At 72.8% G+C, this 56,879-nt stretch carries 53 protein-coding genes (2 of these 53 cut by a window edge); 22 read left to right on the top strand and 31 right to left on the bottom strand.

All coding sequences use genetic code 11. From position 1 onward, the window contains the following. A protein-coding gene (locus ABEA81_RS29130; protein WP_345609254.1) for a MarR family winged helix-turn-helix transcriptional regulator crosses the window boundary here: on the bottom strand, positions 1 to 169 show its 5' end (the start). The gene continues 329 nt to the left of window position 1, outside the view; only the first 169 of its 498 coding nucleotides appear in the window; the start codon lies at positions 167 to 169; the stop codon falls past the left edge of the window. A 142-nt stretch (positions 170 to 311) separates the two neighbouring features. Between ABEA81_RS29130 and ABEA81_RS29135 the strand changes: the two genes are divergently transcribed. Next, entirely contained in the window at positions 312 to 1,265 is a 954-nt protein-coding gene (locus tag ABEA81_RS29135) for an NADP-dependent oxidoreductase (protein WP_345609255.1), read from the top strand. A 278-nt stretch (positions 1,266 to 1,543) separates the two neighbouring features. Here the strand turns inward: ABEA81_RS29135 and ABEA81_RS29140 are convergent, their stop codons facing one another. From ABEA81_RS29140 to ABEA81_RS29165, 6 genes are all read right to left on the bottom strand, one after another. Then, positions 1,544 to 2,284: an MgtC/SapB family protein gene (locus tag ABEA81_RS29140; RefSeq protein ID WP_425570719.1), complete on the bottom strand. Its 741-nt coding sequence runs from the start codon at positions 2,282 to 2,284 to the stop codon at positions 1,544 to 1,546. A gap of 59 nt (positions 2,285 to 2,343) precedes the next feature. Next, entirely contained in the window at positions 2,344 to 2,661 is a 318-nt protein-coding gene (locus ABEA81_RS29145) for a hypothetical protein (RefSeq protein WP_345609259.1), read from the bottom strand. A 5-nt stretch (positions 2,662 to 2,666) separates the two neighbouring features. Then, positions 2,667 to 3,041, bottom strand: coding sequence for a cupin domain-containing protein (locus tag ABEA81_RS29150; protein ID WP_345609261.1), 375 nt, complete (start codon positions 3,039 to 3,041; stop codon positions 2,667 to 2,669). 97 nt (positions 3,042 to 3,138) lie between these two features. Further along, complete coding sequence (locus ABEA81_RS29155; protein ID WP_345609263.1) at positions 3,139 to 3,624, bottom strand: hypothetical protein; 486 nt, start codon at positions 3,622 to 3,624, stop codon at positions 3,139 to 3,141. Then, positions 3,621 to 6,047, bottom strand: coding sequence for a molybdopterin oxidoreductase family protein (locus ABEA81_RS29160; RefSeq protein ID WP_345609264.1), 2,427 nt, complete (start codon positions 6,045 to 6,047; stop codon positions 3,621 to 3,623). Before ABEA81_RS29160 ends, ABEA81_RS29155 begins: the two co-directional genes overlap by 4 nt. Before the next feature lie 34 nt (positions 6,048 to 6,081). Beyond that, complete coding sequence (locus ABEA81_RS29165; protein WP_345609266.1) at positions 6,082 to 6,849, bottom strand: SGNH/GDSL hydrolase family protein; 768 nt, start codon at positions 6,847 to 6,849, stop codon at positions 6,082 to 6,084. A 57-nt stretch (positions 6,850 to 6,906) separates the two neighbouring features. Here ABEA81_RS29165 and ABEA81_RS29170 point away from each other — a divergent pair, with 57 nt between their 5' ends. After that, on the top strand, positions 6,907 to 7,926 hold the full coding sequence (locus ABEA81_RS29170; protein ID WP_345609268.1) for an LLM class flavin-dependent oxidoreductase: 1,020 nt from the start codon (positions 6,907 to 6,909) through the stop codon (positions 7,924 to 7,926). On the opposite strand, the gene ABEA81_RS29175 is transcribed toward ABEA81_RS29170, so the two are convergent. From ABEA81_RS29175 to ABEA81_RS29190, 4 genes are all read right to left on the bottom strand, one after another. After that, the gene (locus ABEA81_RS29175; protein ID WP_345609270.1) at positions 7,919 to 9,250 is read right to left on the bottom strand and encodes an MFS transporter; all 1,332 of its coding nucleotides are present in this window, start codon (positions 9,248 to 9,250) and stop codon (positions 7,919 to 7,921) included. The genes ABEA81_RS29170 and ABEA81_RS29175 overlap by 8 nt on opposite strands. Positions 9,251 to 9,253: 3 nt before the next feature. After that, positions 9,254 to 10,372 carry an NDMA-dependent alcohol dehydrogenase gene (locus ABEA81_RS29180; RefSeq protein WP_345609272.1) on the bottom strand — a complete coding sequence of 373 codons (1,119 nt, stop codon included), beginning with the start codon at positions 10,370 to 10,372 and terminating at the stop codon, positions 9,254 to 9,256. 126 nt (positions 10,373 to 10,498) lie between these two features. Continuing rightward, complete coding sequence (locus ABEA81_RS29185; protein ID WP_345609274.1) at positions 10,499 to 11,146, bottom strand: hypothetical protein; 648 nt, start codon at positions 11,144 to 11,146, stop codon at positions 10,499 to 10,501. Positions 11,147 to 11,265: 119 nt separating this feature from the next. Then, positions 11,266 to 12,585 (bottom strand): pyridoxal phosphate-dependent aminotransferase, encoded by a 1,320-nt coding sequence (locus ABEA81_RS29190; protein WP_345609276.1) that lies wholly within the window; start codon positions 12,583 to 12,585, stop codon positions 11,266 to 11,268. 288 nt (positions 12,586 to 12,873) lie between these two features. Here ABEA81_RS29190 and ABEA81_RS29195 point away from each other — a divergent pair, with 288 nt between their 5' ends. The 3 genes from ABEA81_RS29195 (at position 12,874) to ABEA81_RS29205 (ending at position 16,015) form a co-directional block, all read left to right on the top strand. Continuing rightward, a complete protein-coding gene (locus ABEA81_RS29195) occupies positions 12,874 to 13,827 on the top strand; it encodes a D-2-hydroxyacid dehydrogenase family protein (protein WP_345609389.1) in 954 nt (317 codons plus the stop codon). Positions 13,828 to 13,925: 98 nt separating this feature from the next. Further along, positions 13,926 to 15,251, top strand: coding sequence for an MFS transporter (locus tag ABEA81_RS29200; RefSeq protein ID WP_345609278.1), 1,326 nt, complete (start codon positions 13,926 to 13,928; stop codon positions 15,249 to 15,251). Between the two features lie 68 nt (positions 15,252 to 15,319). Beyond that, positions 15,320 to 16,015, top strand: a complete 696-nt coding sequence (locus tag ABEA81_RS29205; RefSeq protein WP_345609280.1) for a GntR family transcriptional regulator — start codon at positions 15,320 to 15,322, stop codon at positions 16,013 to 16,015. 76 nt (positions 16,016 to 16,091) lie between these two features. Here the strand turns inward: ABEA81_RS29205 and ABEA81_RS29210 are convergent, their stop codons facing one another. From ABEA81_RS29210 to ABEA81_RS29250, 9 genes are all read right to left on the bottom strand, one after another. Beyond that, entirely contained in the window at positions 16,092 to 16,274 is a 183-nt protein-coding gene (locus ABEA81_RS29210) for a YegP family protein (protein WP_345609282.1), read from the bottom strand. Between the two features lie 115 nt (positions 16,275 to 16,389). Continuing rightward, the gene (locus tag ABEA81_RS29215) at positions 16,390 to 17,463 is read right to left on the bottom strand and encodes an FAD-dependent oxidoreductase (protein ID WP_345609284.1); all 1,074 of its coding nucleotides are present in this window, start codon (positions 17,461 to 17,463) and stop codon (positions 16,390 to 16,392) included. Positions 17,464 to 17,514: 51 nt separating this feature from the next. Then, positions 17,515 to 18,888 (bottom strand): ferredoxin reductase family protein, encoded by a 1,374-nt coding sequence (locus ABEA81_RS29220; RefSeq protein WP_345609286.1) that lies wholly within the window; start codon positions 18,886 to 18,888, stop codon positions 17,515 to 17,517. Beyond that, complete coding sequence (locus tag ABEA81_RS29225) at positions 18,885 to 19,880, bottom strand: helix-turn-helix transcriptional regulator (RefSeq protein WP_345609288.1); 996 nt, start codon at positions 19,878 to 19,880, stop codon at positions 18,885 to 18,887. The genes ABEA81_RS29220 and ABEA81_RS29225 overlap by 4 nt, the downstream gene beginning before the upstream one ends. Positions 19,881 to 19,889: 9 nt before the next feature. Then, the gene (locus tag ABEA81_RS29230) at positions 19,890 to 21,278 is read right to left on the bottom strand and encodes an MFS transporter (protein WP_345609290.1); all 1,389 of its coding nucleotides are present in this window, start codon (positions 21,276 to 21,278) and stop codon (positions 19,890 to 19,892) included. Between the two features lie 1,113 nt (positions 21,279 to 22,391). Beyond that, entirely contained in the window at positions 22,392 to 24,170 is a 1,779-nt protein-coding gene (locus tag ABEA81_RS29235) for a thiamine pyrophosphate-binding protein (protein ID WP_345609292.1), read from the bottom strand. Between the two features lie 4 nt (positions 24,171 to 24,174). After that, positions 24,175 to 25,671 (bottom strand): aldehyde dehydrogenase family protein, encoded by a 1,497-nt coding sequence (locus ABEA81_RS29240; RefSeq protein ID WP_345609294.1) that lies wholly within the window; start codon positions 25,669 to 25,671, stop codon positions 24,175 to 24,177. Further along, entirely contained in the window at positions 25,668 to 27,395 is a 1,728-nt protein-coding gene (locus tag ABEA81_RS29245; protein ID WP_345609296.1) for a thiamine pyrophosphate-binding protein, read from the bottom strand. The genes ABEA81_RS29240 and ABEA81_RS29245 overlap by 4 nt, the downstream gene beginning before the upstream one ends. After that, positions 27,396 to 28,373 carry a cupin domain-containing protein gene (locus ABEA81_RS29250; protein ID WP_345609299.1) on the bottom strand — a complete coding sequence of 326 codons (978 nt, stop codon included), beginning with the start codon at positions 28,371 to 28,373 and terminating at the stop codon, positions 27,396 to 27,398. It abuts the gene before it with no gap. Between the two features lie 80 nt (positions 28,374 to 28,453). On the opposite strand from ABEA81_RS29250, the gene ABEA81_RS29255 reads away from it, so the two are divergent. Further along, on the top strand, positions 28,454 to 29,578 hold the full coding sequence (locus ABEA81_RS29255) for a cupin domain-containing protein (RefSeq protein ID WP_345609301.1): 1,125 nt from the start codon (positions 28,454 to 28,456) through the stop codon (positions 29,576 to 29,578). A gap of 1 nt (position 29,579) precedes the next feature. After that, complete coding sequence (locus ABEA81_RS29260) at positions 29,580 to 31,121, top strand: ethanolamine ammonia-lyase reactivating factor EutA (RefSeq protein WP_345609303.1); 1,542 nt, start codon at positions 29,580 to 29,582, stop codon at positions 31,119 to 31,121. 13 nt (positions 31,122 to 31,134) lie between these two features. Here the strand turns inward: ABEA81_RS29260 and ABEA81_RS29265 are convergent, their stop codons facing one another. Then, entirely contained in the window at positions 31,135 to 31,914 is a 780-nt protein-coding gene (locus ABEA81_RS29265) for a FadR/GntR family transcriptional regulator (protein ID WP_345609305.1), read from the bottom strand. 135 nt (positions 31,915 to 32,049) lie between these two features. Here ABEA81_RS29265 and ABEA81_RS29270 point away from each other — a divergent pair, with 135 nt between their 5' ends. From ABEA81_RS29270 to ABEA81_RS29295, 6 genes are read left to right on the top strand one after another with little or no spacing between them, the layout of a single operon-like run. Then, the gene (locus tag ABEA81_RS29270) at positions 32,050 to 32,373 is read left to right on the top strand and encodes a 2Fe-2S iron-sulfur cluster-binding protein (protein WP_345609307.1); all 324 of its coding nucleotides are present in this window, start codon (positions 32,050 to 32,052) and stop codon (positions 32,371 to 32,373) included. A gap of 54 nt (positions 32,374 to 32,427) precedes the next feature. After that, complete coding sequence (locus ABEA81_RS29275; protein ID WP_345609309.1) at positions 32,428 to 33,714, top strand: aromatic ring-hydroxylating dioxygenase subunit alpha; 1,287 nt, start codon at positions 32,428 to 32,430, stop codon at positions 33,712 to 33,714. A gap of 4 nt (positions 33,715 to 33,718) precedes the next feature. After that, the gene (locus ABEA81_RS29280; protein ID WP_345609313.1) at positions 33,719 to 34,216 is read left to right on the top strand and encodes a hypothetical protein; all 498 of its coding nucleotides are present in this window, start codon (positions 33,719 to 33,721) and stop codon (positions 34,214 to 34,216) included. A 10-nt stretch (positions 34,217 to 34,226) separates the two neighbouring features. Further along, complete coding sequence (locus ABEA81_RS29285) at positions 34,227 to 35,117, top strand: 3-methyl-2-oxobutanoate hydroxymethyltransferase (protein WP_345609314.1); 891 nt, start codon at positions 34,227 to 34,229, stop codon at positions 35,115 to 35,117. Then, a complete protein-coding gene (locus ABEA81_RS29290) occupies positions 35,114 to 35,968 on the top strand; it encodes an alpha/beta fold hydrolase (RefSeq protein ID WP_345609316.1) in 855 nt (284 codons plus the stop codon). Before ABEA81_RS29285 ends, ABEA81_RS29290 begins: the two co-directional genes overlap by 4 nt. Before the next feature lie 10 nt (positions 35,969 to 35,978). Further along, a complete protein-coding gene (locus tag ABEA81_RS29295; protein WP_345609318.1) occupies positions 35,979 to 36,995 on the top strand; it encodes a tripartite tricarboxylate transporter substrate-binding protein in 1,017 nt (338 codons plus the stop codon). On the opposite strand, the gene ABEA81_RS29300 is transcribed toward ABEA81_RS29295, so the two are convergent. Both ABEA81_RS29300 and ABEA81_RS29305 read right to left on the bottom strand, forming a co-directional pair. Continuing rightward, entirely contained in the window at positions 36,989 to 37,456 is a 468-nt protein-coding gene (locus ABEA81_RS29300) for an RpiB/LacA/LacB family sugar-phosphate isomerase (RefSeq protein WP_345609320.1), read from the bottom strand. The genes ABEA81_RS29295 and ABEA81_RS29300 overlap by 7 nt on opposite strands. Before the next feature lie 8 nt (positions 37,457 to 37,464). Then, the gene (locus ABEA81_RS29305; protein ID WP_345609322.1) at positions 37,465 to 38,418 is read right to left on the bottom strand and encodes a substrate-binding domain-containing protein; all 954 of its coding nucleotides are present in this window, start codon (positions 38,416 to 38,418) and stop codon (positions 37,465 to 37,467) included. A 115-nt stretch (positions 38,419 to 38,533) separates the two neighbouring features. Between ABEA81_RS29305 and ABEA81_RS29310 the strand changes: the two genes are divergently transcribed. From ABEA81_RS29310 to ABEA81_RS29325, 4 genes are all read left to right on the top strand, one after another. Beyond that, complete coding sequence (locus ABEA81_RS29310; protein ID WP_345609324.1) at positions 38,534 to 39,610, top strand: zinc-dependent alcohol dehydrogenase; 1,077 nt, start codon at positions 38,534 to 38,536, stop codon at positions 39,608 to 39,610. Positions 39,611 to 39,689: 79 nt separating this feature from the next. Continuing rightward, positions 39,690 to 40,364 carry a 4-carboxy-4-hydroxy-2-oxoadipate aldolase/oxaloacetate decarboxylase gene (locus ABEA81_RS29315; RefSeq protein WP_345609391.1) on the top strand — a complete coding sequence of 225 codons (675 nt, stop codon included), beginning with the start codon at positions 39,690 to 39,692 and terminating at the stop codon, positions 40,362 to 40,364. Continuing rightward, positions 40,361 to 41,377: an amidohydrolase family protein gene (locus tag ABEA81_RS29320; protein WP_345609326.1), complete on the top strand. Its 1,017-nt coding sequence runs from the start codon at positions 40,361 to 40,363 to the stop codon at positions 41,375 to 41,377. Before ABEA81_RS29315 ends, ABEA81_RS29320 begins: the two co-directional genes overlap by 4 nt. 6 nt (positions 41,378 to 41,383) lie before the next feature. After that, positions 41,384 to 42,373 carry an ABC transporter substrate-binding protein gene (locus ABEA81_RS29325; RefSeq protein ID WP_345609328.1) on the top strand — a complete coding sequence of 330 codons (990 nt, stop codon included), beginning with the start codon at positions 41,384 to 41,386 and terminating at the stop codon, positions 42,371 to 42,373. Between the two features lie 280 nt (positions 42,374 to 42,653). Here ABEA81_RS29325 and ABEA81_RS29330 read toward each other — a convergent pair whose 3' ends face one another. Beyond that, on the bottom strand, positions 42,654 to 43,907 hold the full coding sequence (locus ABEA81_RS29330) for an NAD(P)/FAD-dependent oxidoreductase (RefSeq protein ID WP_345609329.1): 1,254 nt from the start codon (positions 43,905 to 43,907) through the stop codon (positions 42,654 to 42,656). A 32-nt stretch (positions 43,908 to 43,939) separates the two neighbouring features. Then, positions 43,940 to 45,100: an MFS transporter gene (locus ABEA81_RS29335; protein WP_345609331.1), complete on the bottom strand. Its 1,161-nt coding sequence runs from the start codon at positions 45,098 to 45,100 to the stop codon at positions 43,940 to 43,942. 113 nt (positions 45,101 to 45,213) lie between these two features. Between ABEA81_RS29335 and ABEA81_RS29340 the strand changes: the two genes are divergently transcribed. From ABEA81_RS29340 to ABEA81_RS29360, 5 genes are read left to right on the top strand one after another with little or no spacing between them, the layout of a single operon-like run. Continuing rightward, the gene (locus ABEA81_RS29340) at positions 45,214 to 46,731 is read left to right on the top strand and encodes a tripartite tricarboxylate transporter permease (RefSeq protein WP_345609333.1); all 1,518 of its coding nucleotides are present in this window, start codon (positions 45,214 to 45,216) and stop codon (positions 46,729 to 46,731) included. After that, positions 46,728 to 47,276 (top strand): tripartite tricarboxylate transporter TctB family protein, encoded by a 549-nt coding sequence (locus ABEA81_RS29345; protein WP_345609335.1) that lies wholly within the window; start codon positions 46,728 to 46,730, stop codon positions 47,274 to 47,276. Before ABEA81_RS29340 ends, ABEA81_RS29345 begins: the two co-directional genes overlap by 4 nt. Before the next feature lie 32 nt (positions 47,277 to 47,308). Further along, on the top strand, positions 47,309 to 48,352 hold the full coding sequence (locus ABEA81_RS29350) for a Bug family tripartite tricarboxylate transporter substrate binding protein (RefSeq protein ID WP_345609337.1): 1,044 nt from the start codon (positions 47,309 to 47,311) through the stop codon (positions 48,350 to 48,352). 33 nt (positions 48,353 to 48,385) lie between these two features. Then, positions 48,386 to 48,964, top strand: coding sequence for a cupin domain-containing protein (locus ABEA81_RS29355; RefSeq protein WP_345609339.1), 579 nt, complete (start codon positions 48,386 to 48,388; stop codon positions 48,962 to 48,964). 26 nt (positions 48,965 to 48,990) lie between these two features. After that, positions 48,991 to 49,563 (top strand): cupin domain-containing protein, encoded by a 573-nt coding sequence (locus ABEA81_RS29360; RefSeq protein ID WP_345609341.1) that lies wholly within the window; start codon positions 48,991 to 48,993, stop codon positions 49,561 to 49,563. 64 nt (positions 49,564 to 49,627) lie between these two features. Here ABEA81_RS29360 and ABEA81_RS29365 read toward each other — a convergent pair whose 3' ends face one another. The 6 genes from ABEA81_RS29365 to ABEA81_RS29390 all read right to left on the bottom strand — a co-directional run. Then, the gene (locus ABEA81_RS29365; RefSeq protein ID WP_345609343.1) at positions 49,628 to 51,181 is read right to left on the bottom strand and encodes an FAD-dependent monooxygenase; all 1,554 of its coding nucleotides are present in this window, start codon (positions 51,179 to 51,181) and stop codon (positions 49,628 to 49,630) included. Further along, positions 51,178 to 52,407 carry an MFS transporter gene (locus tag ABEA81_RS29370; protein WP_345609345.1) on the bottom strand — a complete coding sequence of 410 codons (1,230 nt, stop codon included), beginning with the start codon at positions 52,405 to 52,407 and terminating at the stop codon, positions 51,178 to 51,180. Before ABEA81_RS29370 ends, ABEA81_RS29365 begins: the two co-directional genes overlap by 4 nt. Next, positions 52,407 to 53,525 (bottom strand): ABC transporter ATP-binding protein, encoded by a 1,119-nt coding sequence (locus ABEA81_RS29375; protein WP_345609347.1) that lies wholly within the window; start codon positions 53,523 to 53,525, stop codon positions 52,407 to 52,409. The genes ABEA81_RS29370 and ABEA81_RS29375 overlap by 1 nt, the downstream gene beginning before the upstream one ends. 14 nt (positions 53,526 to 53,539) lie before the next feature. Continuing rightward, positions 53,540 to 55,258, bottom strand: a complete 1,719-nt coding sequence (locus ABEA81_RS29380) for an ABC transporter permease (RefSeq protein WP_345609349.1) — start codon at positions 55,256 to 55,258, stop codon at positions 53,540 to 53,542. Beyond that, a complete protein-coding gene (locus ABEA81_RS29385) occupies positions 55,258 to 56,373 on the bottom strand; it encodes an ABC transporter substrate-binding protein (protein WP_345609351.1) in 1,116 nt (371 codons plus the stop codon). The genes ABEA81_RS29380 and ABEA81_RS29385 overlap by 1 nt, the downstream gene beginning before the upstream one ends. A 92-nt stretch (positions 56,374 to 56,465) precedes the next feature. Further along, positions 56,466 to 56,879 carry the final stretch of an NAD(P)-dependent oxidoreductase gene (locus tag ABEA81_RS29390; protein WP_345609353.1) on the bottom strand. 456 nt of this gene lie beyond the right edge of the window, so only the last 414 of its 870 coding nucleotides appear in the window; its start codon lies off the right edge, out of view; the stop codon is at positions 56,466 to 56,468.

Genomic DNA, 56,879 nt, shown 5'->3' on the forward strand with positions numbered 1-56,879 from the left:
TCGTCAGGCTGCGGGCCTCGGCGAGGCGGGCCAGGAGCTGGAACTGCACGTAGCTGAGGCCGCCCTCGGCGCGTAGGTGCTGTTCCACGTGGTGCTGGAGCAGGCTGGCGGCCTCCGCGAACGCGAAGTAGGCCCCCAGCTGCTGGGGTTCGAGACCCTGGCCGGTCATCCGTACATCATTCCTCAGGCCCACTTGCTTCGAAGTCGAAGCACTGTGTCGACCGTCACGTACGGGAAGTTGTGCTTCGAAGTCGAAGCAAGGTACCGTCGGCATTGTGCTTCAACTTCGAAGCAAAGGCGAGGGAGAGATCATGAAGGCAGTGCGTTACCACGTCCACGGCGACAGCGACGTGCTGGTCCTGGAGGAGGTGGACCGCCCGGTCGCGGGGGCCGGAGAGGTGGTGCTGCGGGTGGCCGGTACCGCTTTCAACCTCCTGGACGCCGCGATCCGCGCGGGCTTGCTGCAGGAGGTGTTCCCGGTGGCGCTCCCCCACGTGCCGAACTACGACGCGGCCGGCGTCATCACCGAGGTCGGTGAGGGCGTGTCCGGATGGACTGTCGGGGACGCGGTCGTGGCGTTCCTGCCGCCGGCTGCGCCCGGCGCTGCGGCCGAGTACGCCGCCGTGCCCACCGAAGTGCTCTCGGCGGCCCCCCGCACGGGCGAGCTCGCCGACGCAGCGGCTCTGCCCTCGGTCGGGCTCGCGGCCTGGCAGGCGCTGTTCGAGCACGCCGGCTTGAAGCCGGGTCAGAGCGTCCTCATCGACGGTGCGGGCGGCGCGGTGGGCGGGTACGCCGTCCAGCTCGCCGCGCAGGCCGGTGCCACCGTGACCGCAGCCGCAGGAGCACGCAGCCGCGACCGCGTCCGCTCCTACGGAGCAGCCCGGATCGTCGACCACACCGCCGCCCCCGTCCCGGCCTCGCTGGCCGGGCAGCGGTTCGACGTGGTGCTGCACCTGGCGCCCACGAGCCCGGACCTGGTGCCCACCGGCCCCGAGGAAGTCGCGCAGCTGGTGGACCTGGTCGCCGACGGCGGGGTGTTCGTCAGCACAACCACATCCGGCCCGGAAGACCCCGGGCGCGGGGTGCGGGCCGTGCGGATCTTCACGCGCAGCGATGCCGGCCAGCTCGCCGGGCTGGTCGCCCGCATCGACGCCGGAGACCTGCAGATCCACGTGGCGGAACGCCGGCCGCTGACCGACCTGGCCGCCGTCCACCGTGAGGCCGCCGCCGGACGCCTGGCCGGAAAGACCGTCCTCATCCCCTGAGCTCGTTCCGAGGAGAACCGTGTCCTTCACACTCGACGCCGAGGTCGCCGCTGCGTTCGCCCCCTTCGCCGCCGAGGCGGCCGGCAGCACGCCGCCGGTCGGCGACGTCGAGACCCGCCGCGCCACGCTGAACGGTGCGTTCGACTGGCCGCCGCCCGGCGGGTCTCCGCCGGCCGCGTCCGGGTACTCGCCTCGCTGTGACCGGTCGTCAGGGTGCCGTGCCCACGTCCAGGTTCAGGACGACGCACTCCGCGAAGACCACCCCGGCGCCACCCGGCTCAGTCGGACTCGTCGTCCTGGAGCTGGTCGGGCGAGACCGCGTTGACGCCCAGCACGCCGGGCAGCTCCGTGAGCTCCGCGGCGAGCTCGTCGAGACCGCCGGTGCCGCGCAGCTCCACGAGGACCGCGACGGAGTCGGGCACCCGGTCGCCTGCGCCCGCCCCCTGCCGGACGTCGTGGCGGGTGGCGAAGCGGGCCACGACCCACCCGCGCTTCGTGCAGCACGCCAGCACGTCGCGGAGGAGCCCCCGGCCGTCCTGGTAGGTCACCTCGATCAGCTGCGACTGCGGCCGGGACTGCTGGATCCGCGTGCTGAGCGGCGTGAGGCCGTAGACGACCAGGAAGTAGCCCGCCGTGGTGGCGGCGGCCAGCACCAGCAGCCCGGCGCCCGCCGCCATCCCCACGGCCGTGGTCAGCCAGACCGCGGCCGCCGTCGTCAGCCCGCGCACCGCGTCCCGCTTGACGAAGATCAGCCCGCCCCCGATGAACCCGATGCCGGACACGATCTGGGCCGCGACGCGGGAGGGGTCCAGCACGGTGTGCTCGCCCAGTACGTCGGTGAACCCGTACTTGGACACCAGCATGATCAGCGCGGAGCTGAACCCGATGAGGGTGTGGGTGCGCAGGCCTGCGCTCTTGCGCCGCAGCTCCCGCTCCAGGCCGATGAGCGCCGACAGGACGAGCGCGCTGCCCAGTTCCAGGATCTGGGTCCAACCCTGGCCGGTCGGTTCGATGAGCAGTGGTCCCACGCCGTGACGGTAACCCGATCGCCGGGCCCCCACCCGGGCGAGCGGGCCGATCAGCCGCGCGCCGAGGGCTGCCACACCTCGCGCACGTCGAGGTTGTGGAACGTCGGCGGTGCGTCGCAGAGCTTCGCGAGGCGCGCCGCGAACTCGCCCGTCTCGGGCCGGTTCGAGTTCTCCATCGCGGCCTCGTACGAGTCGAACTCGACGATGTTCAGGTAGACGCCGGGGCGGTCCCGGTCGGCGGTGATCGTCCCCCGCAGGGGGCTGGACGGGCTGCCGTCGTCGAGGCGGGCCCGGATCTCCTTCCCCAGTGCCTCGATCTCGTCGAACCGGGACGTCTGCATCTCGATGATCTGGATGAACCCGCCCATGGCACCTACTCCTTCTTCGCGGCCCATACGGACGCGCCGTGCCAGTCGATCGCCACGACCGGCTCGTCGCCCACCACCCACGCGTCGTGCCCGGGCGGCAACGACGTGATCTCGCCGGGACCGGCATCGAGCTCGGTGCCGTCCGCCATCACGACGTGGACGCGCCCGCTCACCTGGTACTGCTGGTGCGGGGCCATGCACAGGTCGGTGCCGGCCACGGGCTTCACGTCGTTGGACCACCTCCACCCCGGCTGCAGGGAGATCCGGCCGATCTGCGCACCGCCGGCGAGGTTCACCAGCTCCATCCGCCAGTTCGTGCCCTCGCGGACCTCGTCCGGGTCCTCGAACGACACGTGTTCCACGGGTTGGGTAGCCGTCATGACGGGCCTCCAGATGTGCATCCGCCGTCGGAGGGCGGCCGAACCTACGCCCGGGACGAATCGCCGGGCAGCAACCGAACGGGTGGATTACCGCAGGTCAGGAGGCGATCACCTGGGGCGACGTCACCTTGAGGTGCGCGTTGGCCCACCGCATCTGGCGCAGCGTCTGCGGATGGCAGTCGGCGGCGAGCTCCACCAGCGGCTGTTGCTTCATCGCCTGCGCGGCCTGGGCGAGCAGCTCCCAGTCCAGCGACACCCCCGTCGCCTTGCGGTGGACGCGGCGCAGGTCAGCGAGCAGCAGCAGGCCGGAGGCGGGCCTGCGGGCGAGCGCCTCGCCCGCCTTCCTCGCGAGACCGCCGACGCCGGGCAGCTCCCAGCGCGGCTGCGGGTTCAGCCGGACGCCGTGGTCCCGGCCGGCCTCGGCGAGCCGGCGGACGTGCTCCTGCGACCACCCGGCCACGTCGCGGGCCACGTGGAAGATCTCGTGGTCGGCGCGGTGCCGGTCGGCGACGGCGAGCAGGTCGCGGGCCAGGCTCGTCTCGGAGCGGTGCAGCTCGCGCAGGACGAGGCGCAGCTTGCTCATGAGGCACCTCCGACGGTGGTCGCGGGACGCGCACCCGCGTCGCCGGGCGTCCGCGGTGCCGGCACCGCGCTCCCTGCGCCGGCGACGCGCGTCAGCCGGGCCGCCGCGGTCTTGAACAGCGGCTGCTTGGACGCCGGGTCCCAGTCGGTGGGCGTGAGCTCGTTCGCGGCGCGGCCGGGCCCGCCGTCCGGGCCGGAACCGGTCGTGTCCCAGTACCCGTAGTGGAAGGGGACGAAGAGCACGCCCTCGCGGATGGCGCCGACGCGGACCCGCGCCCTGATGGCACCGCGCGGCGTGGCGACCTCCGCCATGTCGCCGTCCGCGACGCCGAGCCGCTGCGCGTCCGCCGCGGAGCACTCGACCCAGACCTCCGGTGCCGCCGCCTGCAGCTGCGGGACGCGGCCGGTCTTCGTCCGGGTGTGGAAGTGGTAGATGGTGCGGCCGGTCGTCAGCACCAGCGGGAACTCGTCCCCGGGCGGCTCGTGCGGCGGCAGGTGCTCGGCGGCCTTGAGGATCGCCTTCGCGTCCGGGTTCAGCGCTCGGTACTCGGTCTCCTCCAGCGGCGCCCCGGTGACCAGGTCGCGGCCGTAGCTCTCGCAGTACTCCGGCGCGCTCCAGAACCGGCCGTCGGTGTAGAGCCGCTCCGTGCCGTCCGGGTTCTCGGCGGTGCACGGCCACTGGATGCCCGACGGCGCGTCCCGCAGCCTCGCGTGGGACAGCCCCGAGTAGTCGCATGGCCGGCCGGCGCTGCACGCCGCCCACGCGTCGAAGGCCGACTCCGCGTCGTGCCACTGCGGGAACGGGTGGCCGTCGTTGTCGCGGAAGTCCATGCGCCGCGCGTAGTCGAGGAAGATGTCGAGGTCGGGGCGCGCCCGGCCGGGCGGGTCGACGGCCTTCTCGGAGAGGTGCACGGTGCGGTCGGCGTTGGTGAGGCACCCGGTCTTCTCGCCCCACGTTGCGGCCGGCAGGACGACGTCGGCCAGCTGCGCGGTCTCGGACGGGAAGATGTCCTGCACCACGAGGAAGAGGCGCCGCTGCGACAGGATGCGCCGGATCCGGGCGAGCTCGGGCATCGACACGGCCGGGTTGGTGCCGCTCACCCAGAGCATGCGGATGCTGCCCTGCTCCGCGTAGCGGAACATCTGCATGGCGTGCGTCGGCGGGGCCATGTGCGGGATCTGCGCCTGGTCGACGTTCCAGTGCCGGGCGATGTCGGCGACGTGCGCGTCGTTCTCCCAGTTCCGGAAGCCGGTCAGGTCACCGTCGGCGCCGCACTCGCGCGTGTTCTGCGCCGTCGGCTGGCCGTTCATCTGCAGGATCCCGCAGCCGGGCCGGCCGAGCATGCCCCGGACGAGGTTCAGGTTGTTCACCTGCACGGCCGCCGCCGTCGCCTGGTGGGACTGGTAGAAGCCCTGCAGCACGGTGGACAGCAGCCGCTCCGCCCGTCCGAGCACCCGGGCCGCGGCGCGCACGTCCTCCGGCTCGATCCGGCAGATCCGTGCGACGTGCTCCGGCGGGTAGTCCCGCACGCGCTCCTCGAGCTCGGGGAACCCGACGGTGTGCGCGTCGATGTACTCCCGGTCGATCCAGCCGTTCGCGATCACCTCGTGCAGCAGGCCGTTCATCAGGGCCACGTTCGTGCCGGGCAGTGGCGCGATGTGCACCCCGCCGCTCTCCCGCGCGGCGCGTGCCACCGGGGTCTCCCGGGGATCCACGCAGACGAGGGCGGGCGGGTTCGCGCCCGCCAGCCGGTCGAGGATCCGCATCCACAGCACGGGCTGCGTCTCTGCGGCGTTGTGCCCGAACAGCGCGATCACGTCGGCGTTGTCGACGTCGGTGAAGGAGCCGGGCTGCCCGTCGCAGGCGAAGGTCTCCTTCAGCGCCGCGGCGGCGGTGGCCGTGCACAGCCGCGTGTTCCCGTCCAGGTGGTTGGTGCCGATCGCGCCGCGGGCGATCGCCGCGAGCGTGTAGTACTCCTCGAGGAACAGCTGCCCGGTGGTGTAGAAGCCGATCGCGGACGGCCCGCGCTCGCCGAGCAGGCGCTTCGACGCGGCGACGACGCGGCCCATCGCCGTGTCCCAGTCGGTCTCGACCAGCCGCCCGCCCATCCGGACCAGGGGCCGGGTCAGCCGGTCCGGTGACGAGTTCGCCTGCCACCCGTAGAGGTCCTTGGGGCCCAGCCTGCCCCGGTTGACCCGGTCGTCCGCGCTGCCGCGCACCCCGGCGATCCGCCCGTCGGCCACGGCGATGTCCATCGCGTCACCGTTCGAGTGCAGCACCGACGCGCTGCGCGCCCAGCGCTGCACGTCCGCGGGCGCGACGCCGTCGGCGAGGTGCTGGTCGACCCGGGCGGGCCAGGGCTCGCCCCGGCCGTGGGGTGTGCGCTCGCCCCACGGCTGCGCGATCCGGTCCGGCTCCTGCATGGCCCGGGACTACCCGGGATCGGCGCGGGATCACCTACGGCTGTGCCTGGTCCACGACGGGGACCGGGATCCAGTCGAGGTGCTTCCCGATCCGGTCGTCACCGGAGGAGCGGCCGCGCAGCCGGCGGTGGATCCACGGCAGCACGTGCTCGCGGTAGTAGCGGGCCTCGGCGAGGAGCCGTCGCGCCACGGGCGAACCGGAGCTCGCCGCCGTGGCCGCTGGCCCCTCGCCCAGCGCCGCGAGCACGAGCTCGGCCACGCGCTGGTGCCCGGCGGCGTTCAGGTGCAGCCGGTCGGCCGACCAGTACTCGGGGCGGCGGATCTCGGTGTCGTGGAAGACGTCGACGAGCTCCACGCCGTGGGCGCTCGCGAGCGCCGCGACGCCCGCCGTCAGCGCCGCGGCGCGCCGGTGGATCCGGCGCCCGAACGGGAGCCGGTCCGACGGGTCGGCACCGGAGAGCAGCACGAGCCGCACGCCGGCGTCCGCGCAGCGCCGGATCGCCCGCTCGGTGAGGGTGACGAGCCGGCTCACGTCGACGCCCGGCCGCAGCATGTCGTTGCCGCCGCCGTTGAGCGTGATCAGCGTGGGCGCGGGCGTGAGCGAGAGCGCCGCCTCCAGCTGGTCGGTCACGATCGGGGCCAGCAGGCGACCCCGCACCGCGAGGTTGGCGTACCGGACCTCGCCGTCGCGGGCCGCGGCGAGACCCGCCGCCACCCGGTCCGCCCACCCGCGCACCGACCCGTCCGGGAGCTCGTCGCCGACGCCCTCGGTGAAGCTGTCCCCGATCGCCGCGTACCGCACCGCACCTCCTTGCATCCCTGCATGACAACCCCGCCGCCAGTTGACCACGATGGGCGGATGGACCTCGAGTTCGGGCTCTTCGACTGGGTCGACGCGGTGCCGGGGACGTCCGTGGCGCAGGTGTACGACGCCCGGCTGCGCATCCTCGCCGAGGCGGACACCGGCGGCTTCGCCACCTACCACTTGGCCGAACACCACGGCACCCCGCTGGGGCTGGCGCCCTCGCCCGCGGTGTTCGTCGCGGCCGCGGCGCGGGTCACCGAGCGCATCCGGCTGGCGCCCACCACGTTCGTCGTGCCGCTGTACGAGCCGCTGCGGCTGGCCGAGGAGATCGCGATGCTCGACCAGCTCAGCCACGGCAGGCTCGACGTCGGGGTGGGCAAGGGGTCCTCGCCCTACGAGCTCGCGATGTACGGGCTGGACCCGGCGGGGGCGGCGGGCCGGTTCGAGTCGGCCGTGCCGGCCGTCCTCGATGCGCTCGAGACGGGCCGGTTCGGCGACGTCGAGCTGTCCGTGCCGGTGTACCAGCGCCCGCATCCGCCCCTGTGGTACCCGACCTCCAACCCGGCCTCGATCCCGCGGCTCGGCGACCAGGGCTACAACGTGCTCTTCGGGTTCGGCTTCGTGTCCCCGCCGCTCGACGTCGTGCGCGAGCAGAGCCGCACGTTCTTCGCGCGGTTCCGCGCGTCCGAGGCGCGTGGGGCGGCGCGGTGCAGCCTGCCCGGCCGGCCACCGCGGTTCGGGGTGATGCGGCACGTCCTCGTGGCGCCGTCCGACGACGAGGCCCGCGCACTGGCGAAGGCGGCGTTCGCCGACCACTACGCGAGCTTCGCCCACCTCTGGCGTGCCCACGGCGACGACCGGTTCTCGACGGCCCCGGACCTCGACGAGCTGGTCGAGGACCACAAGCTCTTCGCCGGGTCGCCTCAGACGGTGGCGGCGCAGGTCGCCGAGGCCGTGACCGTCGGTGAGCTGAACTACCTCGCCTGCGCCTTCGCCTGGGGGTCGCTGGAGGTCGATGCGGTGCTGCGCTCGCTGCGCCTGTTCCGGGACGACGTCGTACCTGCCGTCAGCTGAGCACCTCCCGGTGGGTCTCGCGGGCCGCGAGCACCGCGGCGAGCGAGACCGCCGAGATCACCGCGTAGTAGCCGACCACCGCCCACACCGATCCGGCGGCCGCGTAGACGGCCGCCGCGATCAGCGGGAAGAGACCCCCGATCACGCCGCCCAGCTGGCGGCTCACGGCGAGCCCCGAGAACCGGCGCGCGGCCCCGCGGAAGAGCTCCGCGAAGAAGCTGGCCTCGGGGGCGAAGATCATCGTCTGGATGAGGGCGGGCGGGATCGCCATCGCCAGCACGATGAGCAGGGAGCTCCCGGTGGCGAGCAGCGGGAAGAACACGAACGCCGTGTAGAGCGCGCCGACGACGAGCGAGACCGCGATCAGGACACGGCGGCCCACGACATCGGAGAGCCGGCCGAAGAGCGGGTTCATCGCGATGCCCACGACATTGCCGATGAGCACGCCGTTCAACATCACCGAGGTCGGGATGCCGAGCTCGCTGCCGCCGTACACGAGTGCGTACACGGTGAAGAGCTGCAGCATGCTGGTCTCGGTGATCACGCAGAGGAACACGGTCAGGCACGCCTTCGGCTCCTCGCGCAGCGCCACCAGCAGCGGGGCCTTCGGCGGGGTCTCCCGGACGGCCATGCTGCTGATGGCACTGCGGAACACCGGCGACTCGTCGATCCGGGTGCGGACGTAGACCCCGACCACCACGAGCACGGCGCTGAGCAGGAACGGAACGCGCCAGCCCCAGGCGAGCGCCTCCTCGGTGGGCATGGTCGCCACGAGGGCGGCCGCGAGCGACGCCAGCACCGAGCCGAGCGCACCGCCGATCTGGATCGTGCCCCCGTAGGCGCCGCGCCTGCCCTGCGGGGCGCTCTCGGTCGCCATGATCGTGGCGCCGACCGTCTCGCCACCGAGCGCGAAGCCCTGCACGCAGCGCAGGAGGGTGAGCAGGATCGGCGCCGCCACGCCGATGGCGGCGTACGTGGGCAGCAGTCCGATGCCCGTCGTGGCGCCGCCCATCAGGACCAGCGTGACGAACATGATCGGCTTGCGTCCGATCCGGTCGCCGAAGTGCCCGAAGACGAGGCCGCCGAGCGGGCGCGCGACGTAGCCGACCGCGAACGTCGCGAGCACCGCGATCGTGCCCACGAGCGGGTCGGCCTGCGGGAAGAACAGGTGGTTGAACGCCACCGGGGCGATCAGGCCGAACAGCAGGAAGTCGAAGTACTCGATCGTGGTCCCGATCGTGCCCGAGACCAGGACCCGGCGCCGCTGCGTCCGGAGCCGGGTGTCGTCCTGGAGCGGCGACCCGGCGGGGCTGTCGATCGTCACCGCTCAGTCCTCGTGCACGACGACGCCGCGGATCAGCCTGCCCTCGTCGAGGTCCTGGTACCCCTGGTTGATCTCGTCGAGGCCGTACCGCCGCGTGATCAGCTCGTCGAGCTTCAACTGCCCGCCCCGGTACATGTCGAGCAGCCGCGGGATGTCGAGCAGCGGGTTGCACATCCCGAAGACGTGCCCCTGGATGCGCCGCTGGTAGCCGACCACCATCCCGTTGGCCGCGAGCTGCACCTGCGTGTCGGTGCTGCGGCCGACCGAGGTGATCGTGACCTGCGCGCCCTTCCCGACGATCGCGGCCGCCTGCGACACGACCTCCGAGGTCAGCACGCCGACGGTGCAGATGGCGTGGTCGGCCAGCTGCCCGCGGGTCATCTCGACGACGGCCTCGTGCGCCTCGGCCGCGTCGGCGAAGGTGTGGGTGGCGCCGAACTCCAGCGCCTTCTCGCGCTTGAACGCCACCGGGTCGACCGCCACGATGTTCCGCGCACCCGCGTGACGCGCCCCCTGCACCGCGTTGGCCCCGACCCCGCCCACCCCGAAGATCACGACCGTGTCGCCGGCCCGCACCCCCGCCGCGTAGACCGACGTGCCCCAGCCGGTGGGGACGCCGCAGCCGGTGAGTGCCGCGACCTCGAACGGGATGTCGTCGTCGATCCGCACGCAGGACGCCTGCGAGACCACCGCGCGCTGCGAGAACGTGCCGAGCATGCAGAACCCGCCCAGGTCGGCGCCCCACTCGTCGTGGAACCGGAACGTGCCGTCGGCGAGCATCCCGGTGACCATCTGGGCGCCCTGGTCGCACAGGTTCTGCCGGCCCGACGAGCAGTAGCGGCACGTCCCGCACGCCGGGATGAACGAGCACACGACGTGGTCGCCGGGCCGCACCCGCGTGACGTCCGGGCCGACGGCCTCGACGACGCCCGCGCCCTCGTGCCCGCCGACGATCGGCAACCGGCACTGCGAGTCGCCCGTGCGCAGGTGCTCGTCGGAGTGGCACATCCCGGAGACGGCGAACTTGATGCGGACCTCGCCCGCGCGGGGCTCGTCGAGCTCGAGGTCCACCAGCTCCCAGGGTTTGCCGGTCTCCCGGATGATGGCTGCCTTCGTGCGCATGGCGCTCCCGTCGTCGCTGCCGGTGGTCGCTGACCAGGCGATTCCAGGGAGCGACGCTAGAAGAGGCCGCGCGGTCGGAGCGATCGACGCATGGCGGCGCGCTCTTACGTCATGCGTCGTACGCGTTCAGCGCCGTCGCCTCCCGGCCGCCCACCGGAGGTCCTCCTGCTCGCGCCTGCGCGCGGCCATGGTGAACGCGGCACCCGACCCGAACATCAGCACACCGGCCAGGAACGCTCCGAAGGCCGCCGGGGCCGGCGGCACACCGACGACGAGCTCCTGGGCCACGGGCCCGGCCGGGCCGGCAGCGAACCCGGAGACGATCACGTACATCCAGCAGGCGAAGCCGGTCAGCGCGACCAGGATCCCCACCAACGCCAGCACCCGGCCGGCGCCCTGGCCCACCACCGGCTCGGCGCGGACGTCGCGGTCGCCGGTGCTGACGTGGAACGCCCGGACGGCGGCCCGGGCGCGTACCTGGTCGGCGAGCCGCAGTCCACCGTGCTTGTCCAGCTTCCGGCGCAGCCCCGCCAGCTCGCGGGCGAACCGGACGTCGTGGCGCGCCACCGCGCCGATCGCCCGGGAGGCCTCCGCGAGGGTGGCGCCGTCGTACGGGTTCTTCGCGAGCTCGGCCGCCGGCCGCGGGCCGAGCCTGCGCGCCACCCTGTCGGTCAGGCGGTCGAGCGTGCCGTCGACGACCCGGTCGGGCACGCGCCGGCCACCCCGAGCCACCGCTGCCGCGAGATACGCGGCGATCACCCCTCCATCGATCACGAACCCACCTCCGCACCGTCCTCCTCCCGAGAGCCGCGAGGGGTGCGGCGTGATACGTGCCGGTGCGCCGCGCCGTGTGGACGACGGCGGGGCGGGCGGTGCCCGTCATCCCAGCGCCGTCATCCCCGCCGACGGGACGGCCACAGCTCCGACCGCGGCCGGGGGAGCTCGGGAGGGCGCTCACCGCCGCTCGCGGAGAGGCTGCGCAGCAGGACGGCCGGATCGCGCCGCTCCGCGGCGGGCCGCCGGGACTGCAGGAAGGCGCGGATGCCCTCCACGAGGTGGGCGACGTCCTGCGGCGGCCTCACGACCAGGCGCAGGAACTGGCTGCTCATCCCGAGCTTGTTGCCGCACTCGCGGACCAGCAACCCGTGCCGGGACAGGAGGTGGTCGCGCAGCTCGCCGCCGTCGATCCCGTCGGCGAGCTTCACGAGCAGGAAGTTGGCCTGCGACGAGAACACGCTGAGCTCGGGCATCCTGGCCAGTTCCACACCCATGCTGAAGCGGTCGCGCGCCAGCAGCCGCAGGCTCTCGTCGTACTCGGCGCGATGCTCGTCGAGCATGAACACGATCGCCTCGGCGAGCGAGTTGAGGTTCCACCTGGGCAGCGCCCGGCGCATCATCGCGGCGAGCCCCGGGTTGGCCACCAGGTAGCCGAACCGGACCCCGTGCAGGCCGAAGTTCTTGCCGAGGCTCTTCAGCACCACGACGTTCGGCCGGATCGCCGCCTCCGCCGCCACCGAGGCGCCCTGCTCCGCATCGACGAAGTCGATGAACGACTCGTCGACCACCACGAGGTCGAGGTCGGTGAGCTCGTCGACGAACCGGAGGACCTCGCGGCGCGGCAGGTAGCTGCCGTCCGGGTTGTTCGGGTTGCACAGGACGGCGACGCGGGAGCCGCGGGAGCGGATGAACGCGACGTACCGGTCGACGTCCAGCTCGAACGCGTCGCGCTCGTGCAGCGGGAACATGTCGACCCGCTTGCCGGTCTCCAGCGGCTGGTCGGTCCACCTCCCGAACGTGGGGACCGGGACGGCGAGGCTCTCGGACACCCACAGGTGGTCCATCCAGGTGATCAGCTCGGTGGAGCCGTTGGACATGACGACCGTGCTCGGGTTGAGCTTCAGCACGCGCGCGAGTTGCGCGGCGATCGTGTCCGTGTCGCTCGGGTAGAACTTCAGGACGTTCTCGAGGTTCCCGGCCAGCCGCTGGAACATGGCCGGTGTCGGGAAGTACGGGTTGCACGGGACGCAGAAGTCGATGAGCCGCCTGCCGCCCTCGCCCATGCGCCGGGACAGCTCGAAGTACGAGGGGCTGTGCGCGGTCTGCTGGAACATCCGCGAGTCGACTCCGTGTCCGTCCGCGCCGCGACCGTCCATGCCCTGGCCGTCCACGCCCTGGCCGTCAATGCCCTGGCCGTCCACGCTCTGTCCGTCCACGCTGTGTCGCACGCGATGCCTCCGGTCGTCCACGATCTTCCAGGTCTGCCCGCACGCACGGACGCGGGAGCGGCCGGGTTCGGGCAGGCGCGGCGCGGTACGTCGAAAGGGGCCGCAGGCGCGCCGAACCGTTCGCCGGCACCGGGGACGGCGGCGCGAGCGGCGTCGCGGCGCGCCGGGCGTCCCGTATCCTCCGGCGGACGGACCCGGAGAGGTCAGGGGAGGCGAGGTGGGCGTGCCCGGCGGCGCTCTCGATCCGTGCGCGCGGTTCTCCGACCGGTGACCGACCTGCGCATCGTCGTGCTCGACGACTACCTCGACGCCGTCACCGGCAGCGCCGACTGGTCGGTGCTGCCCGCCGAGGTCGTCACGATCAACCGGCACATCGCCGGGGAGGACGAGCTCGTCGCCGCGCTGGCCGGCGCCGACGTGGTGGTCGCCACGAGGGAACGGACCCGGCTCGGGAGATCGGTGCTGGAGAAGCTGCCCCGGCTGCGGCTGCTCGTGACCACCGGGATGCGCAACGCCGTGATCGACCTCGACGCGGCCGCCGAGCGCGGCGTGCTCGTCTGCGGGACGCGCGGCAACAAGCGCTCCACCGTCGAGCTCACCTGGGGCCTCATCCTCGCGGTGACGCGGGACATCCCGGGCCAGCAGCGGTCGCTGCGGGAGGGCCGCTGGCAGAGCTCGCTCGGGGTCGGCCTCGGCGGCAGGACGCTCGGCCTGCTCGGCCTGGGTGACATCGGCGGCGCGATGGCGCGGATCGCCCGGGCCTTCGAGATGGACGTCATCGCCTGGAGTGCCCACCTCACCGACGAGCGCGCCGCCGCCCACGGTGCCCGCCGGGTCGAGAAGGACGAGCTCATGGCCCGCGCCGACGTCGTGTCGATCCACCTCGTGCTGAGCCAGCGGACCCGGGGGCTCGTCGGCGCCCGCGAGCTCGGGCTCATGCAGCCCACCGCCTACCTGGTCAACACGTCGCGGGCCGGGATCGTCGACACCGGCGCGCTGGTCGCGGCGCTGCGGGACGGAACGATCGCGGGCGCGGCCGTCGACGTGTTCGACGTCGAGCCGGTGCCCCCGGACGCGGATCTGCTCGGCGCCCCGCGCACCGTCCTGACCCCGCACATCGGCTTCGTCACCGCCGAGGAGTACCGCCTCTTCTACGGCGACGTCGTCGAGGACATCTCCGCCTGGCTGGCCGGTTCCCCGGTGCGGACGCTGAACGACCCGGAGCCGTGACCGGCCGCTGAGCCCGTGCCGGTACCCGCGCACCCTTGCCCGGCCAAAAATTGTCTGACAGTCTGACGGCCAGTTGCCGGTTCGGTGAGAGGAGTGCGATGAAGCACGAGGACGGGGAGGGCCGCCGGGTCGTGGCGTTCGCCACCGGCGTCGGGAACTTCACGGAGTGGTTCGACTTCGCGATCTACGGTTTCCTCGCGGCCACGCTGGGGCGACTGTTCTTCCCCGGGGCGAGCCCGGCCGCGTCGCTCCTCGCCTCGCTGGCCGTCTTCGGGGTCGCGTTCTTCATGCGACCGCTGGGCGGGTTCGTGCTCGGCGCGGTGGGTGACCGGCTGGGGCGGCGCGCGCTCCTCACGCTCTCGATCGGGCTCATGGGCCTGTCGACCACGCTGATCGGGGTGCTGCCGACCTACGGCACGGCCGGGCTGCTCGCCCCGGTGCTGCTCGTGCTGCTGCGCTGCCTCCAGGGCTTCTCGGCAGGGGCCGAGTGGACCGGATCCGCGGCGTTCCTCATCGAGCACACGCCCGTCGACCGGCGCGGCCGGTTCGCCAGCGTGGTCTCGGCCACCGCGGCCCTCGCGACCTGCGTCGGGGGGCTGCTCGTGCTCGCGCTGGAGGTCTCGCTCGGCCCCGACCAGATGGCGGCGTGGGGCTGGCGCATCCCGTTCCTCGTGGCGGTCCCGCTCACGGCGGTCGGCACGTGGGTGCGGCTGCGGATCGACGAGACGCCGGTGTTCCGCAGGCTGGTGGAGGCGGGCGAGCGCGCGGAGGCGCCGCTGCGCCAGTCCGGGCGCGACGTGCGCGCCATCGCGCTGACCTTCGCCTTCTCCAGCGTGCAGGGCCTGGGCTTCTACTACCTCGCCACGTACGTCATCACCTACCTCACCGCCACGGTCGAGCTCTCCCGGCCGCGGGCGCTCGTGCTGGTCGCCACCGGGCTCGTCTGCTACGCCCTGCTGTGCCCGCTGGCCGGGGCGGTGTCGGACCGGCTCGGCAGGCGCCGGGTCAACCTCGTCGGCGGCCTCGGGCTCGCCGTCGTCGCCGTCCCGGCGTTCGCCCTGATGGGCACGGGCACCGCGGCGGGTGTGATCGGGGGGATGGTGCTCTTCGCGGTGTTCCAGTCGATGGTCAGCGTCACCACGGTCTGCATGCTCGTCGAGCTGTTCCCGGCGCAGACGCGGTCGACGTCCAGCTCCATCGGCTTCAACCTCGGCCTCGCCCTCATCGGCGGGCCCGGCCCGCTCGTCGCCGCCGCGATCGCGAGCGCCACCGGCAGCAGCACCCTCCCCGCGCTCTACATGGTGGTCGTGGCCGCGGTCGCCACCCTCGCGCTGGTGCGGTGGCTGCCCGAGGTGGGTGGTACGCGGCTCGACGCGGTCGGACCTCGGGCAAGCTTGGTCGGGCAGGACACGACGGAAGGGTGAGCGCGCAGTGAAGGTGCTCGGCGAGACCACCGCCGAGAACGGCGCCGACAACGGAGCGGAGCCGGGCGATGGCTGAACCGACCTGGTCGGCCGACCAGGTCGGCCGGGTCGCAGCACCGCTGCGCGAGCAGGTGGTCACGCTGGTGCGGGACGCGATCCTGGGCTTCCGGCTCCGGCCTGGGCAGCGGCTCGTGGAGCGCGAGCTGGTGGAGCAGCTGGGCATCTCCCGCCCGACCGTTCGGGAGGTGCTGCGCCAGCTCGCCGTCGAGGGCCTGGTCACGGTCGTGCCGCAGCGGGGCGCGGTCGTCACGGCGCTCTCCCCGGACGACGCCGCCGACCTGTACGAGATGCGCGCGTCGCTCGAAGCGCTCGCCGTGCGGCGGTTCGTGCAGCGCGCCACGCCCGGGCACGTGGCGGGGCTGCGCGCGGCCGTCGACGAGATCGAACGCACGGCGCGTTCCGGGGAGCCGCAGGGCCAGCTGCAGGCCAAGGACCGGTTCTACGAGGTGCTCTTCAGCGGCTGCGGCAGCGCGCCGTTGCAGCAGACCGTCGCCGGCCTGCAGGCCCGCGTGCGGCTGTTGCGGGCCACGTCATTGTCCGAACCGGGGCGCCCCCAGCAGGCAGCGGCCGAACTGCGGGCCGTGGTCGACGCCGTCGAGGCGGGCGACGAAGACGCCGCGGCCACCGCCTGTGCCCGCCACGTCGAGAACGCCGCACGCACCGCGCTCTCGCGCCTGACCACCGGGGGCACGGCACCGCCCTGACCGGGCCGGTGGACCGATCGGGACGGGGGAGCCGGGGTCGCGCCGGACGAGCACGCCCCGCGCTCCCGGGGGTGGATCAGGATTCGACCTCGACGACGGGCGCGCCCTCGGCCGCCTTCCGCACCGACTCGCATCCCTTCAGCGCCGACGCCTTGGTCTCGTACGCCTCGCCGGTGGCGACGACCTGGCCGTTGGACGCCTTCAGCCGGAACCGGTACTTCCCGGCGCGGTCCTTGTACACCTCGAACTTGCCCGCCATCGTCGTCCCCTTCGCTGTGCATACTCACTGTGCGTAACGCTAGCGACGCGGAAGGTAGCGGAGGTTGCGGCCTGGTCCCGGCGACGCGCCGGACCCGGACGGGGGATCGTGGCCCTCACATCCGGGCGCTGGCCGCCGTGTTGGCCTCCACCGGCGGGCGGCGGCGTTCCTCGTACCGGCCGAGGGCGGCATCGATCCCGCCCCCGTCGGTCCCGGCCCCGTCCCGGATCGCCCCGGCCAGCGCAACGGCGTCCTCGAGGGCCATGGACGCCCCCTGGCCGGTGGCGGGCGAGGCGGCGTGGGCGGCGTCGCCGATGATCAGGGCGCGGTCGCGGTGCCACACGCGGACGTTCGCCAGGTCGAAGGCGTTGGTCACCAGCACCCGGTCGGCGCCCGCGACGATCGACCGGGGAAGGGGCTCCTCCCGCAGCACGTCGGTGAGGAGCGCGGACCAGTCGCCGGTGGTGCCCGTCGCAACCTGCTGCGGGGCCAGCTCGGGGCCGACCACCCGCGCGAACCACCACGTGCCGTCCCGTTCGGTCGCGATGAACCCGAAGGCGACGGAGCCGGTGGAGGTGCTGCGGACGAACTGGATCCGGTCGGTCGGCGCGCCGGGGGGAGTGCCGGGCGTGCTGCCGTAGAAGATCTGCGATCCGACGTACCGCGGCGGCGCGGCGGCGGGATCCAGCTGCGTGCGCACGGTCGACCGCAGCCCGTCGGCGCCGACCAACAGGTCGCCGCGGGCCCGGCCGCCGTCATCGAAGACCGCGACGACCCCGTCCCCGTCCCGCTCGATCCCGGTCAGCCGCTCACCGTGCCGCAGGGGGATCCCGCGCCGGCGCACCTCGTCCTGCAGGACCGCGCACAGCCGCGCCCTCGTGAGGTAGCGGAAGCCGGGGCCGCCGGGTTCCCCGAGCGGCCGGCTCGTGATCTCGGCGCCGGCCCCGTCGGACACCCGCATGGTGCGCAGCGGCGCGCTCGCCCGCCGGACCGCGTCGTCGGCCCCGATCGCCCGGAGCGCCCGAACCCCGTTCTCCGCGAGCGTCAGGAACGCTCCCGCGTCGGCCGAGGAGTGCGGGTGCGCCTCGTGGACCACCACCCGCGCGCCCACCCCGTGCAGCGCGAGCGCCGCGGCCGACCCACCGATGCCGGCCCCGACGACGTGGACCAGCACAGCGGCGCGCGTCACCGGCCGAGCCCGTCGCTCGCCCCGGTCTCCGGGATCGTCATGCGCCCGAGGCTAGCCACCCGCCAGGCTGAACCGCTCCGCGTGCACCTGGCCGCGGGGGACGCGCAGCTCGCGGAGGCTGCGCAGCACGGCGTCGGTCATGGCGGGCGGGCCGCAGACGTAGACGTCGCGCTCGGCGACGTCGGGCACCAGCGCGGCGAGGTTGGCCGGTGCGAACGGGGCGAGCGGCGGGTCGCCGGTGCCGGTCCGCCCGGCCAGCACGTGCACCTGCGCCCCGCGCTCGCCTGCGAGCCACCGCAGCTCGGGGAGCAGGACGGCGTCGGCCATGCTGTGCACCCGGTAGAGGACGACGGCCGGCCCCGTCGACTCCTCGAGCATCGCGCGGATCGGGGTGATCCCGACGCCGCCCGCGACGAGGAGGGTGGCCTGCCGGGTCCGCTGCAGGGCGGTGAACGCGCCGTAGGGGCCCTCGAGGAACGCGCGGGTGCCGACGGGGAGTTGCCGCAGCCCGGCGCTCGTCGTGCCGACGGCCTTGGCGGTGAGCCGCAGCGTCCGCCCGTCCGGTGCGGCCGAGAGGGAGAACGGGTTGGCCTGCCACCAGCCGTTGTGGCGGGGGAAGCGCCAGATGAAGAACTGGCCTGCGCGGGCGTCGAGGCGGTGCAGGTCGCGCCCGGCGACGTAGACGGAGACGACGTCGTCGGACTCCGGGACGACGCCGATCACCCGGAACCGGTGGCGGACGTTGCGCAGGACCGGCAGCGCGACGCGGCCGGTCAGGAACGCGAGCAGTACCAGCGCCCACACCGTCCACCAGTACGCGCGCGCCGCCGGGGAGGAGGCGAAGGTGGTGCCCTCCAGGCCCTGGTGGACGAGTGCGAGCAGGACGGTGAGGTAGAGGGCGATGTGGAGGGCGTGCCACGTCTCGTACCGCATCCGCCTGCGCGCGGCGCGCAGGGACACCGCCGCGATCGCGACGAGGATCGCGGCGGCGCACATCCCGAGCAGCGAGGCCACGACGCCCGCCAGGCTCAGGAACGTCGCGAGCACGGGCATCGAGTAGAGCGCCGCGTAGCCGAGCACCACCAGCGTCGCGTGCGTGAGCACGGTCCAGGCCAGGGCGAAGCCGGTCCACCGGTGCCAGCGGGTGAGCCGGTCCATGCCGATCCGCCGGTCCAGGTACGGCAGCCGCGCCACGAGCACCAGCTGCAGCATCATGAGCGATGCGGCGTGCAGCGCGACGAACTTGGCGACGGTCAGCACCGAGTTCTCGCCGGCCCCGGCGCGGGCGAACAGCACCTCCACCACCACGAGGTGGGCCAGGAAGCCCGCGGCCAGCGCCACCTGTGCCACCACCGCGGGTGACAGCCCTGCGCGCCGCACCGACACCGGGCCTCCCGTCTCCCCGGTCGCGACGACCGTGGTCACGGCTGATGTCGTTCGGGAGGCGCGGCGCGTTCCGGGTCGGCGCGTTCCGCGGCGGGGCCGCTCAGCCAGCGGCCGACCTCGCGCAGGTGGGCCAGCACCTCGGGGGAGCCGTCCAGCCGCGCGCCCGGACCGAGCGTGACGACGTCGCGCACGAGGTGTTCGAGCGAGTCGCCGCCCAGCAGCACCGTGCACGACGTCGCGTCGAGCGGCCGGATCCGCGCGGAGATGGACATCGGGAGGCGGGTGCGCACGACGTCCGCAGGCACCGGGACCGTCGCGCGCAGCGTGTAGCGGTAGGGCGTCGACGCGATCGTCTGCCGCACGTGCTCGGCGGGGTCGCCCGCGGGCAGCTCGCGCGGGGTGAACCGCAGCCGCACCGACTCGGGGCGGTCGATGCGGTCCACCCGGAACGTGCGCCAGTCGGCGGCGCCGGTGTCGAAGGCGACCAGGTACCAGAGGCCGTGCGTGGCCACGACGTGGTGCGGCTCCACCCGCCGCTCGCCCACCGTGCCGTCGCGGCGGCGATAGCCGAACCGGACGATCTCGCGGTCACGCACCGCGCCCGCCAGCACCGCGAGCACCCCCGGGTCGATCTCTGCGCCGCGGTGGTCGGGCACGGACACCACCGACTCGGCGACGGCGCGGACCCGCCGGCGCAGCCGCCCCGGCATCACCTGTGTGAGCTTCGCCAGCGCGCGCCCCGCCGTCTCCCCGTCCCCGAGCGTGCCGAGCAGGCTCGTGGCGATCGCCACCGCCTCGTCGTCGTCGAGCAGGAGGGGCGGCAGGTCCTCGCCGGAGGTGAGCCGGTAACCGCCCGCGGTGCCGGTGGTGCCCTCGACCGGGTAGCCGAGCTCGCGCAGCCTGCCGACGTCGCGGCGCACCGTCCGGTCGGTGACGCCGAGCCGCTCGGCGAGCTCGGTGCCGGCCCACTCGCGCCTGCCCTGCAGGAGGCTGAGCAGCCGCAGCAGCCGCGCCGGGGTGGAGAGGGTCACGGCCGATCTCTACGACAGGACCGGCTCGCGGGCAACCGGGACCGCCGGGCGCAGCCGCACCGCCACCGCGGCCGCGCTCAGCGCGACCAGCGCGGCGCAGGTGCCCATCGCCGGGCCGAAGCCGTCGACGAAGGCGGCGGGGGAGGCGTAGCTGCCGGTGCCGGTGAAGACCGCGACGAACACCGCGAGCCCGAGCACGCCGCCGAGCTCGCGCAGCATCGCGTTGACGCCCGACGCCGTGCCGATGTCCGCGGCCGGGACGGCGCCGAGCACGGCGTTGGCGGTGGGCGCCAGCGACATCGACCCGCCGATGCTCGTCACCAGGAACGGGACGACCAGCTCGCCGTAGGGCATCCCGGGCCGGGCCACGAGCACCGTCCAGCCGATCCCGGCCGCGATGGTCAGCAGCCCGGCGACGATCAGGGGCCGGTTCCCGATCCGGTCGGCCAGCCGCCCGGCGAGCGGGCCCAGCACGATCAGCGTCGACGTCCACGGCACGAGGCCGATCCCGGCCTGCAGCGGGGTGAGGCCGAGGCCGGTCTGCAGCAGCTGGGCGTAGAAGAAGAGCCCTCCGAAGATCGACGCGAAGAGCCCGGCCGTCGCGACGTTCCCGGCCACGAAGCCGCGGCAGCGCAGCAGCCGCATCGGGAACATCGGCTCGGCGGCCCGCCGCTCCCATGCGACGAACGCCACGAGCGCCGCGCCGCCCAGCGCGAGCGCCCCGAGCACCTCCGTGCTCGCCCATCCCACCGCGTTGCCGCGGGCGAGGGCCCAGACGACGCCGAGCACGGCGCCCATGACCAGGACCAGCCCCCGCACGTCCAGTGCGGTGTCGCCACCGCGGCTCTCGTCGCACTTCGCGAGGATCAGCGGCAGCACGACCAGGCCGATCGGGACGTTGAGCCAGAAGACGAACTCCCAGCCGACGGTGTGGGTGATCACGCCGCCGAGGCCGGGGCCTGCCAGCACCGCGATGCCGGATCCGCCCTGCAGGATCCCGATCGCGCTGCCCCGCCGCTCCGCCGGGTAGGCAGCGCTCACCAGCGTCATCGCGAGCGCGCTGACGAACGCGGCACCCGCGCCCTGGACGGCCCGCGCGAGGACGAGGACCACGACACCGGGCGCCGCGGCGCAGGCCGCCGACGCCACGGTGAACAGGGCGATCCCGGCCGCGAACATGCGGCGCCGCCCGTACCGGTCGCCGAGGGCCGCCGCCGGCATGAGCAGCACGGCCATCACGAGGTTGTAGCCGTTGACGGTCCACTCCAGCTGTTCGGCGGTGGCACCGAGGTCGGCCTGGATGGTGGTGAGCGATGCGGACACGACGAGCGCGTCGAGCGCGGTCATCAGGGATGCGACGGCGGCGAGCGCCAGCACCCATGTCCTGCGGTACGCCATGATCGTTCCTCTCGGTGGGCAGCGACACCATGGCGACAATCGAGATGCCCCGGAATCGACATGCGGCGGTGCACTCGGACGATCGGGCGGGAGGGCCGGCATGCGCGGCTGGTACCGGGGCGACTGCCACGTGCATTCGGTGCACTCGAACGGTGGTGAGCTCACACCGGAGCAGCTCGCGGCCGCCGCCCGCGCGGCCGGGCTGGACTTCATCGCGACGACGGAGCACAACACGGCCGGCGCCCACGGTGCGTGGGCTCGACACGCCCGCGTCGACCTCGCCGCCGCCCACGCCCACTTGTCGCAGGTAGAAGCGGCTCAAGCAGCTACCACTGCGCCGGCGGCCTACTTCGCCCGGCAGACCACATCCACCAGGGCTGGCCCCGGATCTCCAGCACGTGGGCGGCGGCGTGCCGCACCGTGTCCTCCCCCGCGTCCTCCACCGCCGAACCCGGCGGACGGACGGGCCGTCGGCTGGCGCCACCCGGACGGGTTCGGCTCGCCGTACCACGGAAGAGCGCGCACATGCCCGCCGTCGCAGCGCTCCTCCCGATCGAGCGCGCTCCGAAACACCCGCATCATCGATATACGGTCTGCGACCCCACTACGTTTGTGTGATCGTCAGCGTCGACCGAATGGAACTTGACCGCCACCGATGCGGTACCGCCAGGAATGTCTGCCGGAACGACGGGGTAAGAAGCCGCTTCGACCACGGCGCGGCGGCAACGCTACTCGAGAATGCAATCGCAGTACCTGCCAGTGTGACCGCGATCCTCCGCATGGACTCCTCACCCCTTCTTCATGACCGGCACCGAGCGGGCGACCGCCGGCCCATCGGTATCTGCCGCCCGGCCGGTTGAAACTGCACGTCGAAATCAGCGCTGCGCGCAGTACCGGCAGCTTTCCGCTCCTTCGACTCCCACACCCACCGGCCGGCCCCGGCGCCTGGCCGGCCGTCGCGGCGACACTGCCATGGCAACGGAACCACCACCCGCAGACGGAGGTCGCGCGTCCTCACACAGGAGGACATCGTGGAGGCGAAGCTCGTGTCCGACGTGGCGTCCACCAGCGTGGGCCCGCGCCTACGGGCCCGCGGGCGGCGCCCTGGTAGGCCTACTTCGGCTGGCAGACCACGTCCACCAGGGCCGGCCCGCCCGTCTCCAGCACGTGGGCTGCGGCGCGGCGCACCGCGTCCTCCACCGCCGACGGGTCGGTGACCGGCCCCTCGGCGTGCCAGCCGAAGCCGGTGGCGATCGTCGCGAAGTCGGGTGCCGGGTCGGAGATGGCCATCCCGATATGCGCACGCTCGACGGGGGTGCCGCGCTGCGCGGCGAGCTTCTCCTGGTGCTCCCAGTCGTTGTAGTACGCGCGGTTGTTGTACATCACCACGAGCAGCGGCAGCCGGTAGCGGCTCGCGACCCAGAGTGCGCCGACGTCGAACATCAGGTCGCCGTCGGGCTGCAGGTCGACGACGAGCCGGCCGGTGCCCTTGTGCGCGAGGGCGACGCCCAGCGAGATCCCGATCTGGGCGGCGGTGCCCAGCTGCTTGCCCGGGTGGCGATGCGGGGCGTCGAAGTCCCAGAGCCGCAGCGCCCACTCGGCGGCGGTGCCGGCGGTGAGCACCCAGTCGTGCTCCCGCACCACGTTCCAGACGGCGGTGGCGAGCTGCGCGGTGGCCACCGGCGTCTCCCCGGCGACGTCCGCGGCCTGCTGCGCCCAGCCCGCCCACGCGTTCTCGTGCACCTCGGTGAGCCGCCGGATCCACGCCGCGCGCTCGGTCGTGCGCCGCTCGTCGTCGCCGGTCAGGAGCGTGCGGCACTCCTCGAGCAGGAGCGGGAGCGCGACCGCCGTGTCGGCGACGACCGCGTGGTCGGCCGGGATCTGCTGGGCGTAGTCCTCGCTCCAGGACGAGGTGCCCAGGTCGCCGAAGCCGATCGAGAGCACCCGGCAGTCCGGCGCCAGCCGGGAGACGGTGCGCCGTGCCAGCCGGTCTGTCCGGTGCGTGGGCTTGACCATGTCCTTGACGTCGACGAACAGCACGCAGTCGGCCTCGTCGATGGCATCCGTGTCGCTCACGCACAGCGGGTGGCGGGTGGGGAAGTTCAGCCGCCAGTGCGTGTCGATCGCGCCGATCCCCACCAGCTCGGCGAGGTCGACCAGGTGCCCGAACGAGTCGGGGTCGCGGCCCGGGTAGGCCAGCACCATGACCGGCTGCTTCGCCGCGCACAGCTCGCGCGCGAGCGCGCGCAGCGCCGCCGGCTCGGGGGCCACCGGTGCGGGCGCGGCGGCGAGCGCGCCGACGTGGTCCACGGGCACCGGTTCGGCGACCGGGTCCTCCTGGAGGCCGGCGTCGAGGGCGACGTAGGTCGGCCCGGCGGGTGCGGTGGTGGCGATCCGGTACGCGCGGGCGAGCACCCCCGGCACGGACTCGATCGAGCGCGGCTCGTGGTCCCACTTCGTGTACTCGCGCACGGCCTGGCCCTGCACGTTCGCCGAGTGGATCCAGTCGATGTAAGGCCGCCGGCGCTCGTGGTCGGCCGGGCCCGATCCGCCCAGGACGAGCACCGGGGCGCGGTCGATGTAGGCGTAGTAGACGCCCATGGTGCCCTGCAGCAGGCCGACCAGGTCGTGCAGGAGCACGCCCATCGCGCGCCCGCTCGCCTTCGCGTACCCGTGCGCCAGCGCGACGGCGATCTTCTCGTGCGGGCACTCGATCATCTGCATCTCGTCGCCCGCGTAGTTGACGAGCGAGTCGTGCAGCCCGCGGAACGAGGAGCCCGGGTTGAGCGCGATGTAGGGAAGGTCGAGGCGGCGCAGGGCGTCGGCCATGACGTCGGAGCCCCAGACCGGCTTGTCGTACGGTGCCCAGGAAGGATGGGCGCTGTTGGCCATCGGGTCAGCTCCAGTCGGGGTCGTCGGCGGGGAGCGTGATCGTGATCGTCTTCTCGCGGGTGTAGGAGAGCAGCTCCTCGTGCGAGTTCTCCTTGCCCAGCCCGCTCGCCTTCCAGCCGCCGAAGGGGGAGCCGGGCGGGCGCCTGCCCGTTCCGTTGACGTAGACGTAGCCGGCCTGCAGCCGGTCGGCGAGCCGGTGTGCGACGCGCAGGTCGCGGGTGTAGACGTTCGCGGTCAGCCCGAAGTCGGTGTCGTTGGCCCGCCGGACGGCGTCGTCGAGGTCGGAGAAGCCCATCACGGCCATGACCGGCCCGAACACCTCCTCGCGGGCGATCGGCATGTCGTCGGTGACGCCGGTGAACACGGTGGGTTCGACGAAGTAGCCGCGGTCGAGCCCGAGCGGGCGGGACCCGCCCGCGGCGACGGTCGCCCCGCACGCCTTCGCCCGCTCGATGTGGTCGAGCACGCGCTCGTGGTGCGCGGCGAACGCGACCGGCCCGACGTCGTTCTCCTCGTCGCACGGGTCGCCGACGCGCAGCTCGCGCACCCGCTGCAGCAGCGCCCCGGTGAACGCCGCGCGGATGCTCTCGTGCACGTAGATCCGGGACGTCGAGCCGCAGGACTGGCCGTTGCTGCGCGCGATGTTCATGCTGGCGACCGCGGCGCGGGCGGCCGTGCGCGGGTCGACATCGGGGCAGACGATCAGCGGGTTCTTGCCGCCGAGCTCGAGGGTGACGTGCGCGAGGTTCTGCGCGGCGGCGGCCATGATCCGGCGCCCGGTCGGCACCGAACCGGTGAACGCCACCCGCTGCACCCCGGGGTGCGAGACCAGCGCCGCGCCGAGGTCGGCCCCGGTGCCGGTGAGGACCGTGAGCACGCCCGGCGGGAGCACCGCCTCGGCCACCTCCGCGAGCGCGATCGCCGAGAGCGACGTCTGCTCGCCCGGCTTGACGATCACGCTGTTGCCCGACGCGAGCGCGGCGGCCGCCTTGCCGCACGCGAACTTGAACGGGTGGTTGAACGGCACGATCCGCACGACGACGCCGTAGGGCTCGCGCTGGGTGAACGAGACGGTCTCGGCGCCGGTGGGCGTGCTGGCGCCGTGGGTCTGCCCGGCGAGGCCCGCGTAGTAGTGCAGCTCCCGGACGGTGGACTCCAGGTCGCCGCGCATGCCCGCGATCGGGTTGCCGCTGTCGAGCGTGTCCAGCGCCGCGAGCGGCTCGGCGACCTCGGCGACGGCGGCCGCGAGGTCGCGCAGCAGCGCGGCGCGCGTCGTCCACCCCAGCGCCCGCCAGGCCCCGGAGGCCTCCTGTGCGGCCCGCACGGCGAGGTCGGCGTCGGCGGCGCCCCCGGCCGGCACGGTGCCGAGCAGCTCCTCCGTGGTGGGGTCGACGCAGTCCAGCCGGGCGCCGGATGCCGCCTCGCGCCACTGCCCGCCGATCGACATGAGGGCGTGCACCGGCGGCTTGCCCCGTTCGACGTGTCCCAGCACCCGGGTCATGCCGGCTCCGTTCTCACGTGCACGACGGCGAGCCGGCCCTCCTGGGCCGCGGCCAACGCTTTGGTGAAGGCGCCCGGGAGGTCGCCCGGCTCGGTGACGGTGCCCGCCGTCCAGCACCCGTAGGAGGCGGCGAGCCCGTCGATGTCGACGGCCGGGTCGGCGATCCGCATGCCGATCCAGCTGTTGGCCTCCGGCCGCCCCCGCTCGCGGGCGACCGCGGCCTGGTGCGGCTCGTCGTTGTAGAACGATCCGTTGTCGTTGACGACCAGCAGCCCCGGGATCCGGTAGTGGACGGCGGTCCACAGCGCGCCCGCGGCCATCAGCAGGTCGCCGTCGCCGACGATCCCGACGCCGAGCAGGCCGCGGTCGCGGGCGGCCAGCGCCCCTCCGACGAACGCCCCGGGCCCGTACCCGACGCCCCCGCCGCCGGAGTGGCCGAGGTAGCTCCCCGCGCCGGGCAGCTCCCAGACCCCCTCCGGCCAGCTGCGGGTGTTGCGCAGGCAGAGCAGGTGCGGGACGTCGCGCACGACCGACCAGAGCTCCGCGACGAGGCGTGCGGGCGCGATCGGACGGGCGTCCGAGGGCACCGGGAGCGCGGCCCGCGTCGCCCGGACCTGCGCGACGACCCGCTCGCGTCGCGCGGCGGCGTCCGGGGCCCGCTCCCGCAACGCGGCCACCAGCTGCCGCGCCCCGGTCACCGGGTCGGCGAGGAGCTGGGCCGCCCGCGGGAACGGGGTGGAGAATGCGTTGCTCCACGACCGCTGGTCCAGGTGCCCGGTGGAGACGTCGACGATCGACGGCTGCGGGACGGGCGCACTTCCGCGCCCCCGGCCGCGGCGGCGCAGCCGGCCGGGCACGTCGGGCACGCCGATCGCGAGCACGACGTCCGCGCCGGCGAGCCAGCTCGGGTCGCCGGTGCCGTTCTGCGGGTGCGTGGTGGGGAAGGAGACGCTGTTGCGGTCCTCGACGTAGGCGGCCCCGAGCAGCTCCACCAGCTCGACGAGCACGGGCGTGGCCGCCGGGTCCCAGTTCATCGGCCCGGCGGTGACGACCGGGCGGCGCGCCCCCAGCAGCACGTCGACGGCCCGCGCGACGCTCGCCCCGTCGGCGGCCGGGGGCGGGGCCGGGGCGTGCCGCGCGAGGTCGGGGAGCGGCACCGGCTCGGTGAGCGCGGCCTCCTGCACCCCGGCGTCCAGCGACACGTAGGCCGGCCCGCGCGGAACGCTCGCGGCGCGCCGGTGGGCGGCCAGGACGTCCGCGACGAAGGCCGTGGGAGTGGCCGGTTCGGCGTCCCACGTGACGAAGTCGCGCACCAGCTCGGCCTGCGTGGTGGCCGAGTGGGCCCAGTCGATCGGGCGGCGCAGCGCCGGGTCGACCGGGCCGCTGCCGCCCAGGACGAGCAGCGGCACCCGGTCGCAGAACGCGTCGTAGACGGCCATCGAGGCGTGCATGAGCCCGACGAGGTCGTGCACCGCGGCCACGCCCACCTGGCCCGACCCCTTGGCGTAGCCGTGGGCGAGCGAGACCGCGATCTCCTCGTGCAGGCACAGCAGGAGCTGCGGGTCGGTGTTGCCGCCGTGGTTGACCAGCGAGTCGTGCAGCCCGCGGAACGACGAACCCGGGTTCAGCGGGACGTAGCGGGTGCCGAGCGCGCGCAGCACGTCCACCACGAGGTCGCTGCCGTATGCGGCGGGGCCCGGAGCGAATCCGGAGGGCCGCTCCACCTAGAACACCTTGACGTTGTCGTAACCCAGGTGCTTGAAGAGCCGGTTCTGGAAGCTGAGCAGCCGCAGCGGGGTGCCGTCCGCCGCGAAGTGCTGGGCAACGGTGTTCTGCGGGACGTAGAGGACGTCGCCCTGGGCGAACTCGTGGCGGGTCGGCTCGAGCGCGATGTGGGCGTAGTACCGCTCGGCGATCTCGGCCTGCACCTCCCAGTGCAGCGAGTAGCCGTCGCCTGCGAGGGCGTAGAGCACCTCGTCGGCCATCTTCCAGTACCGCGGGGTGGACCCACCGGCATCGATCGCCCACTCGAACGCGTCCACGCTGAACAGGCGCGCGTGGTCGGTCTGCGGGCTGGTCATGACGCGGACCCGGCCCAGCTCGGTGTCCTCCCACACCGTGTCCTCGACGCCGATCACCTTCCTGCGGTCGAGCACGCCAGGGGTCCAGATCGCCGACCAGTCCTCGCGCGGCCCGAACGCGTCGGGCCGCTCGACGGGCCCGCCGCGGCCCTGCTGGAGCAGGCCGAGGAACATCCAGCTGCTCTTGGCCTTCACGACGAGGGCCAGCGCCTTCTCGTCGTACGGGTTGAAGTGCCGGTGCACCGAGTCGGTGTGGACGAAGACGAAGTCGCCGGTCTTCCAGTCGTACCGCTGGTCGTCGTGGATCTCGTAGCCGGCGCCTTCGAGGATGTAGAACGCGGCCTCGTTCTGGTGGCCGTGCCCGCGGTTGCTGCCGTGCGCGTCGATCTCGACGAAGTGCACCTGCAGCGTCTGGGTCAGGAACTCCTCGTCGCCCGGCCCGATCCGCCACCAGGTGCGCGACTTCTTGGTGGTGCTGTTGTGGGCCACCGCGTCGCCGTGGTCGGTCACGAACTTCTCGTCCCGGACCCTCGGGTGGGAGAGCTGGCGGCGGCGGAACGCCTCGAGCTCGTACTTGTCGGACTCCAGGCCGCGCACGAACACGCGTCCGTCTTCACCCACGGTGGCCTCCTCGGCGCCGCTCGACGATGAAGGTATAGTGGTTAGACCAATAGACGTCAAGCTTGCTACTGTGCCCTGCCATGGCCAAGGACGCGCTCGTCACCGATGACCTCGCCGCCAAGTTCGCCACCGAGAAGGACTCCCCGTACACCCGCTGGGTCGCCGCGGAGGGGCTGGACATCATCGCCGCCCACTACGTGCCCGACCTGCGCACCGTCGAACTGAAGCCGTGGGCTCGGCGCGGCGGCCGGGGCGTCTTCATCAACCACGAGGCGACGCGCACCTCGAACGACTGCTACGTCTGCGAGATCCCGCCCGGCGGCGAGCTGGCCCCGCAGCGGCAGCTCTTCGAGGAGATGATCCTCGTCCTCGACGGGCACGGCTCCACGCGTGTGTGGAACGACGCCGGCGCCGAGGTGAGCTTCGAGTGGGGGCCCGGTTCGCTCTTCGCGATCCCGCTCAACGCCCACCACCAGCACTTCAACGGGTCCGGGCAGCAGGCAGCGCGGTTCGTCGCCTCCACGAACCTCCCGCCGGTCCTCAACCTCTACGACGACGTCGACTTCGTGTTCGGCACGGCGCACGACTTCCCGAACCGCTTCGCCGGCGAGCCCGACTACTTCGCCCCGAAGGGCGAGCAGAAGGGCTTGCTGCTCGACACGAACTTCGTCGCGGACGCTGTGAACCTCCCGCTGATCGAGGCGAAGGAGCGCGGCGCGGGCGGCGGGCACATCCGCTTCGCGATGGCGAAGGGGTCGATGAACAGCCACATATCGCAGTTCCCGACCGCCACGTACAAGAAGGGGCACCGGCACGGCCCGGGTGCCCACGTGATCATCCTGTCCGGCGAGGGGTACAGCCTCATGTGGCCGGAGGGCGAGGAGCCGCGGCGCTACGACTGGGGCCCCGGCTCGCTGATCGTCCCGCCGAACATGTGGTTCCACCAGCACTTCAACAGCGGCACCGAGCCCGCCCGCTACCTCGCGTTCAAGCACGAGGTGGTGTCGGTCCGCAACGCGCAGGGCGTGCCGAAGGCCTGGATCAGCATGCGCATCGGCGGCGACCAGATCGACTACGCGGACGAGTCACCGGTCGTCCGGGAGACGTTCCGCAAGGCGCTGGCCGAGCACGGCATGGAGCCGCGGATGGACGCCGCCTACGAGGCCGAGCGCGCGACGCTCCCGCCGAAACCGGTCGCGGTCTGAGGTGGACCCGGTCTACGCGGCCCACGTTCCGGACCACGACCACGATCACGACGACGAGCCGCTGCCGATCGAGGACAACCCGATCTGGCAGCAGGACAACGTCACCCTGGTGAGCGTCGGGATGGACATCGGTTCCTCTGGTACGCAGGTCGTGTTCTCGCGGCTGCACCTGCGGCGGATCGGGGAGGACCTGACCAGCCGGTACGTGGTGGTCCGGCGCGAGACGACCTACCGGTCCCCGGTGGCGCTCACGCCCTACGCGAGCGGTGAGCACCTCGACCCCGACTACATAGACGCCGAAGCGCTGGGCGTGATCATCGACAAGGCCTACGCCGAGGCGCGCGTCGACCCGGAGGACGTCGACACCGGGGTCGTGATCCTCACCGGCGAGGCGCTGCGGCGGCGCAACGCCGAGGCGATCGCCGGGATCCTCGCCGACCGCGGGGGCACGCTGGTGACGGCCACCGCGGGCCACCACATGGAGGCGATGCTCGCCGGGTACGGCTCGGGCGCGGCGAAGGCGTCCTACGACAGCGGTGGGCGCATCCTGCTGGTCGACGTCGGTGGTGGCACCTCGAAGCTGGCGCTGCTGGAGGCCGGGCGGGTGGTCGCGACCGCGGCCGTGCACGTCGGCGGCCGGCTCCAGGTGGTCGACGAGGCGGGCACGATCGTCCGCCTCGAACCGGCGGGCCGGGAGCACGCCGCCCGCGCCGGCCACCGGTGGCGGCTCGGCGACACCGCGCGCGAGGACGAGCTGGAGCGGGTCGCGGAGGCCATGGCGGACGTGGTCGTCGGGGCGGTGACCGGCGGACCCGGGGCCGGCCCGTTCCTCCTCACCGACCCGCTGGGCGACGTCGGCCCCGTCGACGGGGTCATGTTCTCCGGCGGGGTGGCGGAGTACGTCTACGGTCGCGAGCAGGCCCGGTTCGGCGACCTCGGGCAGCCGCTCGGCCGGGCGCTGCGGCGCCGCGTCGACTCGGGCGCGCTGCCGTGGCCACTGCTGCCGGCGGGCGAGTGCATCCGCGCCACCGCGCTGGGTGCATCCGAGTACAGCGTGCAGCTCTCCGGCAACACCTGCTGGATCTCCGACCCCGACGCCCTGCTGCCCCGGCGCAACCTGCAGGTGCTGCGCCCCGCGTACGAGCCCGGGGAGGACGTCGACAGCGCGGCGGTGGCGGCGGCGATCCGCCGCCACCTCGCCGCGCTCGACGCCGGGGTGACCGACGTCGCGCTGGCGATGACGTGGACCGGGCCGCCACGCTACCGGCGCCTCATCGCCTTCGCCCGCGGCCTGCGCAACGGCCTCGCCGACCGGATCGCCGAGGGCAGGCCGGTGTACGTCGTGCTCGACGGGGACGTCGCCATGACGCTGGGCCGCCTGTTGCGCGAGGAGCTCGGGGTCATGACGGGCGTCCTGGTCGTCGACGGCCTCACCCTGCGCGACTTCGACTACGTGGACATCGGGCGCGTGCGGTACCCGTCGAACACCGTGCCGGTGACGATCAAGTCGCTGGTGTTCGAGGCGGCCCCGCCGAGGGGGTAGCGGTGGACCCGCGTCAGCCGATGCGGGCCGGGTCCTCCGCGCCGGAGACCCGGGATGCGGTGCGGGTGAGGTGGACCCGCATCAGCTCGGTGGCGCGCTCAGCATCGCGGGCGGCGAGGGCGTCGACGAGGGCGCGGTGCTCCTCGACGCCGAGTCGGCCGTGAGCGGGCTCGCTGGAGCGGGCCTCCTGGAGCGACCGGATCATCGGGTCGTGGAGCGACTCGGCGAGCAGGGTGATCGCCCGGTTGTGGGTGGAGCGGGCGAACCGGGAGTGCCACTCGGCGGACAGGGTGAGCGGGTAGTCGTCGGACTCGAGGGCCGCGCTGCTGCGGTCGCATATCTCGTAGAGCTCGGCGATGTCCTCCTCGGTGGCGCGCTCGCAGGCGAGCGGCACGAGGCCCAGCTCGAAGACCATGCGCGCCTCGGTGACCTCGAGGGCGGACAGGCTCGACAGGGAGATGAGGTCGGCGATGCCCTCCCCGACCATGCGGCTGCTCGGCGCGGTGACGAACGCTCCGCCGCGGGCGCCGACGCGGATGTCGACGAGGCCGTTGGCCTCCAGCACGCGGAGTGCCTCACGGACGGTGACGCGGCTGACGCCGAACCGTTCGCAGAGTTCGCGCTCGCTCGGCAGCCGGTCACCCGCTGTGAGCTGTCCGGACCGGATCAGCAGGCGGATCTGATCGACGATCACCTCGGAGATGCGGCCGACGCTGACCTTGCTGAGCAGGTCACCCTTGTTCGGCGCGGACCCGCCGTCCGTGGATGGGGAGGTGGTTCCCGGCCTCGTCACTCACGCATTGTATGCCTTTACGGACAGTCGACGGCGGCGGCACGGCTGGGCACGAACGTCACGAATCGTGGCGCTGGTTCTCGCACCAGCACCGTGGTCTAATGGACAGACCAAGCGAGAGAGGACGTCCCAGCCGTGCCGAAGGTGATCTACGTCGGCGCCGACGGTCAGGAGTTCGCCGTCGATGCCGTGGTCGGCGAGTCCGTCATGGCCACCGCCGTGAAGAACGGCGTGCCCGGAATCATCGGCGAGTGCGGGGGCAACGCGTCCTGCGCGACCTGTCACGTCTGGGTGCGCGAGGAGTTCGTGGCGGCGGTCGGGGAGCCGAACGACATGGAGGAGGACCTCCTCGACCTCGCGGTCTCGGAGCGGCGCGCCGGGAGCCGGCTCTCCTGCCAGGTCGCCGTGAGCCCCGAACTCGATGGGCTGACGCTCGACGTGCCTCCTGTGCAACCCTGAGGGCGTTGCTGTAGGTATAACGGTTAGTCCACAAGCCTGAGGGGGAGGACGCCCGTGCTTCGTCAGGACATCAACGACCTGCTGACCCGCACCGGTCCGGGCACGCCGATGGGGGAGCTGTTCCGGCAGTACTGGATGCCGGCCTGCCTGGCGGAGGAGCTCCCCGAGGACGACTGCCCGCCGGTGCGGCTCAAGCTGTTGTCCGAGCGGCTCATCGCCTTCCGCGACAGCCACGGCCGCTACGGCCTGATCGACGAGTTCTGCGCCCACCGGGGCGCCTCGCTGTGGTTCGGGCGCAACGAGGAGGGCGGCCTGCGCTGCCCGTACCACGGGTGGAAGTACGACGTCACCGGCCAGTGCGTCGAGGTGCCGTCGGAGGCGGACAACTCCAGCTTCTGCCAGAACGTCAAGCTCACGGCCTACCCGCTGGTGAAGATCGGCGACGTCCTGTGGACCTACATGGGTGACCCCGCGACCCAGCCGCCCCTGCCGGAGTTCGAGTTCGCGCTCGTGCCCCCGGAGCAGACCTACACGTCCAAGCGCCTCCAGCAGTGCAACTGGCTGCAGGCCTTCGAGGGCGGCATCGACTCGAGCCACGTCACGTTCCTGCACTCCGGCGGCCTGCAGAACGACCCGCTGTTCAAGGGCGCGAAGGGCAACGAGTACAACCAGAACGACAAGAAGCCCTTCTTCGAGGTCGCCGACTCCGACGGCGGGCTCTTCGTCGGGGCCCGGCGCAACGCCGAGGACGGCAGGTACTACTGGCGGATCACGCCGTGGGTGATGCCGTGCTTCACGATGGTGCCCCCGCGCGGCGACCACCCGATCCACGGCCACTTCTGGATCCCGATCGACGACGAGAACTGCTGGGCCTACAGCTTCGACTACCACCCCGTCCGGGCGCTCACGGCCGCGGAGCGGCAGGCGATGATCGAGGGCCACGGCGTGCACAGCGAGAACATCCCCGGCACCTACCGGCCCGTCGCCAACCGGGACAACGACTACCTGATGGACCGCGAGAAGCAGCGGACCGGGGAGTACTACTCCGGGGTGAAGGGCATCGCGATCCAGGACGCGTCCCTGCAGGAGAGCATGGGGCCGATCGCCGACCGCACCAAGGAGCGGCTCGTGCCCGCCGACGCCGGGATCATCAAGGCGCGGCAGAAGCTGCGGAAGGCGGCGATCGCGCTGCGCGACCACGGCACCACCCCGCCCGGCGTGGACCCGGCGCACCACCGCGTCCGGTCCGCCGCGGTCGTGCTCCCGCACGCCGAGGCGTTCCTCGACGCCTGCCGCGAGGACGTCCGGGTGCGCCCCGGCATGCCGATCGCGTCGGTGTAGCCGGATGGCCCCCACGTACGTCGACCCGAGCCTGCCGAGCAGCTGCGCCCGCGCGGCGACGGCGGCCGAGGCTCGCTACCGGATCCAGCGGCCGGTGGCGCCTGCGCGCGCCCCGCGGATCATCGCCCTCGACGACGGGGCCGTGGAGATCGTCCGGCGCACCGCGATGCTCCAGTGGTCCAACGCGCGCTTCTACGCCTGCCGGTCGAGCGACGGCACCCCGGAGCTGCGCGGGATCGAGGGCCGCCCGGCCACCCTGGCCGACGAGCTCGCGAGTGCCGACGTCGTCGTCATGATCGCCACGGACGACGGCGGGGCGGACTGCGCACACGCGATCGGGAAGGCCTGCTGGCAGCGCAGCATCATGACGGCGGGCCTGGTCGTCTCGGACGACGACGCCGCGGACCGGGCCGTGGCCGCCCTGCGGCCGCACGCCCGCGTGCTGCTCCCCGGTGCGGACGAGAGCGACGTCGTCGAGCTGCTCACGGCCCTCCGGGCATGAGGGGCCTCGCATGAGCGGCCGGACCACCCTGCGCGGCCTCCAGCGGATGAAGGACGAGGGCCGCAAGATCGTCGGCGTCGTCGCGTGGGACTACCAGGTCGCCCGGATCGCCGACCGCGCGGGCGTGGAGATCGTCTCGGTCGGTGACACGGTCGGCGTCAACCTCTGGGGCCACGCGAACCCGTTCGAGATCACGATGGACGAGATGGTCGTCGTGGCGCGGGCGGTGCGCCGGGGTGTCTCGCGGGCGCTGGTGTCCGCCGACTTCCCGTTCGGCCCGGTGCAGGAGGGCGCCGCCGAGGCCGTGCGCGCGGCGATCCGCTTCGTCAAGGAAGCCGGGGTGGACCTGGTCAAGGTCGACGGCGCCGCCGACCACCTCGACGCGGTCGCGGCGATCACCCGCGCCGGGATCCCGGTGTTCGCCCAGTTCGGCATCACGCCCCAGACGGCCCTGCGCTACGGGGTCGAGTACTCGGCGACGCCGTCCGCGGCCGACCGGGTCCCGGAGGAACTGACCGGCGAGATGGTCGACACGGCACGGCGGCTCGAAGAGGCAGGCGCGGTGCTGCTCAACTTCACGAACTCGGGGCCGCTGGTCGGCGCCGCGGTCGCGAAGGCCGCGTCGGTGCCCGTGCTCGGCGGGTTCGGCGGCGGGCCGTGGCTCGACGGCCGGATGCGCATGGCCCACGCCGCCATCGGCTATGCCGCCTCGGCCATCGACGATCCCCCGGACACCTACGCGAACGTCGCTCGGACCACCCTCGACGCGCTCACGCGCTACGCCGACGACGTGCGGGCCGCCCGTCAGCTCCCCGGCGGTCACGTGAGCGAGCGTGCGAGCGAACCGATGTCACAGCGCGTGCGCGAGGCGCCGGCCGAGCGCAGCGGGGCCGAGCGATGAGCAAGTCCACCGCGGTGGCCGACGGGATCCCCACCCGGTACGAGGTGGCGGGGTCGGGCCCGCCGCTGCTCATGTTCTCCCCGGGTGGCTTCGACGCCACCCTCGAGAGCTGGCGGACGCTCGGGATCTACCGCCGTCTCGACCTGCTGGAGCAGCTGACAGCCCGCTACACCTGCATCACGTTCGACCGCAGGGAGTCCGGCCGATCCGGCGGCCGCGTCGAGCGGCTGTCCTGGAGCCACTACGTCGCGCAGGCGATCGGGCTGCTCGACCACCTGGGCATCGAGCGGGCCCACCTGATGGGCGGCTGCGTCGGCTGCTCGACGGCGGTGGCCATGGCGGTCGCCCATCCCGGGCGCGTGCGGTCCATGGTGCTGTTCTCCCCGGCGGGCGGGGTCAAGTACCGGATGCGGCAGCACGAACGGTTCGCGCGGCACCTCGCCCACGTGCAGGCGCACGGCATGGAGGGGGTCGTCGCGCTCGTCCGGGAGACGGACGCCGGCTTCTCCGCCGATCCGCGCGTCGGGCCGTGGAACAGCGTGATCCGCACCGACCCGGCCTTCGCCGAGGCGTACGCGAGGCAGGACGCCGGCCGGTACGCCCTCGTCGTGGGCGGCACCGCACGGCTGATGTTCGACCGGGACACGGTCCCGGGCGCGGAGCCGGAGGACCTGCTGCGGCTCGGCGTCCCGGCGCTGGTCGTCCCGGGCCAGGACGAGTCGCACGCCCCGTCCGCGGCCCGCTACCTGCAGGAATGCCTGCCCTGTGTGGAGTACTGGGACGTCCCGGTGTCCGGGCAGACGCGGGAGACCGCTCCCGCCCGGGTCCTGAGCTTCTTCGACGAACAGTGAGGAGACGCTGATGGCAACGAGGCCATTGCGCGCCGCCGTGGCCGGTGTCCTGTGCGCCCTGCTCGCGGCGTGCGGGACGGGTGGCGGGGGTGGGCAGAAGGCGGGCCCCTTCGCGGGCGAGGACGTCGACCTCGTCGTCCCGTACGAGCCCGGCGGCGGGTACGACGCCTACGCCCGCGCGCTCGCCCCCTACCTCGAGGACTGCCTCGACGCGACGGTCGTCGTGCGCAACGAGCCGGGCGCGGGAGGGTTGGTCGCGACGAACCAGACCTTCACGGCGGGCACCGACGAGAAGCGGATCCAGATCGTGAACACCGTCGGCCTGGTCTCGGCGCAGATCGCGCAGGCCGAGGGGGTGGGCTTCGACCTGGAGAAGGTCAACTGGATCGGCCGGATCGCGGCCCCGCCGAACGTCGTGGTGGTCGCCACCGGCAGCCCGGTCCAGGGCTTGCCCGACCTCGTGCACGCCGGGCGGCCGGTGCGGTTCGTGTCGACGGGGCCGGGCTCGAACGACTACATCGCACCGAACATCCTGGGTGCGGCACTCGGTTTCCCGCTGGAGATCGTCACCGGGTTCGCGGGCGCTCCCGAGGCACGCGCCGCGGTCGTCGCCGGGAACGCCGACGCGCACATCCTCCCGGTCGACAGCCAGCTGTCGGCGATCGAGTCGGGCGACGTCCGCCCGATCGTCACACTCGACGAGGAACGGGACCCCTTCGTGCCCGACACGCCCACGGTCTTCGAGGCGGCCGCGCCCGACGCCCACGCGAAGGCCATGATCGACAGCCTCGTGGCGCTCGGGCAGACCGGGCGCGCGCTGATGGCCTCGCCGCAGATGCCGGCGGACCGCGTGGAGGCGCTGCGCGCGGCGTTCGGGTGCGCCATCGGCAACCCGGACCTGGTGGCCGACCTCGAGAAGCAGGAGCGGCCCCTCGATCCGCTCGGCGGGCCGGAGACCGCGCAGCTGGTGCGCGACGTGCTCACCGCGCCCGAGGAGTTCCGGCAGCTGATCGTCGCGAGCTACTGAGAACGTTCGATGGCGGCGATCTGGTCCAGCCTGCGCTGGTGGACGCCGCCCTTGAACGGCGTCTCCAGCCAGGTGGTCACGATCTCCCCGGCGAGGCCGGGCGGGACGACCTTGGCCCCCAGCACGAGGACGTTGGAGTCGTTGTTGCCGCGCGAGATCCGGGCGTGGAACAGGTCGGGGCACAGCCCGGCCCGGATGCCGCGGATCTTGTTGCAGACCACGGTCTCGCCGAGCCCGCTCCCGCCGACGACGATCCCGCGCTCGACCCGGCCGTCGACCCCGCCGGCGACCCCGCCGGCGACGACGTGGCGGCACAGCTCGGCGCAGAGCGGCGGGTAGTCCACCTCGTCCGGACCGTGCCCACCGAGGTCGACCACGTCGTGGCCGCTCCCGCGGAGCATCGCCACGAGCCCGGCCTTCAGCGCCACCCCGTTGTGGTCGGCCGCGATCGCGAGGCGCACGAGCGGCCTCAGGCCACGAGCCGGAGCGTGCCGGCGGCGAACAGGTTCTCCAGCTTCACCGGGCGCGAGAGGATCTTCTGGTCGACGCCCGTGCGCACCAGCCGCTCCAGCATCTCGCGGTTCGGCTCGATCCCGTACGGCAGGGGATCGGACCCGGTCAGCTCGAGCACCTGCCGGTTCAGCCGGTCGATGGCGGTCGGCGACGGGATCGACCCGTTGCCCAGCCGGTCGACGTAGTGCTGCTTGGCGCGGGCGAAGGCGTCGAAGATGTCGGCGGCGACGTCGGGCCACTGCCGCAGCACCTCGTCGCGGACGACGATCAGGTGGTTGATCGGGTACAGCCCGCGCTCGCGCAGCGCGGTGAGGGCCGCCTCCGTCGGGTCCGGGATCAGGGGCACGACGTCGGGGGCGTCGATGCGGGCACCGAGCACGGCGGCGAGTTTCCCGCTGCGCAGCAGGTCCTCCAGGCTGCGTGGCGGCTTGACCGGGACGACGTTGGCCGGGGGCCGGTACTGCGGGACGTGCTCGTCGCCGGACAGCACCCAGGTGACCTTGTCGAGGTCCACGCCGTACTCGTCGCGCAGGATCGCGCGAGCCCACACCCCGGTGGTGACGGTGTAGCCCCGGTCGACGCCGACCCGGCGGCCCTCGAGGTCCTTGGGCTGCCGGATGCCGCCCCCCGAGGCCACCTGGATCACGCCGTGGTGCAGCCCGCGGGCGAGGAAGACGGGCAGCGCCGTGAACTCGACCCCGTGCTCCTTCGCCACGAGGTAGGTGGTGAGCGCCATCTCGCTGACGTCGTAGGCCAGCTCGCGGACCATCCGGCGAAAGGCCGAGACGAGGACCGGCACCTCCTCGAACTCGATGCGGAACCCGTGGGGAGTCACCTCCCCGGTCTTCAACGCCTCGTTGGCTCCCTGCGTGCGGGTGACCGTCCGCAGCACGGGCCCGGGTTCCTGCATCTCGATCCTTTCTGGTCGCTCATCGACACCCTATGGTATTACCAATAGACCTCAAAGAGGGGAGGCGGGGTCGATGCCCGATCAGGTGCTGGCAGCCGTCCGGACGGGTCCGGGTGTGACCGAGCTCCGCGAGTTCCCGATGCCCGACATCGACGAGGACAGCGCCCTTCTCGAGGTCGAGGTGGCCGGGATCTGCGGCACCGACGTGAAAATGTACGCGAAGCCACCTTCCACCGCTCCGGTGATCATGGGGCACGAGAACGTCGGTGTCATCTCGCGGGTCGGACCCCGCTTCGCCGAGCGCAAGGGCGTGCGCGAGGGTGACCGGGTCTTCGTGGAGCACTACGTGGGCTGCTTCCACTGCGAGTGGTGCCACGCGGGGGAGTACCGGCACTGCGAGCTCACCGACTGGCGCACCAATCCCGACGCCCGCCGCTACGGCTACACCTCGGCGGAGAATCCCGGCCGGCTGTGGGGCGGTTTCTCGCAGTACATGTACCTGCCGTGGAACGCGGTGATCCACAAGGTCCCGGACGGCGTGTCGGCCGAGCTCGCGGGCCTGGTCACCCCGCTGTCCAACGGCATCGAGTGGGCCCTGAACGCGGGCCGGGTGGGCTACGCGTCCACCGTGCTGGTCCAGGGGCCGGGCCAGCAGGGGTTGTCCCAGGTGGTCGCCTCGAAGCAGGCCGGTGCGTCGCTGATCATCGTGACCGGTACGACACGGGACGCGGCCCGACTCGACCTGGCCAAGGGGCTAGGTGCCGACGCCGTGATCGACGTGCAGCGCGAGGACCCGCTCGCCCGGGTGATGGAGCTCACGAACGGCCGGGGCGTCGACACGGTGCTCGACTGCACCGCGGGGGCCGGCCCGGCACCCGTCCTGCTGGGGATCGACGCGCTCAAGCGCCGCGAGGGGATCATGGTGACCCAGGGGGAGCTCGCCGCGTTCCCGGACTTCCCGCTGAAGAAGCTGACCGAGAAGTCGATCACGCTCGCCAGCGCGCGCGGGCACGGCTACCGGGCGGTCGAGCTGGCCCTCGAGCAGCTCGCGTCCGGGCGTTTCCCGCTCGAACGGCTGGCCACCCACAGCTTCGGGATCGACCAGGTCGATCACGCCATCCGGGCGCTCGCGGGCGAGACCGGGGAGGATGCGATCCACATCTCGCTGTTGCCGTGGAAGGAGAAGACGTGAGCGAGCTCGCGAGCTCACCATCGAACACAGCAATCACATTCACGTGGCCGACGAGCGCCCGCGAGGAGGACAGGTGAATCTGGTGGTCCGCAACCCACCCCGCACGGACCGGGCGCTGGTCGAGGGACTCGCGGAGTTCGGCGTGTCCACGATCCACGAGGCGCAGGGCCGGGCCCATCTGCTGGACCCCGCCCTGCGGCCCATCTGGCCGGGAGCCCGCGTGGCCGGCACGGCGGTGACGGTCAGCGTCCCGCCCGGCGACAACTGGATGATCCACGTGGCCGTCGAGCAGTGCGCCGAGGGCGACGTGCTGGTGGTGGCGCCGACGACCCCGTCGTCGGCGGGGTACTTCGGCGAGCTGCTGGCCACCGCGCTCGCCCACCGGGGCGTCCGCGGGCTGGTGATCGACGCCGGCTGCCGCGACGTGGCCGAGCTGCGCGAGATGGGCTTCCCGGTGTGGTCCCGGCACGTGTCGGCGTTCGGCACGGTCAAGGAGACCCTCGGCAGCGTCAACGTCGGCCTGGTGTGCGCGGGGCAGTGGGTCGAGCCCGGCGACGTCGTGGTCGCCGACGACGACGGGGTGGTCGTGGTGCCCCGGGCGCAGGCCGCCGACGCGCTCGCCGCGTCGCGGGAGCGGGAGGAGCGGGAGGCGAGGGCCCGGGAGCGCTACGCGAAGGGCGAGCTGAGCCTCGACGTGAACTCGATGCGTGATGCGCTCGCCGCCAAGGGCCTGACCTACGTGGACGCCGAATGATCATCGACATCCACGGCCACTACACCACCGTCCCCGCGGCCCAGGTGGAGTTCCGGGACGCGCAGCTGGCCGCCCTGGCCGACCCGGCGGCACCCGCCCCGGAGCCCGCGAAGGTCAGCGACGACGCGATCCGCGAGAGCGTCGAGGGCAACCAGCTGCGGATCCTGCGCGAACGCGGCGGCGACCTGATGCTGTTCTCGCCGCGCGCATCGTCGATGGCGCACCACGTGTCCGACCCGGCGACCGCGCGCGTGTGGGCGGCCACGAGCAACGACCTCGTCGCCCGCGTCGTCGGCCTGTACCCCGAGCACTTCGCCCCGGTCTGCCAGCTGCCCCAGACCCCCGGAGGGGCGCTCGACGACTCCGTCGCCGAGCTGCGGCGCTGCGTCGACGCGGGTTTCGTCGGGTGCAACCTCAACCCCGACCCGTCCGGCGGGTTCTGGGACTCGCCGCCGCTCACCGACGAGTACTGGTTCCCGCTCTACGAGGCGATGGTCGAGCTCGACGTGCCCGCGATGGTGCACGTCTCCGCGTCGTGCAACCCCAACTTCCACGCACTCGGCGCGCACTACCTCAACGCCGACACCACCGCGTTCATGCAGTTCCTCGAGGGTGACCTCTTCACCCGGTTCCCGGCGCTGCGGTTCGTGATCCCGCACGGCGGCGGCGCCATCCCGTACCACTGGGGCCGCTACCGCGGGCTCGCGATCCGGATGGGCCGGCCGGACCCGGCCACGCTGCTCGCCAACGTCTTCTTCGACACCTGCGTGTACCACCAGCCGGGGATCGACCTGCTCGCCGGCGTGATCCCGATCGAGAACATCCTCTTCGCCTCCGAGATGCTCGGCGCGGTCCGCGGGGCCGACCCCGACACCGGCGTCCCGTGGGACGACACGAAGTCCTACGTCGACGCGCTGGGCCTCACCGAGGAACAGCGCCACCAGGTCTTCGAGGGCAATGCCCGCCGCGTGTACCCGCGGCTCGACGCGCGGCTGCGGGCCGCGGGGAAGTAGAACCTGATGGGACGTCTGCGGCTCGCGTTCGCGTGCGGTGACTACGATCGCACGCGCGCGCTGTACGAGGGCACGGTCCGGCCGGACGGGATCGACCTCACCTACCTGCGGCTCCCGGTCGAGGAGACGTTCTTCCGGATGATGCGCCACCGCGAGTTCGAGGTCGCCGAGCTGTCGCTCTCGTCCTACGTGAAGTCCCTCGACCTCGACCCGTCGCCGTTCGTCGCGCTGCCGGTCTACCCGTCGCGGCAGTTCCGGCACGGCGGCATCTTCGTCAACGCATCGTCCGGCATCGCTCGGCCGGAGGACCTGCGCGGCAAGGTCGTCGGCACGCCGGAGTGGCAGCTCACGGCGGGCGTGTGGATCCGCGGCATCCTGGCCGACCGGCACGGCGTACCGGTCGACTCGGTCGAGTACCGGACCGGGGGTCAGGAGACGCCCGGGCGGATCGAGAAGGCCGCCGTCGACCTCGGCGGCCGCGTCCGGATCGAGCCGATCCCCGCGGACACGACCCTGTCGGCGATGCTCGCCGACGGCGGGATCGACGCGCTCTACAGCCCACGGGTGCCCTCGTCGTTCCGCCAGGGCGGTCCGGTGCGGCGCCTGTTCGCCGACCAGGTGGCCGCCGAGAAGGAGTACTTCGCGGCCACCGGGATCTTCCCGATCATGCACGTCGTCGTGGTCCGCCGGGACGTCTACGAGCGCCACCCCTGGGTCGCGCAGTCGCTCACCAAGGCGCTGCACCTGGCGAAGCGGGCGGCCATGGACAACCTCTACGACTCCTCCGCGCTGAGGTTCACGCTGCCGTGGCTCATCCCCGCCGTCGAGGAGGCGAAGGCGCTGATGGGCGAGGACTACTGGTCCTACGGGCTCGAGGCGAACGCCGCGACCCTGTCCACGTTCCTGCGCTACCACCACGAGCAAGGCCTGTCGGGGCGGCGGTACGAGCCGAAGGAGCTGTTCGCCCCGGAGGCCACCGAGGAGTTCGTCATCTAGTCTCTGTTCGCCCTGGTGGGCGGCCCCGTCCCGAGTCGGAGGTTCGGTGCGTGCATCGGCGGATCCAGGTTCTCGCTGAGTGCGCCGGCGAGCCGGCCTCGTACACCGCAGGGGTGCGGCTCGGTCACGATCCGCCCGATCACGGGGCGGACGTTCGCGATCCGGGTGGCACGACCGGGTCATCGCAGAACGCGTAGGGCGCGGCCAGGAGGGGGCCGAGATCGGTCTTCACACACTTGATCCACGGGTGCTGGAGCACCCGTCCACTCACGACGCGGCGTCAGCCCGCCAACAACGACTTGAGCGGGACGGTCGGGTCGGCCGCCGCTGCGGCGGGCAGGGTTGTGCCCATCGTCAGGGCCTTGCGGACCACCAGGTAGTCGGCGGGGGAGTTCACCGCGTCGACGGCGATGAGCGCGCCCTCGCGGTAGTAGAGGACGGCGAACCGCTCGCTGTCGGGTTCGCCGCGCACGTCGTAGTGGTCGTAGCCGATGGACAGGCCGGCGATCTGCAGCCGCAGGTCGCCCTGGTTCGACCAGAACCACGGCACGCTCCGGGCGTCCGCGGTCCGGCCCAGCAACGTGGCCGCGGCGATGCCTGCCTGCGCCACGGCGCCGGGCACCGACTCCAGCCGGACGCGGCCGACGCCGGTCATGGGGTGGGGGAGCACGGTGCAGTCGCCCGCGGCCACCACGGCCTCGTGGCTGGTGCGGGCGGCGGCGTCGACGACGATGCCCCCGCCGACGTCGCACTCGAGGCCGATCTCCTCGGCGAGCTCCGTGCGGGGGGCCACGCCGACGCCGACGAGGACGAGGTCGGCCGGGAGGTCGCGCCCGTCCGCCAGGCGCACGGACCCGACCCGTTCCGTGCCGCCGAACCCCACCACCTCGGTCGTGAGCAGCACCGTGGTGCCGCGGCGCGCGTGGGCGGCGCGGAGGAAGTCCGAGACGACCGGTGCCACCGCGCGCCCGACGAGCCGGTCCGCCGCCTCGACGACGGTGACCTCCTTCCCCTGGGTTCGGGCGGCCGCGGCGGTCTCGAGCCCGATGAAGCCGCCGCCGACGACCACGACCCGCGATGCGGCGGCCAGGCGCTCGCGCAGCCGCACCGCGTCGTCGAGGCCGCGGAGGTAGTGGATGCCGTCGAGGCCGGCCCCGGGGACGTCGAGGCGCCGTGGCCGCGCGCCGACCGTGAGGGCGAGCCGGGCGAAGCGCAGCGTCCGCCCGCCCGTCGTCCGCGCGAGCCCGGGGCGGTCGCCCTCGGGGAGCGCGACCTCCACCACCCGCTCGCCCCGGAGGAGCTCGATCCGCTGCTGCGCGTACCAGGCGGGCGTGCGGAAGGCGAGGGACCCCGCGCCCGCGGAGCCGGAGAGGAACTCCTTGGAGAGCGGCGGCCGCTGGTAGGGCGCGTGCGGTTCGGCGCCGACGAGCGTGATCGGGCTCGGGTCCCCGAGCTGGCGCAGCGACGCCGCGAGCTGCACGCCGGCCTGGCCCGCGCCCACGACGAGCGTGCCGGTGGACGTCGTCTGCGGCATGCGGCGGCCCCTTCCACAGAATGGACTTACCATTATGCCAAAGGGGGCCTGTCTGGGGAAGCGGGGCCACGGCCGCGCAGGGCGAAGGCCGGCAGCGTCATCCCCGCGCCGACCACGGCGATCGCGGGCGTGAGCGGCACGAGCGCCACCATCCCGGCGACGGCCATCGGTGCGGCGAACAGCGCGGCCGCGCGGAACGTGCCGGTGGCCGCGATGGCGTCGCCGCGCTCCTCGGGGTGCACGGACTCGGCGGCCAGCGCCGGGCCCAGCACCTGGACGGCCCCCGCGGCGGCCCCGCTCACCGCGAGCACCACGGCGGCGAGCGCGGTGTTGGTGGCCACCACGCCGGTGAGGGCGGTGGCGCCGCCGGTCGCCACGATCCCGGCGACGAGCGCGCGGGCCGTGAGCCGTGCTCGGACGCGTCCGGAGAGCCCGGTGCCGAGCAGCTGGGCACCGTTCGCGACCGAGATCAGGGCGCCGACCGAGGTGGCGGACCGGCCGGCCGCGTCGAGCGCCACCGGGACGTATGAGGAGAGCAGGGCGCGCCAGCCGCCTGCCGTCATCCCGGCCCAGCAGCCGACGTCGACCCCCGGGCGGCGCCACAGCCGCCCGGGCGGGCGGTCGGGCGGCGGAGTGAACGGCGGCAGGCGGTCGAGCAGGAGGGTGGGGACCAGGCCGGCGAGCGCGATCGCCGCGGCCACGCCGAGCGCGAGCTCCGGTGAGATCTCGGACAGCACGCCCGCGAGCGCGGGCCCGGCGAGCTGTCCCACCGACGCCACGAGGTTCACCTGGGCCAGCGCGCCCGCCGCCCGGCCGCTGCCCCGCACGACGTGGGTCTGGCTGCCCGTCCAGAAGCAGGCCCGGGACGCGCCCTGCAGCAGCTGGGCGATGACGAACGGCACCAGCGCGCTGGACAGGGTGACGAGCACGCAGCCTGCCGCGAGCGTGATCACGGCGCCTGCCATCAGCGTCCAGTCCGGCCAGCGGCGCATCGCCCAGCCCAGTGCCAGCCGGACGGTCATCTGCGAGACCGCGGAGGCTGCGGTCAGCGCTCCGATCTCGAAGGCGGAGTAGCCGGCCTGCAGGGCGAGCAGCGGCAGGGCGACGCTTGCCGCGCCGAGGGACACGGAGTACACCGCTGCTGCGGCGGCCGACGCGACGGCGTCGCGCGAGGGATGATCACGCGAGGGCATGCCCAGCGCCCCGAGTCACTGTGCTCCGATCGGCCGCAGCAAAGGTATTACGGTTGTGCCAAACTACCAGCCGTGCCGGGCACCGCCGCATCGTCGCGAAATGGGGACGCCGAATGCTGACCGACGCCCTCAACGGTCTCATGGAGGTGTTCCAGCCGGTACCCCTGATGCTGATGCTGCTCGGGGTGCTCATCGGCTTCGTCGTGGGGATCCTGCCCGGGCTCGGCGGCGCCGTGACGCTCGCCCTGATGCTGCCCTTCACCTTCGACATGCAGCCGGTCGAGGCGTTCGCGTTCCTGCTCGGCATGTGGGTCGTCACCTCGACCACCGGCGACATCACCTCGGTGCTCTTCGGCGTACCGGGGGAGGCCACATCGGCCGCCACGGTGCTCGACGGGCACCCGATGACGAAGCGGGGAGAGGGCGGCAGAGCGCTCGGCGCCGTGCTGCTGTCGTCCGCGCTCGGCGCCGTGTTCGGCGCGTTGGTGCTCGCGCTCTCCCTGCCGATCATCCGGCCCGTCGTGCTGGCCTTCGGGCCGCCCGAGTTCTTCGCCCTCACGGTCCTCGGCCTGACGTTCGTCGTCGCGTTGTCCGGCCGCAGGCTGCTCAAGGGCTTCGTCATGGCCTCCTTCGGCCTGCTCGTCGCGCTCGTCGGCCTGGACCCCCAGGAAGGCGTGCCGCGCTACACGTTCGACCTGCTCTACCTCTGGGACGGGATCGGCATCGTCCCGCTGGTCGTCGGCCTCTTCGGGGGCGCCGAGGTGCTCCAGATCATGCTCAGCAGGCGCAGCATCGCCCGCACCGACGGCGCCGACAGCAGGGACGCCTCGCTCGCGGGCGTCGGGCAGGGTGTGCGCGACGTCTTCCGCCACTGGGCCCTCGTGATCCGCTCCAGCGCGATCGGCACGGGCGTCGGCATCGTGCCCGGCCTCGGGGGCACGGTCGCCCAGTTCATGGCCTATGGCGCGGCGCAGCAGAGCTCCAAGAACCCGGAGATGTTCGGCAAGGGGTCGATCGAGGGCGTCATCGCGGCCGGTGCGGTCAACAACGCGAAGGACAGCGGGTCGCTGATCCCGACGATCGGGTTCGGCATCCCCGGCGGCGCCGGGAGCGCCGTGCTGCTGTCCGCGTTCCTGATCGTGGGCCTGAACCCCGGCCAGGAGATGCTGACCACCTCCCTGGACGTCACCTTCTCGATGATCTGGGTGACGGTGCTGGCCAACTTCGTCGCCGTGGTCGGCGCGTTCCTGCTCCTGAAGCCGCTCACCCGCCTCACGTTCGTCTCCGGCCCGCTCCTCGTGCCGTTCCTGCTGCTGCTCCTCACGCTGGGCGCCTACACGTCGAGCAACTCCTTCGCCGACGTCCTCGTGATGATCGGGGCCGCCGCCGTCGGCGTCGTCTGCATCCGGTACGACTGGCCGCGTGTGCCGTTCCTGCTCGCGGTCGTGCTCGGCGCCCTCGCGGAGCGCTACCTCTTCCTCTCGCACTCGCTGTTCGGGTGGACATGGCTGACGCGGCCGATCGTCATGGTGATCGGGCTGGTGATGGTCCTGGCGATCGTGACCCCGACGGTCCGGAGGCTGCGCGACCGGCGGCGGACCCCGCGTCCGACGAGCGAGGAGACGGTATGACCGCCCAGGCCCCCGCCGAGGCCCCCGTGGCGAGGGGCCGCCGCCCGCCCGAGGCCGTGGCCGACGTCGTCATCACGGTGCTGCTGCTCGCGCTGTTCGTGGGGGCCTTCCTCGCGGCCGGTGACTGGTCGTTCCGGGCGGCCCTCTTCCCGCGGCTCGTCACCGGTGCCGGCCTCGTGCTCGCCGCGCTGCACCTCGTGCAGGCCCTCCTGCGGCTGCGCCGCCCGGCTCCGGCTCCCGACCCGGGCGGCAGCGAGCCCGACCCCGACGACCCGGACCCCGACGACGTCGAGTACGTCTTCCGCGCGGCGGGCCCGCGGCGGTGGGCGGCCGTCCTCGGCTGGGTGGCCGGCTTCTTCGCGCTGCTCGCCGTCGCAGGCCTGTACGTCACGGCGCCGGTCTTCTCGCTGCTGTACCTCCGGTTCGCCGGCAGGCGGACATGGATCTTCAGCGCGATCTACGCCATTGTGATCGCAGTGGTGCTCTACGTGGCTTTCGAGCTGGCTCTCGGCGTTCCCACGCCGCCGGGCCTGCTCGTGGACTGATCCCGGCTCGGATCGATACAGGGGGTTCCTCGATGGGTGACCGGTCGTGCCGGCGGCGTGGCCTCGCGGCCGTGGTCGCGCTGGGTGTCGGGGCAGGCGTGCTGGCGGGGTGCTCGAGCGGTGCCCAGACCGCGGGTGACGCGCTGCCCGCCTGCTCCTCCCTCGACGGGGAGACCGTGTCGCTCGTCGTCCCCTACGAGCCGGGCGGGGGGTACGACTCCTACGTGCGGCTGCTCGCGCCGTACCTGGAGGAGCGGACCGGCACCACGATCGCCGTGCAGAACCAGCCCGGCGCGGGCGGCCTGCTGGCCCTCAACAACCTCCTCACCGAGAAGACCGACGGCACCACGATCGCGATCATGAACGGGGTCGGCGCGGGTGGCTCGTCGCTGGCCGGGGCCGACGGGGCCCAGTTCTCCCTCGCCGACTTCACCTACATCGGGCGCGTCGTGAGCGAGCCGCCCCTCATCGTCACCAGCGCCAACGGGCCGTACCAGACGTTCGACGCCGTGCGCGCCGCCCACGGCTTCCGGTGGGGTTCCACCGGACCGGGTGCCGAGGACTACGTCACCGCCTCGCTGCTGTCCAAGGTGTTCAACATCGACGCCCAGGTGGTGACCGGGTTCCCCGGGTCGGGGGAGACCGAGCTGGCGATCCTGCAGGGCGCCATCGACGGCATGTCCGGCAACCCCGGCAGCCGTCGTCAGGCGGTGGAGGAGGGCACCCAGACGCCGGTCCTGCGCATGGGCGAGCAGCCGCCCGCGTGGCTGCGCGCCGATGTCCCGTGGGTCCGCGACGTCCCGATGACCGACGAGCAGCGGGCCGTGATCGACGCGCACCTGGCGTTGATCGAGATCGGCCGTCCGCTCGTCGGGCCGCCCGGGATGGACGAGGCGGCCAGGAACTGCTGGCGGGACGCGATGGCCGCGGTCATGTCGAACCCCGACCTCCTCGCCGCGGCCCAGCAGCAGGAGCGGGAGCTCTCCTTCCTCGGCGGCGCCGAGCTGGACGCCCTCGTGGAGCGGATCGTCACCGCGCCCCCGCAGTACCGCGAGCTGCTGGCTGGCATGTATTAAGGTAAAACTGTCAGTCCAATAAGAGGAGGTCGGATGCCGCCGCCCGCCGACGACGCGCCCCAGCTCTACCACAGCAACAAGAACCGCACGTTCGTCCGCGCGGTCCAGGGCGACTACGGCCTCTCCGCGGAGCTCGAGCGGCTGCGGTCGATGCCGCGGGTCCAGAAGGCGAGCGAGATCAAGTTCGTCGACGGGCCGCAGGCCTACAGCAGGCACTACGTCGAGCCGAAGGACGGCATCACCCAGACCTTCCACCTCCACCTGGAGGAGTACGGCCCCGGCGGGAAGTCGCAGAAGCACGGCCACGTCAACGAGGCGGCGTTCTACATCCTCGACGGCCGTGGCTACGAGATCCACGACGGCGAGCGCTACGACTGGGAGGCCGGCGACGTCGCGATCGTGCACAACAACTGCGTGCACCAGCACTTCAACGCCGACCCGGAACGTCCGGCCCGCGCGCTCGTCATCAAGACCAAGCCGATGTACATGTTCATGAACATGCTCTTCCAGAAGCAGGTGGAGCCGCGCCAGACCACGCCGACGCCCGAGGGCGTTGGGTTCGAGGTCCGCGAGGAGGAAGCGGACTTCAACCACCCACCGGAGGGCTACTGATGGCGTGGGGAGAAGCAGCGGCCTGGGTGGCAGGCACCGAGAACGCGCCGCTCTACGCCAACCTCCTGCAGGACGCCGCTGACGCCCCCCGGCGCAACGCGGGCCGCCGCAAGATCCTCAAGCCCGCCGACATGCCGTGGGAGATGTCCCGGCAGGGGCTGCTCAAGCACCTGATCAACGAGGACCTCAACACCCGCATGGAGACGGTCGACGCCTACATGCAGATCATCCCGGCCGGGAGCCGCTCCGGTAAGCACCGGCACCTCGCCGAGGAGTGCCTCTACGTCGTCGAGGGCCGCGGCTACGACCTGCACCAGGACTGCGACGTCGAGATCACCGACACCTACCACTGGAAGCCCCAGGACGAGGTGAAGCGGTTCGAGTGGGAGGCGGGCGACGTCATCTACGTGCCACCGAACACGATCCACCAGCACTTCAACGCCGACCCGCACCGCCCGGCCCGCCTGATCTCGGCGATAAACCGGATCTTCAAGCACTCGGGCCTGAACGACCTGGAGCAGATCGAGGACGCGCCCGAGTACGACCCGTCCGTCGTCCTGGACGCGGAGAGGATCCGTGAGTACCTGCGCACCAGATAGGCCCGCTGACACATGAACTCGGGTGCTCGCACACGAACTGCGGTTGGTGTGCGAGCACCAGGGTTCACGTGTGACCGCTGGCCCTCCGCAGCACGGCCCGCGGGTCGGGCGGCGCTGCGTCGCCGGTCCAGGCCACGTACTGGTCGGGGCGGACCAGGATCAGGCGGGCGCCGTAGGCCTCCCGGCCGTCCGCGTACGTGTCCCGGACGACCGCCACCGGCAGCCCGGCCCACGCGCCGGGGTCGGCGTCGAGGGCCAGGAGGGTGAACCCGGCGCCGAGCGCCTCGAAGACGTTGCGCCCGGACGAGAACTGCAGCGGCGGGAGGTGGTGACCCGGCCGCGCGCGGAAGGTGTGCTCGCCGTGCGCGCTGACGGCGCCGCCGGGCGGGCCGCACACGACCGGCGAGCCCTCGTAGTGCGGTTCGAAGTCGCGCAGCCGCCTCCCGAAGCCGGCCGCGGCCTCGGCGAAGCGTTGCTCGAACGCGGCCCGGTCGGCCTTCGGGTCGAACGTCGCGAGGAACTCGCTGTCGTCGCGGATCCAGCCGCCGATGATGTCCTCGCCGACGTCGCGGAAGACCGGCTGCCGTTCGAGGGTGTAGGAGTCCAGCAGCTCCGCACCGCCCCACCCCTGCAGCACGGCGGCGAGCTTCCAGCCCAGGTTGACCGCATCCTCCAGGCCGTTGTTGAGGCCGAACCCGCCGTAGGGCGGGTGGGTGTGCGCGGCGTCCCCGGCGATGAAGGCGCGGCCGGCCCGGTAGGTGTGGGCCACCTGGACCCGCAGGTCCCAGAACCCGACGTGCTCGATCTCGCAGGCGAACGGGTACCCGGCGGCGCGGTGCAGCAGCGACGTGAAGTCGTACGAGCCCACCCGGGCGTCCCGCGGGACCGGTGCGTGGAAGAAGAACGCCTCGCCCACGTCGACGCGCCCGAAGAACATCCAGTAGCCGTTCAGGTCCGGGTGCAGCACGCGGTAGGTGGAGCGGTCGGGGAACCGGTGCAGCGCCCGGTGCAGCTCGGGGGAGCGGAAGACGACGAGCGCGACGAGCTCGTCCCAGTCGGTGCCGCTGCGCGGGATGTCGGCCTGCTCGCGCACGAGCGAGCGGCCGCCGTCGCAGCCGACGACGTAGTCGCCGCGCAGCTCCTGCCGCGCGCCGTCCCGCTCGATCGTGACGCGCACGCCGTCGGCGTCCTGGGCCACGCCCGTCGCGCGCCAGCCGATCCGCGTCCCGACGTGCGGGAGGCCGGCGAGCCGCCGGCGCAGCACCTCCTCGGTGCGGTACTGGGGGAGGCGCTCGTTCGCCTGGAAGTAGTAGGGCTGCACGAGCTCGCGCGCGGGCGGTGCCGCCCAGAACTCGCCCATGAGGTTCTCGTAGGCGGTGACCTGGCCGATCGCGTACCCGGGAGGCATCGTGCGGGCGGCGCGGATCTCGTCGGCGACACCCCAGCGCCACATGTGCTCCATCGTGCGCTGGGACAGGCCCTGCCCCTTGGGGATCATCGAGAGCTCGGTGCGCTGCTCCACGACGACGCACCGGATGCCGCGCAGTCCCAGCTCGAGGGCGAGCGCGATGCCGACCGGCCCCCCGCCCACGATCACGACCTGGTGCCGCCGGTTCACGCGGCCGCCCCCTTCGCAGCGATCCCCGCGTAGTCGCGCACGACGTTGGGCCGGGTGAGCAGCGCGATCGCGGCCAGCACCGGCACCGCAGCGCCCGCCGTGAGCGCGACGACCGGACCGGCGAGGCCCGCGGCCACCCCGATCGCGAGGTCGCCGAGCGCAGGCCCGCCACGGGAGGTGATCTGGTAGAGCGACTGCACCCGGCCGCGCAGCTCGTCGGGCGTCTCCAGCTGCACCGCGGCGTGCCGGATCGTGGTCGCCGCGGCGTCGAAGGCACCCAGGAGCAGCGCGAACAGCAGGACGGCCGCGAGCGGCGAGACCTGGGCGAACGACATCGCGACGAGACCGTAGGCGATCGTGGACGCCAGCAGTGCGCGGCCCAGCCTGCGCGAGCGGGACACCAGCCGGACGATCCCGTACGTCGCGAGCAGCGCGCCGAGCGAGGGCGCCGCGGACAGCAGCCCGTACCCGGCGGGCCCGATGTCGAGCCGGTCGGCGAAGGCCGGCAGCAGCACCCGGTAGGCGCCGAAGACGGTCATCAGCAGGTCCAGGCCGCACAGCGACCAGATGATCGGCCGCCGCCGCACGTACCGGACGCCCTCGGCCATGTCCGCGCGGATCGAGCGCGGCCCGTCCGCGCGGCGCAGGGGCGGGACCCGGACCGCGGCCAGCACGGCGACCAGCGCCGCGTAGGAGATCCCGTCGAGCAGGTACACCAGCCCCGGGCCGTTCGCGGCGATGAGCAGGCCGCCGATCGCGGGCCCGACGAGCACGGCGACCTCGCGCGAGGGGTTCAGCAGCGCGATCGCCGCGGGCAGCACGTCCCGGGGGACGAGCGCCGGCACCAGCGCCTGCCGGCAGGGCTGGTCGAACGTCGCCGCGGCCGTGGTGACCAGTACGCCGCCGATCACGTGCCAGGCCTGCGCGACCCCGGCCAGCGAGACGGCGGCCATCGCGAGCGCCACGAGCATCGCGACGGCCTGGCTCGCCTGCAGCAGGCGACGGCGGTCCCACCGGTCGGCCAGCACACCGCCGAGCGGGCTCAGCACGACCAGGGCCACCGCCTGGGCGCCGCCCACGAGGCCGGTGGCCGCGATCGAGCCGGTGAGGTCGTAGACCTGCCACAGGCTGGCCGCCACCGTGGCGCGCGTCCCGATCTGCGAGAGGACGACACCCGACCAGAAGAGCAGGAAGTCCCGGTTGTGCAGCAGTCGTGCCCAGTGCATCAGCCCACCGGGACGAGCGTGACCTTGCCCGGCTCCGTCGCCACGAAGATCTCGGTGCCGGGCTTGATGGACACCGACGGGTTGCCGCGCACGCGGAGGCTGCCCTGGCCCACCCGGACGATGTGGTCGATCGCGTCACCGAGGAACGCGCGGTTGGTGACCGTGCCCGGCCACTCGTTGACGCGGTTGCCCCAGCCGGTGGTGCTGATCTCGAGGCTCTCCGGGCGGACCGCGGCGAGCACCTCCGCACCGACCGGGACCCGGGCCGCCGACTCGAGCCGCACGCGCCCGGCCTCGGTGTCGATGTCGACGCGGTCGCCCTCGCGCGCCGCGACCCGGCCGCGCAGGAAGTTGGACGTGCCGATGAACTCGGCGACGAACCGGCAGTTCGGGGTCTCGTACACCTCGCGGGGGCGCCCGGTCTGCAGGACGTTGCCCTCCTTCATCACGGCGATGGTGGTCGAGAGCGCGAGCGCCTCGATCTGGTCGTGGGTGACGTAGACCGACGTGATGCCCAGCTCGCGCTGGAGGCGCTTGAGCTCGTAGCGCAGCGACTCGCGCAGTTTCGCGTCCAGGTTGGACAGCGGCTCGTCGAGCAGCATCAGCGGCGGCTCGATGATGATCGCCCGGGCCAGGGCGAGGCGCTGCTGCTGGCCGCCGGAGAGCTTGGTGGCCTGCCGGTCGGCGAGGTGGCCGAGCTCCATGGTCTCCAGCACCTTGGCCACCCGCTCGCGGATCTCCCGCTTGCCCGGCCGCTGCGACCGCTTGCGCACCTGCAGCGGGAAGGCGACGTTGTCGAACACGGTCATGTGCGGCCAGATCGCGTAGGACTGGAACACCATCCCGAGCCCGCGCCGGTTGGCCGGCACGTTGAGCCCCTCCCCGTCGAACAGGACGCGGTCGCCGACCACGATCCGCCCGGAGTCGGGGCGTTCCAGGCCGGCCACGGCCCGCAGCGTCGTGGTCTTGCCGCACCCGGACGGCCCGAGCAGCGTGAACATCTCGCCCTCGCCGACCTCCAGGCTGACGTCGTCGACGGCGAGCACCCGGCCCGCCGTCGCCCGGCGCCTGCTCGCCTCCCCGGCGAAGCTCTTCACGAGGTTGCTGATCGTCAACACGGTGGAGCCTCCGTTCAGGACTTGAGGCCGACGCGGGCGCCGACCTTGTAGGCGACCGCCACCAGCACGGCGAGGACGAGCACCATGATCACGCCGAGGGCGGACAGCTCGCCGAAGCGCGCGTTGGCGTACAGCTCCCAGATCGAGATCGAGAGCACCTCGTTGCCCGGCGTGTAGAGCAGGATCGACGAGGAGAGCTCGCGGAAGCTCACCACGAAGATGTAGACCCAGCCGGCGAGCAGTGCCGGCGCGATGAGCGGCAGCAGGACCCGGCGGAAGGTCGACCACCACCCGGCCCCGCTGACCTGCGCCGACTCCTCCAGCTCGGCGGAGATCGTCTGCATCCCGCTGACCGCGTAGCGCATGCCGTAGGGCAGGTACCGGGTGCAGTAGGCGATCAGCAGGATGAGCAGCGTGCCGTAGATCGGCAACGGGCTGCGCAGGTAGACGAACGCGATCCCCACGCCGAGCACCAGCCCCGGGATGACGAGCGGCGAGAACGCGATGTGGTCCAGGAGCTGGCGACCCGGGATGCCGGACCGGACCACGACCCACGCGGCCACCGCCATCAGGGCCATCACGATCGTCGCGGCCCCACCCCCCAGGACGAGCGAGTTCCTCAGCGCCGTGGGGACCGAGGGGAGGTTGAACACGGCGACGAAGTTGTCGAGGTTCATCGACGCGAACGCCTCGGCCGACGGGGGCCGGTAGTAGGGCAGCAGCGCCGTGTAGAGCAGCACCATCAGCGGCGCCAGCACCGTGACGAAGAAGTACAGCAGGATGCCACCGCCGACGACCGGCTTCCAGCGGCCGAGGTCGATCGGGCGGGGGCGGAAGCCCTTGCCGGTGATCGTGCCGCCTGCGTGGCCCCGGCTCAGCACGTTGGACAGCCAGATGCCCAGCGCCGCCACGGCGAGCAGCCCGACGGCGAGCGCCCCTGCCCCGGCGAAGTCGACGGGGAAGCTGCGCAGCACCTGGTAGATGCGGCTGGTGAAGACGTAGATGCCGTTCTGCAGGCCGAGCAGCGCGGGCACCTCGAAGCTCTCGAGGCTGCGCACCCCCATGATCAGGGCGGCCGACAGCAGTGCCGGGCGCACCAGCGGGAGGGTCACGCGGCGGAACGTCTGCACGCGGGTGGCGCCGCTCATGAGCGACGACTCCTCGAGGGAGGGGTCGGTCGAGCGGAACGCGGCCACCATGAAGAGGAACGCGATGGGGGACAGGTGCAGCCCCTCGACCCAGATCATCCCCCAGACCGTGAAGACGTCGAACGTGCCGGGCCCGAGCACGGGCTCCAACAGGCTGTTGAGCAGGCCGATCGTGGGGCTGGCCAGGAAGATCCAGGCGATCGTGTACAGGATCCCCGGGATGATCAGCGGGATGATCGACGCGGCGAAGAACAACGCCTTGAACGGCACGTCGGTGCGCACGTTGAAGTAGGCGAGCGCGGTGCCGACCGCGAGGGACAGCACCGCCGCCCCCGCCGCGAACCACAGGGAGTTGCCGACCAGCTCCCCGATCCGGGCGTCGCCGTAGGCCCGCGCGAATCCGCCGAGGCTGAAGCCCTGGGCGTCCGAGAAGGTCGTCCACAGCAGGTAGACCAGCGGGATCAGGGCGAGGTACCCGACCACCACCGTGATCGCGGCCGCCACGAGGGTGCGGGGGCGCAGGAGCACCTCACGCCATCGCGCGAGGGCTCCCGGCCGGCGCGCCCGGGTTGCGAGCGTGGCCATCACTTCTCCGGGAGCTGCTCGCCGCCCCGGACGAGCTCGTCGTAGCGGGCGGACCAGTCGTTGCCCTCCTCGATGAGCTGCTGCACGTCCACCGGCAGGACCTGGTGACCCGCGAGGGGGTCGGTGCCGTCCGGCATGACGGCCGGGGTGAGGCCGTTGTCGAGGATGATCTTCTGACCGTCGTTCAGCATCCAGTCCATGAACAGCATCGCGGTGGCGGGGTGCTTGCTGCTGCGCAGCAGCCCGGCGCCGTTGGCGCGGGCCACGACGGGTTCGACGAACGGCTGGTCGTCGACCGGCGCACCGTTCACCCGGGCCTTGTTCGTCAGGTAGGTGTAGGAGGCGGCGACCACGCCGAACTCCCCGGCCGAGAGCAGCTCGACCTGGCCCGAGTGCCCCTTCGCGACCTTCGACCCCTGCACCATGTCGGCGAAGAGCCGGTCGATGTCGGCCGCGGGCATGCCCTGCTGCTCGTAGTACGTGTGCAGGGTCATGTACCAGTCGTAGTCGCTGACCTCCAGGGACAGGATGCCGTCGTACTTCGGGTCGGCGAGGTCCTCCCAGCGGTGGGGCACCAGGTCCGCGCGGACGAGGTTGGTGTTCCACGCGGGCGCGAAGATGTTGAAGCGCGTGGGCGTCCAGCCCTCGTACCGGAACTGCTCGTTGATCTTGTTCCGTTGCTCGCCCTCGTAGTCGCCGGTGAGCCCCTGCGTGGCGATGATCGCCATCTGCGTGGCGTTGGTCTCGACGACGTCGGCGCCCGCGAAGCCCGCCGATGCCTCCTGCAGGGTGCGCTGCAGGACCGTCTCGGAGTCGGCGCGGTAGACGTCCACGTGCACGCCCGTCGCCTGCTCGAACTGCGGCACCACGATGTCGGCGATGTCGGCGTTCAGCGAGGTGTAGAGCGAGAGCGTGTTGCCCTCCTGGGCCGCCAGCTCGACGAGGCGGTCGTGGCGTGCGGCGCCGGTGAGCGGGTCGACCTCCGCGTAGACGGCTTCCGCAGCGGTGGGCTGGTCGGAACCCGGGGCGGGGCCGGAGGTCGGAGCACCGCCGCAGCCGGAGAGCAGCAGCAGGCCCGCGGCGCCGAGGCTGGCAAGCGCCGATCGTCGTGACATCGTCGTCTCCAGGATTTGCGGCCGTGCAGCACGGGAGGGCCAGGCCGGAGGACTAACGGACTGACCATTGGTGCGCAGGAAGGTAACTCTCCTCACACGCCCCTGTAAAGCCCCGGATCCTCTCCGGCGAGCAGGCGCAGCGCCGCATCGATGTCGAACGACCGCATGAAGGCGAGCGCCGTGCGCGCCATCGACAGGTCGGCGCCCGTGGCCGCGGCCATCTCCTCGGCGTTCGCGATGTCCTTCTCGAACCAGGTGAAGCGCATCTGGTCCATCTCGCGCAGCGTCCGGCTGTCGGTGGGGCTGTCCTGCATCGCCAGCCGGAGCTTCTGCACGTCGCCGCCGAGCCGCCTGCCCAGCTCCAGGGCCTGGGCGACCGCCGAGATCTGCGCCCAGTGCACGAGGTTGTTGACCGTCTTGCCCACCTGGCCCGCGCCGACATCGCCCAGCAGGTGCACCGCGGCCGTCCAGGGCGCCAGGACGGGGCGTGCGGTGTCCAGGGCGTC

Source organism: Pseudonocardia adelaidensis (assembly GCF_039543345.1).
Taxonomy (GTDB): domain Bacteria; phylum Actinomycetota; class Actinomycetes; order Mycobacteriales; family Pseudonocardiaceae; genus Pseudonocardia; species Pseudonocardia adelaidensis.

Bases quoted from the DNA above. Each gene is read 5' to 3' on its own strand.
- ABEA81_RS29255 (WP_345609301.1), top strand. From the start codon at position 28,454: ATGGCCAAGGACGCGCTCGTCACCGATGACCTCGCCGCCAAGTTCGCC.
- ABEA81_RS29335 (WP_345609331.1), bottom strand. From the start codon at position 45,100: ATGCCCTCGCGTGATCATCCCTCGCGCGACGCCGTCGCGTCGGCCGCC.
- ABEA81_RS29370 (WP_345609345.1), bottom strand. From the start codon at position 52,407: ATGCACTGGGCACGACTGCTGCACAACCGGGACTTCCTGCTCTTCTGG.
- ABEA81_RS29290 (WP_345609316.1), top strand. From the start codon at position 35,114: ATGAGCAAGTCCACCGCGGTGGCCGACGGGATCCCCACCCGGTACGAG.
- ABEA81_RS29205 (WP_345609280.1), top strand. From the start codon at position 15,320: ATGGCTGAACCGACCTGGTCGGCCGACCAGGTCGGCCGGGTCGCAGCA.
- ABEA81_RS29330 (WP_345609329.1), bottom strand. From the start codon at position 43,907: ATGCCGCAGACGACGTCCACCGGCACGCTCGTCGTGGGCGCGGGCCAG.
- ABEA81_RS29355 (WP_345609339.1), top strand. From the start codon at position 48,386: ATGCCGCCGCCCGCCGACGACGCGCCCCAGCTCTACCACAGCAACAAG.
- ABEA81_RS29350 (WP_345609337.1), top strand. From the start codon at position 47,309: ATGGGTGACCGGTCGTGCCGGCGGCGTGGCCTCGCGGCCGTGGTCGCG.
- ABEA81_RS29345 (WP_345609335.1), top strand. From the start codon at position 46,728: ATGACCGCCCAGGCCCCCGCCGAGGCCCCCGTGGCGAGGGGCCGCCGC.
- ABEA81_RS29200 (WP_345609278.1), top strand. From the start codon at position 13,926: ATGAAGCACGAGGACGGGGAGGGCCGCCGGGTCGTGGCGTTCGCCACC.
- ABEA81_RS29155 (WP_345609263.1), bottom strand. From the start codon at position 3,624: ATGAGCAAGCTGCGCCTCGTCCTGCGCGAGCTGCACCGCTCCGAGACG.
- ABEA81_RS29150 (WP_345609261.1), bottom strand. From the start codon at position 3,041: ATGACGGCTACCCAACCCGTGGAACACGTGTCGTTCGAGGACCCGGAC.
- ABEA81_RS29135 (WP_345609255.1), top strand. From the start codon at position 312: ATGAAGGCAGTGCGTTACCACGTCCACGGCGACAGCGACGTGCTGGTC.
- ABEA81_RS29145 (WP_345609259.1), bottom strand. From the start codon at position 2,661: ATGGGCGGGTTCATCCAGATCATCGAGATGCAGACGTCCCGGTTCGAC.
- ABEA81_RS29240 (WP_345609294.1), bottom strand. From the start codon at position 25,671: ATGACCCGGGTGCTGGGACACGTCGAACGGGGCAAGCCGCCGGTGCAC.
- ABEA81_RS29295 (WP_345609318.1), top strand. From the start codon at position 35,979: ATGGCAACGAGGCCATTGCGCGCCGCCGTGGCCGGTGTCCTGTGCGCC.
- ABEA81_RS29210 (WP_345609282.1), bottom strand. From the start codon at position 16,274: ATGGCGGGCAAGTTCGAGGTGTACAAGGACCGCGCCGGGAAGTACCGG.
- ABEA81_RS29180 (WP_345609272.1), bottom strand. From the start codon at position 10,372: ATGCGCACGAAGGCAGCCATCATCCGGGAGACCGGCAAACCCTGGGAG.
- ABEA81_RS29325 (WP_345609328.1), top strand. From the start codon at position 41,384: ATGGGACGTCTGCGGCTCGCGTTCGCGTGCGGTGACTACGATCGCACG.
- ABEA81_RS29285 (WP_345609314.1), top strand. From the start codon at position 34,227: ATGAGCGGCCGGACCACCCTGCGCGGCCTCCAGCGGATGAAGGACGAG.
- ABEA81_RS29235 (WP_345609292.1), bottom strand. From the start codon at position 24,170: ATGGCCAACAGCGCCCATCCTTCCTGGGCACCGTACGACAAGCCGGTC.
- ABEA81_RS29170 (WP_345609268.1), top strand. From the start codon at position 6,907: ATGGACCTCGAGTTCGGGCTCTTCGACTGGGTCGACGCGGTGCCGGGG.
- ABEA81_RS29340 (WP_345609333.1), top strand. From the start codon at position 45,214: ATGCTGACCGACGCCCTCAACGGTCTCATGGAGGTGTTCCAGCCGGTA.
- ABEA81_RS29230 (WP_345609290.1), bottom strand. From the start codon at position 21,278: ATGGCGTACCGCAGGACATGGGTGCTGGCGCTCGCCGCCGTCGCATCC.
- ABEA81_RS29320 (WP_345609326.1), top strand. From the start codon at position 40,361: ATGATCATCGACATCCACGGCCACTACACCACCGTCCCCGCGGCCCAG.
- ABEA81_RS29160 (WP_345609264.1), bottom strand. From the start codon at position 6,047: ATGCAGGAGCCGGACCGGATCGCGCAGCCGTGGGGCGAGCGCACACCC.
- ABEA81_RS29380 (WP_345609349.1), bottom strand. From the start codon at position 55,258: ATGGCCACGCTCGCAACCCGGGCGCGCCGGCCGGGAGCCCTCGCGCGA.
- ABEA81_RS29385 (WP_345609351.1), bottom strand. From the start codon at position 56,373: ATGTCACGACGATCGGCGCTTGCCAGCCTCGGCGCCGCGGGCCTGCTG.
- ABEA81_RS29305 (WP_345609322.1), bottom strand. From the start codon at position 38,418: ATGCAGGAACCCGGGCCCGTGCTGCGGACGGTCACCCGCACGCAGGGA.
- ABEA81_RS29280 (WP_345609313.1), top strand. From the start codon at position 33,719: ATGGCCCCCACGTACGTCGACCCGAGCCTGCCGAGCAGCTGCGCCCGC.